Genomic DNA, 57,671 nt, shown 5'->3' on the forward strand with positions numbered 1-57,671 from the left:
GAAGTTGCTGAAGTTGCTGAAGTTGCTGAAGTTGCTGAAGTTGCTGAAGTTGCTGAAGTTGCTGAAACAGTAGAAAGTACTCAAGCAGATGAAGCAAGCAATAATAGCACTGCTGAAACTACTACTAACGAAATCTCCTCTACTGTCGCCGATAGCTCTGAAGCCACCGCAACAGTGAAAGAAGCGGTAACAGCAGAAGAAGTTACAGTCGAAGAAGCTCCTGTAGCAACGACTGAAGCAACTCAAGAGAAACCGACTGAGCGAGCTCCTCGCAGAGCTCGACGCACAACTCGCGCACCTAACGACCCTAGGGAAATCCGTCGCCGCCAAGCGGAAGAGGCTGCCAAGCTAAACGCGGAAGCACCTAGCGAGTAAACCTAAAGAGCGTCACGCTTTAGCTGGCGCTCTTTAACAGATACAAAAAACCGGCATTAGCCGGTTTTTTTACATCTATACAAGCACTAGACTTCTGCGAGTGCTTCAATCACATACTGCGGCAACGCAAAAGCAGCCACGTGCATCTGAGGGTTATAGTAGCGAGTCTTGATTCCTGCTTGCGCAAAACGCTGCCCCAACACTTCAACCGAGACATTACGCAAGGCCGCATCATCAGCCCCCCAAGCCAGCGTCATATTACCACCAATGTAAGTAGGCACTGCTGTGCAATAAAACGTTTGATCAGCGAAATACGGGCTTAAACGGCGACGCGTTGTTTGCACTTCATCTACTTGCATGAAAACAACGCCATTTTGCGCAACAAAGACGCCCCCATCGTTCAAGCAACGTTTACAACCTTCATAAAAACGGCTACTAAAAAGAACTTCGCCCGGCCCAACTGGATCCGTACAGTCAGAAATAATGACATCAAATTTTTCATCGGTTTCACAAACAAACTCAATACCATCAGCAATAACAATGTTTGCTCTTGGATCGTCATACGCTCCATTAGAATGCTTAGGCAGATAAGTCTTACACATATCGATAACAGATTGGTCGATTTCAACTTGAGTCGCATGCTCAACCTCAGGATGCTTGAGAACCTCACGCAGAATGCCGCCGTCGCCACCGCCAATAATTAGTACACGCTTAGCATTACCGTGTGCAAACAATGGCACATGCGTCAGCATTTCATGATAAATAAATTCATCACGCTCAGTTGTCTGAATAATTCCATCCAGCGCCATAACTGTACCGAACTCTTTATTACGGAAAATAATCAAATGCCAAGAATCAGTTTGTTGCTCAAACAAAATCTCTTCGACAGTGTACGACTGCCCATAGCCATCATAAAGTGTTTCTAGAAAGGTAGTAGTCATCAATTCAGCCCATCTTCGTACTGCATAATTTTTTTCATTAACTTGCACTTATAACCATAAGAACAAGCGACCTTAAATACCACGCTATTTACCCCTTCGAGCAAACCAGCATTTCCTAAGCAACTGCCTAACGCTCTGCCAGAAAATAAAATGCCCAGCCAAAGCCGGGCACCTAACAAACAAAGCCAATCTTTTACCTTGTTTCACACGATTAACGCAAGAAAAACGGCCACCATCATTATAACAACCATGCTTATTCGAGCGTTCTCGCCTCTCCTTAAATTTTAAGTTAGCCAGAAATAACCGGCGTAGCACATTCAACATCAGCGTTTTGTGCACGGTGGCGCAAAAAATGATCCATCAAGACAATGGCCATCATCGCTTCAGCGATAGGTGTCGCTCGAATCCCAACACAAGGGTCATGCCGCCCTTTTGTAACAACTTCAATCGGCTCACCTTTGATATTAATGCTACGCCCCGGCAGCCTCAAGCTAGATGTAGGCTTAAGCGCTATATGTGCAACAATATCTTGCCCCGTAGAAATACCACCCAAAATGCCACCAGCATGATTTGAAAGAAACCCTTCAGGCGTCATTTCATCACGGTGCTCAGTGCCTTTTTGCTCAACAGCAGCAAAACCATCACCAATCTCGATTCCTTTCACTGCGTTAATACTCATTAACGCATGCGCAAGCTCTGCATCTAAGCGATCAAAAATCGGCTCTCCTAGCCCTACCGGAACACCAGAAGCCACAACAGAAATTTTAGCGCCTACAGAGTTTCCTTCTTTACGAAGCTCATCCATATACACTTCCATTTTTTCTGCTGCTACAGTATCAGGAGAGAAGAATGGGTTTTGTTCAATTTGATCCCAGTTAAAATTATTCTCATCAATCGAAATAGGGCCCAACTGAGATAAGTAGCCACGAATATCTACACCTTTACTGGCGAGATACTTCTTGGCAATACCGCCTGCTGCAACACGCATTGCCGTTTCACGTGCAGATGAGCGGCCACCGCCTCTGTAATCACGAAAACCATATTTATGCGTATAAACATAATCAGCGTGCGCTGGACGGAAGGTTTCTTCAATGTTTGAGTAATCCTTAGAGCGCTGATCGGTGTTTTGAATTAACAAACCAATAGACGTACCCGTTGTTTTCCCTTCAAAAACACCAGAAAGAATTTGCACCTCATCCGCCTCACGACGCTGAGTAGTATGACGGGATGTACCAGGTTTACGTCGATCCAAATCGCGCTGCAAATCAGCTTCTGATATCTCAATTCCAGGAGGGCAACCATCAATGATACACCCCAAAGCTGGACCATGACTCTCACCGAAAGACGTTATTGTAAACAGCTTACCAAAACTATTTCCCGACATTATCTATAATTCTCTCTATTAAATCTGCTGATTCATTATAACGCCCGAATCAAAATTCGTCGCGAAAATGCTTTAACTCTTGCGCAGTAATCACAAATACGCCGTTACCACCCTCAGGTAGATCAACCCAAGTAAATGGCACATGCGCAAACTCTGTCATCAGGTGAACTTCGCTATTACCAACTTCAACAACCAAAAGCCCATCATCTGTAAGATAATCACAAGCCTCTCGTAAAATAGAACGCGTAAGATCTAAGCCGTCGTTTCCAGAGGTTAACGCTAGCTCCGGCTCATGATGATATTCTTGCGGCATACCTTCAAAGTCTTGCTGATCAACATAAGGGGGGTTTGAAACAATCAAATCATACTTCTGACCGCCGACCGCTTCAAACAAATCACCCTGAATAGCAGTAACCTGCTCTTCTAGCTCATGCTGCTCGATATTTTTCTGTGCAACTACTAGTGCCTCAACAGAGATATCAATTAAGTCTACTTGCGCCTCTTCAAAGGCATAAGCACACGCAATACCAATACAGCCGCTGCCGGTACAAAGGTCTAGTACTCTCTCAACCCGACCTTCTCGTAAAAATGGAGAGAACTCTGTTTCTATTAATTGCGCAATGGGTGAACGTGGAATAAGCACTCGCTCATCAACGTAGAAAGGCATACCCATAAACCATGCTTCATTAGTAATGTAAGGCAACGGCTTACGTGCTTCGACACGCTGGCGAACAAAGTCAATAACTCGAGCTTTTTCAGGCGCCATCAAACGCGCATCTAGCACCGTTTTATCACTATTCCAGGAAAGGTAAACGCCGGCCATAACCAACTGCACGGCCTCATCCCACGTATTAGTATTACCATGCCCCAAATAAACCTTATGCTCATTCAGTAAACTACACGTCCAACGTATAAAATCGCGCACTGTTTGTAATTCAGTTGCAACCTGCTCTTGATCAATCATCATAACTATCGGGATAATACCTAGATCTGATTTGGTTTAAACCAGACAGTTTAATGAATTCACGTGTTCGGTGCTATGTCTGACAAAATAAACTCAAGCAAGACTGACCCAGAAATCTCTTTTAGCGAGGTAATGGGAGATGTTTCACCTATAAAGCACGACAAGACTGTCTTGCGAACCAATGGCCCTATACGCAAGGATAAACAGCGGGCTTACCATCGCGCTATGGCTCAAGCAGAAACAGAACAAGTTATTGACGGACTCTCTAGCGAAGTCGTCGAAATAGTAGAATCTGACGAAGAACTAATTTTTGCAGCCCCAGGCATACAAATCAGTGCGATGAAACGCCTTCGCAAAGGGCATACCCCCTGGGAAGCAGGCATTGACTTGCATGGCATGACAGTAGATACCGCTAGAGACGAGCTCAGCGCTTTTATTAGAGACTCTCAACGCCAAAGTATGCGCTCAGTCATGGTTATTCATGGAAAAGCATTTAGCCAATCAGGCCAGCAGCCTGTACTAAAATCCTATGTAAATGACTGGTTAAGACAACTCTCTCAAGTACTCGCATTTTGTTCAGCGCAACCTAAAGATGGTGGCTCTGGCGCACTTTACATACTGTTGAAACAAAACAGGCAATAAATTAATAATGGCTACTTTACGAAACTGTCATGTTCGCGTAACTTAGCATTTTTTTTGACTCATATTACAGAGGGTATTCATCAGTGATGGAAAAAGCATACGCTACCATTATCGAACAAGTAGGCGAAGATCTTAGCCGTGAAGGCTTAGTCGATACTCCTGCTCGCGCGGCAAAAGCAATGGCCTACCTGACACGCGGATATCAGCAAAACCTTGAAGAAGTGGTAAACAATGCCCTTTTCCCATCTGATAATAGCGAAATGGTTCTCGTTAAAGATATTGAGCTTTACTCACTATGCGAGCATCACTTACTGCCTTTCATCGGCAAAGCTCACGTCGCTTATATCCCAGACGGCAAGGTAATTGGACTATCCAAAATTGCACGCATAGTTGACATGTACGCTCGCCGACTACAAATCCAAGAGAACATGACAAAAGAAATCGCCGATGCGATTATGTCAATGACAGGCGCCAAAGGCGTTGGCGTAGTAATCGAAGCAAAACATATGTGCATGATGATGCGCGGTGTTGAAAAGCAGAACGGATCTATGAAAACATCCATGATGCTAGGTACTTTCAGATCGAAACCTGAAACTCGCTCAGAATTTCTCTCTCTACTTTCTTAGTAGTTGAGCAATCCACGTATAGCTACTAACTTCATTAGTAGCTATACGTATCAAACCTTAAAAGCCCGACTATCAAGAACGCCTTTCAATTTTATCCAAGCATTCAATTGCTACGCGACGCCCTTCGTCAATAACTTCACTGGCTCGATGAAAGTCGTGAAAACGACAAATCTCAGTCGGTATGTTTATCAATAAATCTGGACGATAGCCCGCAACCTTATATTGCGTTAACGCTCCTTGCATTACTTCAAGCGAACTCATAATGATATCTAAATTACTATCGAGCTTAACCTTGCTCTCTGCCTCTCCATGCAGCAATTGCACTACGCGCCCATCATCTGACATCTCTTCATCAATAGAGCTATGAGCAAATAAATCCCCCTCAAACGGCTCATCGCCTTTAGGTAACTCTATATCAGGCATTACAGGACTACCGTTTAAATCCACTGCAATAATCAAGTCAGAGCGCGCAGCAACCGTAGGAATAATTGGTAAAGGATTCAATACACCGCCATCAACTAGTACTCGATGGGCGTCAACAACCGGTGTGAACACACCCGGAACAGCAGCAGATGCTCTAATGGCAGCCTGCAATGAGCCGCGCTGAAACCACACCTCTTTCTGGTGCACTATATCGGTTGCGACCGCGGTAAAAGGGATGGGCAAAGACTCGATGTCCGGATCACCCGCCATCTCTCTTATTCTTTGAAATAATTTATCTCCGCGGATAGCACCTATTCCAAATGTTAGGTCCAGCAAACGCAAAATCTGCAGCCGAGACAAGCCCTCTACCCACTCTGTATATTCTTCAAGTGCGCCAGCGGCATATAAACCACCCACCAAGGCTCCCATTGAACTGCCAGCGATGCAATTGATTTGGTAACCCCTTGCCTCAAGGACTTCAATTACACCAATATGTGCATACCCGCGAGCCCCTCCGCTACCCAGCACCAAAGAAACACTTGTCATAACTAAGGCGCGCCGGAGACGAGAACAACCACCATCTGGTTTTGCTTCAATACAGAAGGCGCAAGGGCACCCACTGACTGAACAGATACACCGGCCATCTGACGCCCGGTAAGTGCTTGACGTAACTGTAACGCTTTAGCAGTGCCAAGCTCACCGCCAAGTGCTAGCGTCTCCCCTTTGTGGTGAACAACTAACGTAATGTCTTGTGTATGCGTCTCTAATTGACTCACTAACTTTTCGAGCAAGCCCATATCAGGCAACTGGTTAACTGAAAGACCGACATAGCCCTCTCTTTTGATGGTTGTTGTTATACGCGCAACGGCATCGGTTTCAATCACATCAATATGTGCATACAACTTGCGATTTCCTCGTTCAACCGTATACATCAACACGGTGACACCCGGTAGCCGCGCCGCTAGATAGTACTGTGAACGCTCAACACCATAAAGTTTGGAGAAATCAAAAACATCATTAGCCCAATAGTTACTGCTTCCGCACTCTCGCCCCTGACAGGAAAAAAGAATTTCGGCTTTTTTCATTTCAAGCTGAGTTTTGAAGAAATTAAAAACTTTACGTGTCTTATTACCTTCAGGAATACGGTAACTGATACGTGTCAGGCGGCCAGTAATACGCTCTTCGCGTTCCAGTCGCTCAACACCATTAACCTGTTCAACACCACCTAAAGGCAGCGCATAATCTGTTAGAGGTGCCGTTTTGTAATTTACTATCCAAGATCCTCTGAACCGCTCTAAAACGCCGTCATCCGCAGACCCTGTAAGATCATCTGTTGCATAAGCAATTGACGAACCTAATACCAATATAAGTGAGCAAATCCTTGTTAACCACATCAGCAAACAACCCTTATGACTATTTGAAAGTTAGAACACTATTTATCTAAAACATTCACTCAATACTAGTTTTGATATCTTCTGCAATCAGCTTAGCCGCCAAAGGCTCGAGATGCAGATGATGATTACCTTTTAAATCTATAACATTTACTGCTTTAATTTGTGCGATTCTTGGCACCCATGATTCATCATGGATCCCACTATCGCCTAGGTAAATACGAACAGGGGCCGTCACCGCTTGCAAAAACGCGTTAACCTGATCTTCACTCATACGCAATAACGATGGCAGCATCAAACCAGGATCACTACGCCAAATATAACCTTGCTCAACATGCTTCAACCCCCTTTCTATCAACCACTCTGCCGCCTGACGATTCACCGGCCAACGCCCTTGCATACGAATATTAATAGCAGTTTCTTTATCGGGGTAAGGCCTGAGGCTTTTTGATTTCATCCTGCGCCGCTTAAGAATAGCATCCCCCATCAAAGCAGGGAGCTCAGGTGCCTCATAAACCAGCGGAGCCAGCCCTTCAATTAAATAAAGACGTCCTACACGGTCAGGGAACGCTCCCGCAAATAACGTTGCAATACTGGCCCCCATTGAGTGCCCAAGCAATGTAACTTTATCTAGCCCTAGATGATTGAGTACCAACAGCAGATCGCTTACATTATCCCAAATATAATACGGCATTGACGCAGGACGATGATCTGTCATCCCATGCCCCATTAAATCCAGCGCAATAAAATGGTAATCACTAAAGTGTTTTCGGATTTCATTGAAAGTAGCCGCATTATCTAGCCACCCATGGAGCGCTACAATGACCTTTTTCTGACCTTCACCAGATTCCAATGCATGCAGCGTTAACTCGTCGAGTCGAAATTGTCTTTCATTCATACTAATAAATTAGCAGAGCTTTACACAGAAAGCTTCAGATTTATAAAGATAAACGGATAGCGGAAGCTGAGGCTGGCCACAAAAGATCAAGAGCCACCAATTGCCCAGGAAGCAATGGTTCAGGAGTATGCACTACCCCCTCAGCCAAAAAAGGAACAGCATAGCCAATAAGTGGCTGGTGCGTAACAACAAGTAAGTTATCAACCCAATGCTCTTCTAATGCTGCTATCGCATCACTGAGCGGCGCATCAGGCGACCAACGATCATCAAGCACCCATTGCGCCTCAGGTATAAGGTTATGTACCTGAGAAGCCGTTTGCTTAGCCCTAACGTAAGAACTACTGATAATTTTTTCTACAGTTAAGAGAGATTGCTGATAATGCGCTATTTGCCGATCAACATAAGCAACCCCTGCATCCGTCAAGATGCGCTCTTGATCGCTCGAAGCCTTCCAACTAGCCTCTCCATGGCGCATCAGGATTAACATTAGATAGCCCCCCTAGGGAGTACAAATTCCACATCAGAGCTTTGCTCATTCATCATTAAGGCTTTAACAACCTCTTGAACATGCGCACCATTGAACACTACTTCATACAAGCCAGAAACTAACGGCATATATATTTGTAACTCATCAGCTTTAGCTTTAATGATGCGAATGGTATTCACACCCTCAGCTACTTCACCTAGAGACTCAACCGCTTCTTCTAAGTTTTCTCCGCTGCCGAGCGCATAACCCACGCGATAGTTTCTACTCAAAGGAGACATACAGGTAACTATCAAATCACCCACGCCAGCAAGCCCAAGAAACGTCATAGGGTTTGCTCCCATGCTGACAGCAAAGCGGCTCATCTCAGCGAGACTGCGCGTTAACAACATACTCTTAGTATTTTCACCCATGCCTAACGCAGCACTTAAGCCCGCAGCAATCGCGTAAATATTTTTGAGCGTCCCCCCCAGCTCAACACCATACATATCAGAGCTGGCATAGACTCGAAAGTAAGACTGATGTAGAGCTGCCTGAACATCGGTACGTAGCGCCTCATCATCACTCGAAATCACAGTTGCGGTTAACTGATGCTTAGCGACTTCTTTCGCTAGGTTCGGGCCACTCAAAACACCGACTTTAGCCGTTGGCAACTCATCCTTAAGAATCTCGCTCATTAAGCTGAAAGTTTCGCCTTCAATCCCTTTAGTGGTACTAATCACCATCTGCCCTGTCTTTAAAAAAGGCTTGGCTAACTGCACAACCGAGCGAAAACTTTGACTTGGGATAGAAACAAAAACAAGCGTAGCCTCTGTTAACGCCAGCTCAATATCTGACGTTGCCCATAAATCCTCTGATAAAGGGTAGTCTGGCAAGTAGCGTGTATTCATATGCTGCTGGTTAATCTCTTCAGCCCTAATGGAATCACGCATCCATTGAGAAACTTTAATTCCTTTTTCTGCCATTATATTGGCGATGACAGTCCCAAAACTACCACCCCCTAACACAGCAACTTTCTGCTGCACTGCATTCATGTGTTCGCCCTTATTACAGATTATTCATTGCTACTGATCACCAATACTATCTAACAGCTTATCGATACCTTTAAAGATAAAGATCACCACACCGTAAGCAGCAACCGAGATCACTAAAAACACCAATAACTGCGTGATATCACCCGTATGCTGATAGCCAGCCACTGCAAAAACAGCAAAAAGCGCACTGACTACGATAGCTAATATGCGCGCAATTAAGCGCGTTTTATGTCGATCTTCAGACATCGGAACGATTCTTCTCCCCATCTTCGTTTGATACAACACTAGCCGGCTCTGCAACCTCAGGCGATGCCAAAGACAGCTCTACTTGCTCTGGAGTCGTATCAAGCTTGGCCACTGGCGCTTGTTCAACGACTTCTTGAGAAGTTTCCTGAGTAACATCTTTTTCAGGCAGCTCCTGGGTTGAAGCAACAAAAGTTTCAGCTGGAGGCTTTTCAGCCACCTCTTCCACGCTTTTCTGAGCGCTTTCTTCAACGTTATCAGCCGTTTCCACTACCGGCTCAACTGCAACCGCAGCTACCGGTGCTGCTGCTTTTGCTTTATGAGCATTAGGGTCTGCCAACAACTCTTCGCTAGGGTGAATACATTCTAATTTAACACCGGTTTCTTCTTCTATGTCTGGGATCATAAAAGAATCATTCTCACACGCGAAACAGATCGAAGTCCCTGTTGCTCCCGCTCTACCGGTGCGCCCAATACGATGCACATAATCTTCTGCATCTTCAGGCAACTGGTAGTTAACAACATGAGTAACACCATCAATATGGATGCCACGCCCAGCAACATCCGTTGCTACCAACACTTCAATTTTACCGTTCCTAAAGTCCTCAAGCGTTTTAACCCTTTTGTGCTGAGGAATCTCCCCAGACATCAAGGCAGCTCTAACACCGTCTCTTTTAAGCTTCTCTGCAAGATCACGGGTTTCATGACGACGGTTCCCGAAAACGATAACACGTTCAATATTATTCAAACGGATGTAATTACGTAATAATTTGTATTTCTCGTGACTAGAAACAAGAAAGACTTTTTGACTAATATTTTCTGTTGAACGGCGCTCAGCTTCGATCTCAATCTGAACCGGCTCATCGGTCCACTGACGCGCTAAGCTCATGATATCATCAGTGAAAGTTGCACTATAAAGTAGAGTCTGGCGCTCATCACCTTTACGCGGCGTATTACGGATAATCGTTCTAACATCAGGTATGAAGCCCATGCTCAACATGCGATCTGCTTCATCTAAAACAAGCACTTCAACGTTATGCAGGTCGACTTCTTTAGAGCGTACAAAGTCAATCAAACGACCCGGCGTAGCAACCAAAATACCCACAGGCCCCGCTTTTAGTTCTTTACGCTGCTTCTCATAGTCCATGCCACCCACAATAGAAACTACGTTTATATCCGTGTATTTACACAACAGCACTGCATCAGCAGCAATCTGCAAAGCGAGCTCACGTGTTGGCGCAATAATAAGTGCTCGAGGCTCACCCTGGCGCTGCTTATCTTCAAGCTGAAAATCTAACAAGTCAGTAATAATGCCCACTAAGAAAGCAGCAGTTTTCCCTGTACCTGTTTGCGCCTTACCGATAATATCTTTTCCCGCTAAAGCTGGCTTAATGGTATCCGCCTGTATTGGCGTACAATATTCAAAACCAAGATCATGGATCGCATGCATAAGCTGATCTGGAAGTGAAAAATCATGGAAACGCTTCTTACCTTCAGCAACAGCAACCTTAGAATCGTTTGGTGTCCAAGCGCTGCTTTTTGCAGGCTTACGAGAACGACTAGATGAACGGCGCTTATCTTTACGCTCGCTTTTTACTTTTCCATTATCTTTTTCGGTAGTCGACTCTTTCGTGTTACCCGGGTTTAATTCTTCCAATGTATTACTCACTTTTAACTGATTTCACGACGAAAAGGAGGCAACGCATCCAGCAATTGCCGGCCATAACGGCGCGTCACTACACGTCTATCTAATAAAATAACCCGACCACTGTCCTGCTCGGTACGTAAGAGTCGACCTGTAGCCTGCGTCAAACGCATTGACGCCTCAGGTACAGTCCACTCCATAAATGCATTACCACCTCGTTGCTCTATCCACTCAGCCATCGTGGCATCAACAGGATCGTCTGGCACACCAAACGGCAATTTAGTAATAATAACCTCTGTCAGGTACTTGCCTGGCAGATCCACTCCTTCTGCAAAAGACGCCAGACCAAAAATGATACTAGGCTTATCTGCATCAATGATCTCTTTATGCTTTCTAATAATTTCGTTCTTGGTTAAATCACCTTGAGCCAACACCTTACTACGAATCGTACTCTCAAGCTTTTCTAACACAGTAAACATTTGTCGCCATGAGCTAAATAATACCAGTGTCGCAGCTGCGCTCGCCAAACCCTGATTAAGGATACTGATAACTTCTTTGGTGTGTTCTTCTGGTTTACCAGGGTCTGACTCCATACGCGGAACCGATAATACCGCTGCTTGCGGGTAATTAAATGGGCTTGGCAGACGCTCACACAACACATCAGACGGCAAACCTAACTCATGAATCACACGATTAAAGTGCCCTAGTGCCGTCATCGTTGCTGACGTTAACACAGCACCAAAGCAACTGGACCAAAGGTGCTCTTGTAATGTTTCCGCTGCCGAAACTGGGCTACTTCGACACTCAAAATCAACACCATCACTCGCATCCACTAAATTAATCCAGCGTGCTGTTGGCGCAACGCCTTCAGGATCAGCAACAGCGTAACTTCTGTTTAGCCAATACAAAGACTGAGCGCGCATCCAAAGCAAGCCCATACGAGGATACCAGCGTTCTGCTACGTCCCGATTAATCTCAGGAACGCCTCCATCTAACGCTTCTTTAAGCACATCAACAATTTGCTCAGCTTTTAACATCCAACGCTCTGCTGCTGAAGCAATATCTTTTGTGCTACGCATCATTGTTTCTGGAAGCACACCCTTTGGAAAACGAAAGCGTTCGGATGCAGGGCGCTGGACGCCATCCATTAACATTATCCGCAAGTCACTATGCAATTGATCTAGTGCTATATCAATATCTTGCCGTGCAGGCGTCATACGCTCAACATATTGCGCCAATACAGCATTGTTATCACACTCGTCTAGCATAGCATCTAGCTGCTTAACGGATGACTTCAACCAACGTTGCGTGCCTTTAACACGCATTGTATAAGCAAAGTGCCCCGTTGCCTTAGATGAGAGATGGTGAGCCTCATCAAATATATAAACGGTATTAGCAGGTTCAGGCAAAATCGCACCGCCACCTAATGACAAATCAGCCAAGACTAAATCATGATTAGCCACAACAATGTCGGCCTTATCCATAGAGTCTCTAGACTTATAAAAAGGACATACAGAGAAATTACTACAACGTCTATTAGTACAACGCGTATGATCACTCGTTAGAGGGGCCCAGTTTGTGGCCTCAATTTCTTGAGCCAAACTGTCTCGATCTCCGTCCCACTCACCTGCTGCAAATTTACCCAGCAACTCTTGATAAAATACCAACAATGAAGGGTCTACATTTTGCGTAATCTCATCTTCATATAGCGCAATTTGGCCCGTTTGATTTTGAGAGTCTAAAAGCTTTTCAGCTTGTGAAATACAAAAATAACGCCCTCTACCTTTAGCCAGTACATAATTAACTGACTCCCCTAATAGACGAGCCACTTCAGGTAGGTCTTTATTTAACAGCTGTTCTTGCAATGCAACGGTCGCAGTCGAGATAACTAAAGATTTGGACTGTGACTGAGCAATAGGAATAGCGCTAAGCAGGTAGGCCATGGTCTTACCCGTGCCGGTTCCTGCTTCAATCACACAGAGGTGATTTTCATTAACTCGCTCACCTTTCTCATCTATCTCTATAGCACCGAGTGTTCGCGCTACATGCGCAATCATCATTTTTTGGCCGTAACGCGGCTTCATCTCACGGTCCGCTAAAAAGCGTCGATAAGAAGCCTGTATAGAGTTTTTAAGAGCATCACTAAGCAAGACAAACTACCTGAATAACATTTGGCGTGGATCATACCAAGATACTGGATATATAAACAGAAAATTACTTTACATCACTTACCTGCTGTATATAATCACAGATACTGTATAAATAAACAGGCACCATTATGAAACTGACCAAACGCCAAGAAGAAGTACTGGAATGCATCCGCGGGCATATAGAAGCAACCGGATATCCACCGACACGTGCAGAAATTGCCAAAGCACTTGGTTTCAAATCTGCTAATGCTGCCGAAGAACATCTTAAAGCATTAGCAAGAAAAGGCGCAATTGAGATTATTCCAGGCACCTCTCGCGGTATACGCCTACCTGAACTGGAAACAGTGGAAGACGGTATACCAGTAATAGGACGCGTCGCAGCAGGGTCTCCGATTTTGGCACAAGAGCATATCGAAGAACACTGCACTATCTCAGCCGACTTCTTTCACCCTCCGGCTAACTACTTGCTGAGAGTCCATGGCACCAGCATGAAAGACATTGGCATTATGGACGGTGACTTACTCGCAGTACACCAATGCACAGAAGCACGTAACGGCCAAATTGTTGTCGCTCGTATTGATGACGAAGTTACGGTAAAGCGCTTCAAGAAAGAAGGACACATGGTGTATCTGATTGCAGAAAACACTGAGTTCTCACCAATACAAGTTGACCTAAGACAGCAAGAACTATCTATCGAAGGCTTAGGCGTAGGCGTCATTAGACAAGGAGGTGATTTGTGATTCAATTGCATAACCATCGTAACAGACCCGGCATGGCGTTGTTACGTAAACATGAGCAAAATCAGATTCACCAAAAACCGTTAGCTGCAAAAAAAGAGTTCGGAAAAATCACTGAGATCGTCACACGTAGCGGCGAACTCAATGATATGCCGCTGCTTATGCCTTTACTGGCGCAACTCAGCCATGAAGATCGCTGGTTTGCTTGGATAGCGCCACCAGCCAACTTACCACGCTCGCTATTACAAGATGCTGGCATCGATTTAAACAAGGTTATTTTGCTCTACCCAGATGAGCATAACTCGGTACTTCAACTAGCAAAAAAAGCATTAAGCACTGGCACCTGCCACGCAGTCATTAGCTGGGCTGAAGAGATATCTGAACATGAGATAAAAAATTTAGAGCAGTCAGCTCAACAAGGATGTAGTAACGGCATCCTCATAAGAAGACGCCACCACTGAAACAGCAGACAAAAAGGAAGAACTAGTGGATTACTGGTTTAGGAGTCTTGGATGCTTCCGCAGACTCCATTGATAACTCAGACATCATCTTTGCACCAGCTACAAGAATCATACGCGCCAACTCTTCAGACTGACCATTCAGACCATCTTTAACTTTTTGTGACAAATTCACCGTGATGAGCGGTTCGTCCTCACCCGCCTTGCGCATAGCGTATTCGCCTGACGGGAGCTTGATAATCTCAAGTACTGTTTGTTCCACTGTATTTTTACTCACTACCACTCTTGCATATCTGAACGTAAACGCTCGACTAGCGAACGAAACTCATTGAGCCACTGTTTGTATTCGGCCAGAATATCACTGTCTTCTGCATGATTTGGGTTAATCTGCACAACGTGAATTTCTGAAACGCTTACTTTATCACTTGCAGCTTCACTGTGATTATCTAGAGCTTTCCAGCAAGCACCGTAAGCAGCTAGCATTTTATGCAACCAACTTACTTCACTTTGCTCCAAGCCTACCAGTTCAATCCTTTCTGGCGACTCTTGCCCCGATGCCTCAAACATAACTTCTAAATCAGCCAAGGTGTTTACCTTACTGGTATCAAAGCTATATTTTTCAGCAATTTCTCGTAAAAATGAACCGTATGCCGACGCCAAATGAAACAAAATAGATTCATTATACGATTCAATTTCGTTGTGCTTACTCCACTTCGTAGAGTCTTGCGCTACTGTCAAAGCATCTAAATGAATACGTGCAAAATTAATTTTCTGATTCGTCCTGACCAGATATACATTACTCATACACTACCTCTATAACATGACCATTAAAGGTTACTTCTTCTTCGCTTTAGCCTTCGGCTCTTCTACCACCCAGGCATTGCCCTGATAGAATGCACGCCATCCGGTTGCTTTGCCATTGACCTCAGTCATCACATACTGCTCCTTTGTCTTACGACTGTATCGTACAATAGTCTCATTCCCTTCGTTATCACGCTTTGGCGCGCTAAACAGGAAAGTGTACTTAGGATCTATCTCAGACTCGTGAGGCAGTAACTCAATAATCTTTGGCGCTCTTGTTTCACGGTTACGTGGAAACTGGCTTGCTGCTAAAAACAAACCAGAAGCACCATCACGAAGAATGTAGGTATCTTCAACCTTTTCACAGATCAGCTCAGGCATAGGCACCGGATCCATTTTAGGCGGCGCCGCTTCACCACTTTTCAGCAGCTTACGAGTATTTTTACACTCTTCATTCGTACAACCAAAGAACTTACCAAAACGGCCCGTTTTCAATTGCATCTCAGCACTACATTTATCGCACTCAAGTGAAGGACCTTCATAACCTTTGATGCGATAACTACCCTCTTCAACTTCGTATCCAGGGCAATCCGGGTTATTTCCGCATACGTGCAACTTACGCTGTTTGTCGACTAAGTAACTATCCATCGCACTATCGCAAAGATTACAACGATGCTTGTTACGCAAGATGCGAGATTCTTCTTCTTCGTCACCATCAACACTAACGACTTCATCACCCGGTGTTAGATTGATTGTTGCTTTACAACGCTCTTTCGGCGGCAAGTTGTAGCCCGAACAACCCAAAAAGACACCGGTACTTCCGGTGCGAATCATCATATGACGGTTACATTCAGGACATGGAATATCGGTCTCTGTGGGCGAGTTAGGACGCATACCTGTTTCAGGGTCAAGAGCTTCTTCAAGCTTACGCGTTAAGCCACCATAGAAACGATCTAGCAGTACTTTCCACTCAGCTTCACCTTGGGCAATTTCATCCAACGCATCTTCCATTCGCGCGGTAAAGCTGTAATCCATTAGGTCAGTAAAGTTTTCGGTAAGACGCTCAACAACAATATCGCCCATTTTGCAGGCATAAAAACGCTTATTCTGAATTTCGACATAGCCGCGATCCTGAATAGTCGAGATAATTGATGCATATGTCGATGGACGACCAATACCTTGTTTTTCTAACTCTTTAACCAAGCTGGCTTCAGTAAAACGAGCCGTTGGTTTAGTAAAGTGCTGCTTAGGCTCAATTGCCGTCATCGTCAGCAATTCACCTTTTTTCACATCCGGCAAGATAAGATCTTCATCACCTTTACCTTTTTGCATTACGCGAGTGTAACCATCAAAACGTAAAATACGCCCTTTAGTGGTTAACTCAAACTCACCTGCCTTCACAGTAATACGAGAACTGGTATACAACGCTGGCATCATTTGACAAGCCAAGAACTGACGTCTAATTAGCTCATACAAACGTTCAGCATCACGCTCCATCGCTTTTAAAGCAGTGGCTTCGATATTTACATCACTAGGACGAATCGCCTCATGCGCTTCTTGAGCACCGTCTTTGCTTGAATAGCGAACAGCCTCTTCTGGTAGATACTTACTACCAAAATGATCACCTATATATTCACGGCAACTTTCTACAGCCTCAGAACTCAAGTTGGTTGAGTCAGTACGCATATATGTGATGTAGCCCGCTTCATACAAACGCTGAGCCATCATCATGGTTTTCTTCACACCAAAGCCCAAGCGTGTACTGGCAGCCTGCTGAAGCGTTGATGTTATAAATGGAGCCGATGGCTTACTGCTAGTCGCACGATCTTCACGACTAAGCACTGTGTACTCGGCATCTTTAAGTGCGGCTAAATGCGCATTAGTTTCAGCTTCAGATGAAGGTCGGAATGCACTGCCGCTTACACGAGCAACTTGCAGCCTTAACGCCTCAGCATTAGCTGTCTTAGTATCCGCATGCACTTCCCAGTACTCATCAGGAATAAAAGCACGAATCTCTTTTTCTCGCTCAACAACTAAACGTACAGCAACCGATTGCACTCGTCCTGCAGAAAGCCCGCGAGCAACTTTCTCCCACAATAAAGGAGACAGCATATAACCCACGACACGGTCTAGAAAACGGCGCGCCTGCTGTGCATTTACATGATTCATGTCTAGCTTACCAGGCGACTCGAATGCACTGCTGATAGCTTTTTTCGTTATCTCGTTAAAAACAACGCGACGGTAACGCTCATCTTCTCCGCCAATGGCTTCTCTCAAATGCCAAGCAATCGCTTCCCCCTCGCGATCCAAATCGGTCGCGAGATAGATAGTGTCTGCATCTTTAGCTAAGCGTCGCAATTCTTCGACTACTTTCTCTTTCCCAGGAAGGATTTCATAGTGCGCTTCCCAATCTTTTTCTGGATTGACGCCCATCCTTGCAACTAACTGGTCTTTAGCTTTTTTCGCTTTGTAAATGGCTTTTTCATCAGGCGCCATTTTACGTGTCAGCGCAGCCTGCTTGGCGCGGGCCTTAGGATCTGACTTTGTGGCGCTACCACTCGTAGGCAGATCACGGATATGACCTACGCTCGATTTCACGACATATTCATTACCAAGATATTTATTAATTGTCTTGGCTTTTGCGGGTGACTCAACAATAACGAGCGACTTTCCCATAGGGGTAACTATCCTCGGGCAGATACGACACAATAAAAATAGCGAGCATATATAAGTGCTTATACAACTGGGGTCAAGCAAGTCTCATAAAAAAGTCCATAAGTACTATAATCAGTTAATAGCAAATAACTTCAATACTCCCTTTAACAACGGTACATCCTAACTATATAATTCAGAGACTTAGCGAGGCAGTTTCATACCATGTTGCAAGATAATCTGATTTATATCGTCATAATAGCTGTTATTGGTGCAATTGCGCTGACTATCAACTATTTCATTTCTCAAAGAGAATACAATACGTCTGCTAAACATGAGCGGCTCGACTGGTTGCGCAAACAAACTTTTAATACATTAGACGCCATTGCAACACTCAAAGCAGCAGGCTGTAAACCAGAAATCTTAGAAAAACTTAACAACCATGCCATGGTGCAAATAGAAGAGATCAGCCAATTAGCACCTGATTCCGATCTAATGACGCAAGTAAATAATCAAAAAGAAACAGCAGATAGAACCGCGCCAGGACAAGGCGTGTTTCACAGTGACAAAGATTTAAAACGCTTCCAAATTTACATCAATTTTACCGAAAAGCTACTAAACCAAATGCTAAAAAAAGGTAAGTTATCGCCACTGCTAGCCGAGAACTATGGTCAAGAACTTTACTGGCTAAACATATCAATAGTTGCTGATGCCCACATACACCAAGCACAGCAGTTTATTGGACAAGATGAAAAACCACTTGCCCTATCCCACCTTAAGCACGCCAAAGCAGTGATTGTGCGTGCGATGGTCCCACAACAGAAGAAACAACCAAAGCTAGACTTAATTCAACCTCAGATAATCGCTATACAACCGCGCAAAACGAAGCATAGCGGAGCGCTTGAGGATTCTATTGATAATTTCTTAAAATGATATTTTCATTCGACCTGCACTAGCTATAAGAGCCGTACACTAAGACTCATATCTCTTTATTATATAAGTGCAAAATTTCTACCACACAAGTGTGTCGAACCGGAGTTGCTATAGTTTATGAACTAAATCAACTTACACACTGTGATGCCGTGTAAAGTACATAACAACAAGCCAAAGCCTATAAAAAAGCAAAGAAACTACATATAGTTAGCCCATCATTACACTGAGCATTGACTAACATAAATCAGAATGGGCACTCACATCTTCCCAGAACACGCTCACCGGTTACGGGGTGGTCAAAGTCCAAGGTTAACGCGTGCAACAAAAGCCGACTAGACATAGCCTGAGTTTGCGGTGTTCCATACAAATCGCAACCTAAAATCGGGTACCCCATCTCACGGCTGTGAATACGTAACTGATGAGTGCGACCCGTCTCTGGCGTAAATAACACTCGGCTCGTTGCGGGGTTACTCGATGTAGACAACACCTTGAAACGACTTAGTGCTTGCTTACCTTTTTCATAGCAGATTTTTTGATAAGGAAAGTTAGGAGAGTCTTTCGCTATAGGCGCATCAATACTGCCGTGCTCACAATCTAAATGACCACTCAAAACACTAATATAAGTTTTTTGTACCGTTCTATTTTGAAACTGCTTAGTCAGGCTTGCATTAACCGCTTTACTAAAAGCCAGCACCATAATGCCAGACGTACCAAAATCAAGACGATGCACCATAGTAATACCCGGAAACATCTGTGCTAAACGAAAATGCACTGAATCCTTATTCAAAGGGTTTTTACCTGACAAGCTCAACAAACCACTTGGCTTATTGATCAATAGAATATGTTCATCTTGAAGAAGTATGTCTATCTGCCCTGCGCAAAAAGGCGCAATAAAATCATCTCCAGGAGCACTCATGATGCTTTCTTTCTCCTGCGTTTTTTAGCCGGAGCCTTTCCCTGCCCTCGTAAGCCTTGAAATTGAACCGCACTCACCTCTTCAATCAACTGCTGCAAACTGCAGGTCATCGGCGCCATAAAATGAGCGTACTTCATTTCACGCTGGCTTATCGCTTCTAATTGAGATTCCCAATGCGCAGTCATATCGGGATGTGCCATATTTTCAGGTAAGCTAGTAATCAATTGAATGCCCACTTCTGTTGCGCGAATATCTTTGCCAATTCTTGTTAAGAACTGCCGTGCAAATAACAACTCAATAATCCCTGCCCGCGTTGCCTCTGTTCCTAAACCATCCGTTTCTCTTAGCACCTTTTTAATAGTGGGGTCTTGTACGTAACGCGCGATACCTGTCATCGCAGATAATAACGTTGCATCAGTAAAATGCTTAGGCGGGCTCGTTTGCTTTTCAGATAAATTCGCTTCTGAACACAAGACTGTATCGCCCTGTTTTACGTCAGGAAAGTTTACGCTTGAAAATCCATCTCCAGAATCACTTCCCGCGGTCAGAGCGTTCGCCTGCTTTGCGGCTGGAAACAACTTTTTCCAGCCTTGCACCAATACATCTTTTTGCTTGGCGACAAACAATCCTCCTGCCACTTCAGTATCAATCTGTTTGTCTAAATACTCAAAAGGCGGATAAAACTGTATTAAATATTGCCGAGCAATCAGTTCGTAAACATTGACCTCCCCAGACGACAAACGACTCGTCACCATTGCTTTCGCCGTAGGGATAATCGCATGATGGGCACTAATTTTAGTGTCATTCCATGCCTTACTTTTTAATTTCAGATCAGCGTTAGCAACCGCTTTTTCTAATTCAGGACAAGTTTTTGCAATAGCACTAACAACATATCCAGCACCACTAAAGTGCTCCAATGGTAAATAACGACAATCAGAACGGGGGTAGGTAATGAGCTTATGTTTTTCATACAGCTGCTGACATATATCAAGCACTTGCTTAGCACTTAAACCATATCGTTTGGCGGCATCAATTTGTAAAGAAGATAAATTATAAGGCAGTGGTGCGGCCTGTTTTTTCTTACTCTGTTGTACTCTCACAACAGAGCCACTGTGACCGGAAACACGTGCCACAACATTCTCAGCTAGTTTTTTAGAGAGTACTCGCCCCTCCTCATCCATATAGGGTTCACAAGCTTCGCTGGGCTTCCATTTAGCTTTATAAAATTCACCTTTCGGTGTTTTTAAAGTAACAAACACTTCATAAAAAGGCTTAGATACAAAACTCTTAATCTCTAAGTCTCTATGAACTACCAATCCTAATAGAGGCGTTTGCACCCGCCCTATCGACAACACGCCGTTAAAGCCAGCTTTCTGGCCTTGCAACGTACATAAACGTGTCATATTAATGCCATATAGCCAATCTGCACGCGCTCTTGCCAATGCAGATGTCGCCAAAGGAACGAATTCAGCATTACTGCGTAAGTTGTTCAAAGATTTTTTAACCGAATTTATATTTAAATCACTTATTAGGCAGCGCTTTACCGATTCTCGTTTTGCTTTAGAAACACCACTAAAACTAATAACCTCATCAACCAATATCTGCCCTTCACGATCGGGGTCCCCGGCATTTACTAGCAGGTCTGCTTGTTTGATCAGCCTTTTTAGTACCGTAAACTGTTTACGTGTTTTCGACTTAACTTCGAGCTTCCACTCACTAGGCACAATAGGAAGGTGCTGAATTGTCCATTTTTTAAATGCAGGATCATAAGCTTCTGGCTGGGCTTGCTCTAATAAATGGCCAATGCACCAGCTCACTACATCCCCATTACCTACATGGATGCAACCATCACCTTTTTTATGCGGCTTTGGTAGTGCATCGGCAATAGCACGCCCAAGGCTGGGCTTTTCTGCTATGTATAAAATCATGGAAGGACTTACTCTAGGTTACTTAACCTGTTTGGTAGGAATAATACTATCCGCTGCAGGCTGCTTAACAGCCGATACTTTTGAGCTAGCGACTTTATACGCCATCACACAGTTTCGGCCACGCTTCTTAGCCGCATACAATGCCAAATCTGCCGATTTAATCAATGCTTCTTCACTGTTTTTATCCTGCGGACAGGTCGCTATTCCTGCAGACAAAGTAATTGCACGCTTACAATCCGGACTGATTTCAGAATCGTTAGCCACTGTCGCAATCAGCATTTTAAGCTTTTTATAAGCAATTATTTTACTGGTGTTAGGCAATACAAGAATGAACTCTTCTCCGCCATACCTAGCAACAACATCTCGGGCTCTCATGTTTTTAGCCAGCGTTTCAGCAACAAATTTTAATGCCTTATCACCTTCTTGATGACCGAATGAATCATTATAACTTTTGAAATGATCAATATCGATCATAGCAACAGTGACTTCATAACCCTGCTGGCCAGAAGTAGTTATCTCTCGTTTTAAGGTATTACCCAGACCTCTACGATTTAACAGCCCAGTTAGCTCATCGCGGTTAGAAGCCATACTTAGTTCGGTTCGCAGCTGCGTGTTATTAAAATGCAAACCGATAGTATTACAGACCGCTATAATTCGTTGTTCATCTTCTTTGGATAATAACGACTCCGTCAACCGCTCTGAGCGAATATGCAAAACACCAAACTGCATCTCGTGACAACTAATAGGGTAACAAGCCACGCTCTTTATTGTGGTTAAATTAGCATTATCACACAGCATTTTTTGCGTATTTGAAGAGTCAATATAAGGCTTCCCCTGCTGCAAAACCTGACACTCTTCTAACTTAACATTGGGGTATATTTTATCTTTATGCTCACCCCAAGCGCCTGCTAAAGCCCAATTCTCAAAGGCCTTATTTGCAAACAGCACAGCAACTGTATGATCGGGTATTAGGTTTTTTAAATACTTTACTGATATTTCCTGCAGCTCATCTAATGAACTGGCAGCAGCCAATGCATCACTCATCATACGAACCTGCTGCAGCTTCTTACTACGCAGATACTCGTATTCCAGCATCTCATTTTTAGTCTCAGAGAGTACTTGTGCCTGCTCCACTGCGAGCTTTCTTTCTTCAACTTGCTTGCTCAGTTGCTCTACTGTTTTGGATAACTGCTGGTGACTAGCATTAGCATCTTGTAGGCGTCGCCATGCATACCAAGCCAAAGCAAAAGACAAAAACGCTAACGCTACTGGTAGCTCATTAAGCCCAACCGAAGAGTAATCCGAAGTCCATGAAACCCAATGTTCATTGAACCCTGATAAAACAGCAACGAAATAAGCGACAAGAAAAACACCAATAGCGATCAAAAAGTCAAAAACACTTTTCTTCATGCATTCATCCTGAAGAGACGGGCAATCATCCGATAGACACCCAGAGGCCATAAACAATGCTTTTAGCATAGATCATTACGAGGAATTTTCATTTTATTTGAGCAATTTATAAATAAAAAAGACAAGATAACTTGCCTTTTACTTTTCTAAATAGACAACACAGATAACCGCTAATTCCGCGATGTTTGCTTTAACTTTTTGAAGATCACTTTCAGGCTTTTCTGCATACGACCAATAGCATCGGCAAGCTCACCTATTTCATCTTTTGAATTGACCGTAATGACAGTATCCATTTTGCCCAAACTCATTTGGCGAGCACTTTCTGCCAGCTCACGAATAGGCTTGACCAGCGCGCGGTTTGAAAGCCACAAGTTAATAATAATAATCAAGATCAAAATTGCCAGGCCCACTGAAAGCGACAAGATCATCATGGTTTGAATTTTCTCATCTACCTCTTGCTGCTTTAACAAAACAGCATCATCTATATCATCGATATAAAAGCCTGTTCCAAGCATCCAGCCAAACTCTTTAAGCGCAATAGCATAACTCAACTTAGGGACCTCACGCCCTTTCGAAGGCTTATCCCATAAATAGCTTACATAACCACCACCATTTCGAGCAGCATTTACAAGGTCTTCGATTAATCGCACACCATTCACGTCAACTAAATTAATCAAGTTTTTGCCTTCCAGCTCAGGCTTTGCAGGATGAACCTTAGTGACACCCTCATAATCAAAAGCAAAAATGTAGCCATCATCATCACCATAGGAGATTGATCGCAATGCAGTTTTTACTTTTTCACGTGCCGTATAAATATCACTTTCTGTTTCAAGAATAGGTCGAATCGAGGTGGCGGTGATTTCCATATAGTTTCGTAACGACTCTTGCTTGGACGCCATCATTGTATAGCGAATTTGTTCAACCTCCTGCATGCCTAAAGTGCGCATTTGATAGATCGATACCGACATAATAGCGGCAACGGTTAAGATCAACGGAATGGCCGTCAGAATTAAAATCTTTTGCATTATTTTAAGGTTTTTCACTTTGGCGCTCCAAGGCTGGCGGCTGCACAAACCACCTATTTTTATTCTTTTTAGACATACCACTTTTTATAACGGCCTTGGGACTATAGTAGACAAATTGATTAATTAACAAATTATACGAAGGGAAAAAGCTGAGGTTCCACTTCCAATTCTACACAGAAAGAGGCTAGTACAGATGCCTGAATATCAGACGCTAATGCGAGTAATTCGGCTCGATCACCGCCACCAAAATGTACTAACACCAACGCTTGCTTTTCATACACGCCAACATGCCCTACACGCTTACCTTTCCAATCACACTGATCAATCAACCAGCCCGCAGCAAGCTTCATAAAGCCCTTGTTTTCTGGGTAAGCAACTATGCTAGGCCATTGTAGCTTTAGCTGTTCAAACTGAGCCTGAGTAATCACAGGGTTTTTAAAAAAGCTTCCCGCATTGCCCAGTAAATCAGGATCAGGCAGCTTACTACGGCGTACAGCGCAAACCGCATCAAAAATTTGCTTAATATCAGGCAGGTTAATGCCCTGATCTATAAAATAGCTCTGCAGTGCTGCATACCGAATGCTCTCGTCCTGACGGCAAGAAAGCCTAAGCACCACCTCGGTAATAATGAATTGTCCTGGAGACTGCTTAAATACACTATCGCGATATGCAAAACCGCAATCATCATTGAATAACTCAACAAAACGCCCCGTTTCTAACTGATATGCGCGTACCTTAAAGACAATATCTTTCATTTCTTGTCCGTAAGCGCCAATATTCTGCACAGGTGCAGCTCCAACACGGCCAGGGATAAGAGCCATCGACTCCATACCAGACAAACTTTGAGCAACACTCCACGCAACCGTTTCGTGCCAATTTTCCCCCCCCCCTACAACAATATCGACAGTCTCTTTTGAAAGAACGCTATTCGCAACACCTTCTTGAAGAACCTTTTTACCCATAATATCAATACGGATAACAAGACCATCAACCTGAGGAGCCATTAATACATTGCTCCCGCCGCCAAGCACTCGTACGGCAAGGTCATTTTGCTGGGCATAATCTATAGCAGCTACCAACTCGGCCTCACTCGTTACTGCTAAAAAGTATTCAGCAAAAGCAGAAAAACCTAATGTATTACTAGCTTGAAGCGAGTGATTTTTTTGTAGTTTTTGTTCGATACTCATCAACGCGGCACTTGCTGAAGTTTTAGCAACAACCCCATTGAGGCATTTTCAACCAGATCCAAAACATGGCTAAAACCTGCGTCACCGCCGTAATAAGGATCAGGAACTTCATGTTCAACGCACTGAGCAAAATCTAAAAATAAGCCTAAATGCCCTGCATAATCAGAAGGAGCTATCGCCTTAAGGTTACTTAAGTTCTCCTCATCCATCGCAAGGATATGCGTAAACTCAGAAAAATCGTGAGAGATAGCCTGACGCGCACGAAGGTGATCTAGCTGATAACCACGCTCTGCAGCAGCTGAGGTAGCCCGTGAATCAGGCGGGTTGCCTACGTGATACGCAGCCGTTCCAGCAGAATCAACATCAATCGCACCCGCTAAGCCATGCTGGGCAACCAGTGTTTCAAATACACCATGCGCTGTTGGTGAACGGCAAATATTACCCAAACAGACAAAAAGAACGCGAGCTTTTTTCATTCAAAACAACCAATTAAATAAATATTCTAAAACAGAAAATAACTATCGAAACTATCAACGGCAGATATTATAAATCAATTAGTTATCAAATGGTTTTACAAATACAGTTAGCGAGTAAATGCAACTGGCTTTTCAATTTCATAGATGGCATCTGTTATGCTTTCAAGTTGTTTTTCAATCATAGCTTGTGCGTCGTGTAGCCCTTGGTTGTAGTAATAAGCACCTACCTCTTTTGAAAAAAAATCTAGCAAAAACTCTGCATCAAACTGTCCCATATCCTGATCCAACTCGTCTTGAAAGTAGCCTTGTATCTTTTGAATAATCACACGCTTGTGTTCAGGGGTGAACTCTATTTTTGACATGAGCCATAATTCCTTTAGCAATTTTTGGGCACGAAATAGCGCATGTTAATTATCGCCATAGTATGCGCCGTCTGGTACAAAGCTCGTTGTATGTTTTTCTACTCGTAATGATTATCGGAGACGTATCGAGCACTTCTGAAGCATTACTGGGCTTGCCTGTAATCTTAGCCTAGCTTGCCCATTCACATAACTATGAAACACAAGCCGACACTTACGCATTAGAGTTTTTACGTACACGTAACATCCCCCCCACCGATTTTCCGACCTCATGCTAAGATTGGAAGGTACTCATCATAAAAGCGCTGGGCTCGATAATGGCAACGTTTACATATAGTTTATGTGTTCAATCAGTTTGTATTTCATGTTGCTCCAGCAAAAAGCCCTTTAACTGGTACAGATCCTGAAGTCCATTAAGCGCTTCGGTCGTTTTACCCTTTTGCTTCAATTCCATCAGTTTTTTTGCAAGCACATGAACTTCTTCATGAAGCGCCTCTACCTCAAGAAAAACCGCCGGATCTTTGTAGTATTTCTTACCTTCGCCATTGAGCCAGAAACCAAATCGACAGGCGTTACACTCCATCATCGGTACTTCGCCGCTGTCCTTCAAATATGCTTCGACTGACGCTATCCAAGATCGGTGCTCAACGGTGGCAACACAGGCCAGTAACGCATCACCACTTTTTTCTTGTCGATTCAGCCATATTTTTGGTGGCTCCCAGTCAGCAACCCAGGAGGGAATATCTTGCGATGGCATCGGATAGGCAATGGCGTACCCCTGTGCCAATTGGCATCCAAAATCAAGCAACATGCAACCATGTGCAATGGTCTCAACCCCTTCAGCAAGAGCTTCACGGCGAAACGCTCTCGCTAAGCTTAAAACCCCCTCTAGAATAGCAAGATCATCAGGGTCGTTGAGCATGTCGCGTACAAAACTCTGGTCTATTTTCAGGGTATGGACTGGCAACCGTTTCAAGTAAGTAAGTGAAGAGTAACCTGTACCAAAGTCATCTAAGGCAACTTTAATGCCTAGTATCAAACATTCTTGAATCACTTCGGATGTTTGAACAACATCTTCCAAAGCGCTAGTTTCTAGTATCTCAAGTTCAAGGTCGCTCGCGGGTACATCAGGGTATTCATCTAATAAAACAGAGAGCTCTCGGACGAAGTTCGCTTGTTGAATTTGCAGAGCACTGATATTGACACTAACAGACATGACAAGTCCTTCTGATCGCCAGGCACGCATCTGAGCCAATACTGTTCTGAGTACCCAGTCACCCATCTCGATCATAAGAAAATGATCTTCGATGATAGGTAGAAAAGCACCAGGAAATAGTAGCCCCTGCTTAGGGTGTTGCCATCTGATAAGGGCTTCCACTCCTGTCACTGCGCCGCTGAACATATTCACTTTAGGCTGGAAGTGAAGTACAAATTCCTGATTTCCTAACCCTTCGCGGATACGCTCAATACTGGCGTGATGAACGCGAACAACACGGTCTTGTTCCATATCAAAAGTATTGAAGCGATTTTTCCCCGACAGTTTAGCCTGATACATAGCCTGATCTGCCTGACGCAGCAATTGATCTGCATCGATGTCATCACCCTGAGGATAAAATGTTACACCCACACTGGCCGAAACCCGCAAAACAACACCTTTATCTACTACATCCTCAGACACGGCTTTTAAAAGTCTTTCCAACATGAGCTCACAATATTCGGGGCTTGGCAGGTCATGAAGTACAGTGACAAATTCATCTCCCCCCAGACGAGCCAGCGTATCGCTATTGCGTAATGCCTCCTTCATGCGGCCTGCCACTACCGTTAGTAACCGGTCCCCTACATCATGGCCATGATTGTCATTGATCGCTTTGAAACCATCTAGATCGATATAAGCGACTGCTAGCTTTAGTCCGCGACGGGTCGTTTGAGCCATAGACTGCTGTAGACGATCAGAAAACAGAATACGATTCGGTAAGCCAGTTAGTGCGTCGTAATGAGCAATATGCTCTAAGCGCCGCTGATGCTCTTTCAATTGAGTGACATCACGTGCAACGGCCAGTACCGTACTCACATTTCCACTTTCATCGAGGTCTGGTGTCATGGAACAGGTGAATATCTTTTGCCCTAAATTGCTTTTCAGGGTGAATTCAATGTTACACGCAACGCCACTCTCAAAAGTCTGGTTAATGCCAAACTCCCAAGCCACACAGAGATCTTCTTGAAATTCCAATTCTCGGTGTGTTTTGCCAATAAAATCTTCAGCCGACAGCGGGACGATGTAACTTATGTTGTCCGATATATATAGATGACGCCCTTGCTCATCGAAACGGCTGATAATATCCGGTAACGCAACAATCAAGGTACGCAGCGCTTCTTCGCTATGTCTTAGTTCTTCTTCAGCGTGCTTACGTTCAGTAATATCTAAATGCGTACCGACTAGTCGGCGAGGAGAGGATACAGTCCCATTAGCATCATGAGCAAGTTGCGCGCGGGCTAAGATATCGACCCAACCTCCATCCTTGTGGCGCATACGAAACTCAATAGAGTAAACAGGAGTGCGACCTTCTAGGTAATCAGCTACATGTTCGTACACCTTATCCTTCTGATCAGGTGCAACCAATGAAGCCCAGGTATCCAAGGTTGAACCGAGTTCGTCATCAGCATACCCCAACATGGATTTCCAACGTGGCGAGTAATAAACATCATCAGTTTCCAGATTCCAATCCCACAGGCCATCGTTGGCACCCAGTATGGCCATTTCAAGCCGCTCTTGACTTGCTAACAATTCAGCTTGTGAGTGATGAAGTTCCTCGGTCATTTCTGACAAGGATGACTGTATTACTCCCCACTCATCATGACGAGTTACCAATACCGTAGTGGCCTCCCCCCTCTTTATTGAGTGGATTAGCCTCAAAGTATCTCTTAGTGGTTCCCGAATATTTCGCCTATTAAACCAGCTAATCAGTAGTAAAAAGAGTAGCGCGATAAGCAGTGAAAATCCCAAAACTTGAAAGCTTGAACTTCTGACAATCTCACTGATCTCTTTCTGAACAGTAGCCGAACGGCTAAACGTTTCCTTGTCCATTCTTTGTATGATACTGAGCACATCGATCTTGGCATCAAGCATCTGTGTAATAATGTTCTGAAGTTCACTATTTAAAGTAATATAATCCTCTAACGAGATGCGGTATCTTACCAAATCGCGACTCAGCTCTTCACTAGCCTTGGCAATATTTTGTGTCGACGATGTCAGCGTTAATAAACGCAAAGACATATCTTTAACAAGCCAAATGACGTCACGCTGACTCGTACGGTCGTCAATAATATATCCGCCGAGCTTTTCAGCTGTACGCTTGCCCACTAGAAATAGTGTTTCTCTGAGACCTGCAGCCAATGTCATGAGTTGATCAAGATGTGCCGTTGTTTTATTGGCCAACACTTCCTGTATAAGAGCTTCTCCGATTGCCTGCTCTAGCTGCGCCAGATCGGACGCGGTCTGCATATCAATTTCGTGGTGATTAGACAAATGCTGGTTAAGCAGATCACATTGAATAATGAGCGCATCTGCCGATGTACGGAAGGTTTCGAAAGCAGCAGCAAGCTTTTGGTCTTGCAGCTTGCCCGCAAGACCTGCCAAATGCTCAGATAGTCGTTTACTTAATTCTGGAGAACGTGGTTTCTGACTACATTCATGGCTTAGCCTATCCAGATCAGAAAAAGCAGAAGAGATCTCTCGTCCCAAGAAAGCATTTTCAATGACACCCGCGACCTCACTACCAGCAACTTTAGTTGCGAGCAGTTTAACACGATCAAAACCGGCGCCTGAGATGAGTGCAATTGCACCAAACGCCAATGCATTAAGTACAGCCAGTAATATAAGTTTACTGGAGGTTTCTGAAATAAAACGTGGAATGATCATCAAATTTTACGGTTGCTGGCTCACCAAAGCAGCCCCTCTCAGTAAAAGAGGTTTTAATGGCACTTTATTTTTTTCTAATGCGCTAACATTGATCACCCTCTGCCCTTTAGTATTTGTGACCACGGGAATTTGCTCAACGAGCGTGCCTTGCATTGCTTGCAACAGCATCTCAGCAGCGGTTTCCCCTTGCTCTTGACCCGTTTTAACGACTGCTGCCCAAGCACCTTGTTCTACCTGATAACGATTACCACCGAGGATGGGGCCTCCATAGTTTTGATTGAGGTATTTAAGCACCTCTTTGCTGTTCAACGCTTCTTGCTCATACCCAAGGACACCTTCCACACTGTCAACAAAAAGTGTATCGCAATGCTCACGTAAACTATCATCAAGTTCGTCTAGCTCATCTAGCGACTTAACGAGATGAAAGTCATGGACCTTAACTGGATAACTTTCTTGCTGTGATATCACCTGATCACGCAGGGCCTCGCCAGATGGCACATTATTGGTGACAAAACAGGCGGACTCTATCGAAGGTATAAGCTGCTTAGCGAAAGCTAATGACTCACGCACATGCGCACGTTCTAACACGCCCGAAATATGAGAGTTTGGGTACCCGTATTTCTCATTGTGTGCATTAACGCCGTTAAACATTATTGGCGTATTGACTTGACCTTTTAATGACGGCACCACCAACATAGATTGAGCATTATCATCAACTGCGATCACCCCATGAGGCGCTAAAGTCTTATATAAATTCAATGCTTGCTGAGCCATTTTAGGGCCGCCTGCACGGTCTACTTTAGTGTTCATATAGAAATAGGTAATATCGGAAGAGCCACCCAACACTGAATCTATTCCTTCGCGTATTTCCATACACCAAGGGTTTTGTTCCTCATAGCTCATGACCACGAGTACTTTATAATCAGCGGCAAGTGATACCTGCCCAAAGCATACTAGAGCACTACCAAATAACAGTTTGGAAAAATAACGTTTCATACACCCACCCCCTCAAACAACAATGCATTCATTGAGCTTAGTTCAACCCTAAGCAATTGCATTATGAGAAACACTAAAATTACGCATGAAAATCAAGAAATTACCTGCTTGCACCTACCTATTTGCTTCACATGAATATGGCAATTAATCCTACTGCGAATAAAAGTGGCAGTGTACGTCCTCATAATAAAACATACCTACTCTGGGTCTATATAACCGATCATTTTACTTAGTTTGACACATCCAAATTCGCTATTCCAAAAGGAATGTGAACCATTGGAATATCCCCTGCGCCTGATTCAAGATGAGAGCGCTGGTCATCAAAAAACATGTGAGGCGTAAAACGTGACAAGATTCTGTTTTTATCCATCCCGCCGAGAAAAAAAGTCTCATTCGCACTCACACCCCACGATTCAAGTGTTGTGATAACACGTTCATGCGATGGTGCATTACGCGCGGTCACGATAGCGGTTCTTATTAATCGTTTATAATGACGATTCTTTTCAATCTCTTCATCTTCTAATTGCTGTAAAAAAGAGAGCTTTTTAAACAGGTCAGCCAGCGGCCCTGGTTTATGCGGTATATGAGCATTTTGAACTTCGTGGGCTTGGAACACAGGAAGATCAGAATTTTTAAATACACTTTCTGCTTCGTCATCTGCGATCACTCCGTCAAAGTCAAAAGCAATTCTTAACTCATCACTGCCTTCATCATTAACAGACTTACCCGGCAATACAACACCTGCTGGAAAGCCTGCATCAATTGCTTTTTGTACGTCTTTCTCATTGGCTGATAAAAACAAAGAAGCATTAAAAGCGGGCACATACTCAAAAGGAGACTTCCCTTCAACAAATGCGGCACGCGTAATATCCAACCCATAGGCCTGTATCGAGCGAAAAACACGCTTACCCGTTGCCGCTGAGTTGCGCGAAAGCAATACAACATCTACCGGCTCTTGTTCGGGAAAGTGGCTATTGATGTTTAAAAATCGTTTGATAAAAGGAAAGGCAACACCTTTGTCCAAGAGCTTATCAAGATTATCTTCCTGAAACTGCTTATAAGCTTTAGGGCCATGCTCTTCAAAAATTGAATTAGATTCACGAAGATCAAATAAAGCGCTAGATGATACGGCAATCACTAACTTGTTATCGATTGGGTAAGACATGAAATCCCTTTAATTACTCAACGAGTAGTTCATAGTAATAGCTAAGAAGGGAAAGATGGAATACTTGAAGAAGATAAAAATGCAGTTAATGCTCTAAACAAATTCTCTACGTATATAGCGCGTCGACTTTAAAAAGCTGACGCGCTTTGTGTGCTGTGACATTACAGCCTAGACTAACTGCTGCATAAAACTCTACTAAACAGTAAGAGGAGCTTCCTTAGCTGCATTTTTCTGTTCCAGAGCAGCGGAAGCCATATTACGTGCAAATAGCTCCATTACATCTATGCCCGCATCTGGGTTTTCACTGGCTTCATCCATTGCATCGACCATGGCCTTTACCGTAGGCAAAGTTTTCTCAACGAGCTCAGTGATATAAAACTCAGGCGATGTGCCAGTATATTTGTGATAACGATCAAACAGATCAAGTGTTTCTGGTTGTAGTTCAATCTGTACCTGGGTTTTAGTCGCCATTCTCTATCTCCTGCTCGATTTTTATCATTATGCTTTAACTATAAGTCCCTGTAACGCGCTTAATTAGTGCCAGAATTTTTTGTTTTTTAGGACCAGAGCATTTATATCGTACTTAGATGAGCATATCTGGACATATCAGACCTCTCAAATTGGCCCTACTGCTTCCTTGCATGATCTTTATGCTTGAGGATAGCCTACTGGCGCTTACGAATTACAAGAACTTATATAAGAATAAACAGGTAAAGCTATGTCTGAATACAGCACGCTTAAAACGATGGGACTTAACGATCCCCACGCTATCAGCCACTACAAACTCAGCCAAAAAGATGATCAGGAAGTTCTGAAAATTTACTTTAAAAACTCTGAGACTTCAGCTCTGCCTGAAAGCAGCTCTTTCTACTTTGAGTGTAATAAGGTGGTTGCTGCCGATGCTCAAGCACAAGAGAAAAGCAAACATAACGGAGGAAGCGATCCTGTTCTGATGGCCGCCATTACAGAACTAAATACGCTCTCAAAAAAGCACAGTAACAGCGACCGCCGCGCAGTTTTGATGGAAGAGCTGAATAAAATGGAACAAGTAATGGCTGCTAAAATCCAAGAGCTACGTAACGATCTAAGTAGAATGGCTTAACCGTTTCACCTCTTTATTGATAAAAAGCTAGCCGCTTTACCTGCATAAAAAAACGGATGAACAAGTCATCCGTTTTTTCACACCTACCTTTCCAAAACAAGCTTATAGCCTAAGCAACCCACAAAGACTTAGCGTTACAAAACTCTCGAATACCGCTAATGCCTAACTCACGACCAATACCTGAAGCCTTTACGCCACCAAACGGCATGCGAACATCGCTGGCAACCTGGGCATTAACAAAACCACAGCCCACATCAATCTGACGCAAAATTGCTTCTCCCTTCTCAAGGTCTTGAGTCCAAATACTTGCACCCAAGCCAAAGCGAGTAGCATTTGCCTGCGCAATTGCATCCGCTTCATCACGAACAGCAACGATGGCAGCAACGGGGCCAAAGATCTCTTCATTAAAAGCAGTCATGCCTAACTTCACATTATCTAGTACAGACGGCTCATAAAAATAACCAGCACCTTCAATGGGCTTACAACCCGTCAATGCCCGCGCACCTTCAGAAATAGACGCCATTACCTGTTGATGAACCTTGTCCCGTATATCTAATCGAGACATGGGGGCCAGTGTCGTACCAGGATTAAGTGGGTCACCGTGTTTCAACTCATTAACCCGCGATACCATAAGCTCGGTAAACTCTTGCATTCTACTAGGCACAACAAGAAAGCGTTTGGATGCAATGCAAATCTGCCCTGCATTACCAAACCTAGCCCGCATTGCCACATCCATCGCTTTATTGAGGTCTGCATCATCCAATACGATAAACGAATCTGATCCGCCTAACTCTAAAACAACTTTCTTAAGGTTTTGGCCAGCTAACGCTGCAATTTGTCGCCCTGCCATTTCGCTACCCGTAAAGGCCACACCATGCACACGATGATCAGCAATGACTAAACCCGCCTGCTCAACAGAAATAGCTAAGTCAGTCACCAATCCTTCAGGCGCACCCGCATCGCGTATCAGCTTTTCAATTGCTTTTGCGCAGCGCGGCACATTAGGTGCGTGCTTTAGCAACAACCCATTACCCGCCATTAACGCAGGTACAAGACAACGAAAGACCTGCCATAAAGGGAAGTTCCACGGCATGATGGCAAAGATAATGCCGAGCGGCTGATAAGTCACTAGACTTCTGCGCGCCGGTGTTTCGATCAGATCATCTTGCAACATCTGCTCAGCATTATCAGCGTAGAAACTACACGCTCCCGCACACTTATCGACTTCTCCTAACGCTTCCGGCAACAGCTTACCCATCTCAAGAGAAATGGTTTCAGCTAACATTTGGCGGTTATCGGTTAGCTGCTGAGCAATAGCATGCAGCAATGCTGAACGCTCTGCATAAACTGAACAGCTCCAAGCATCTGCTGCTTGCTCTGCAATGCTAAGCTTTTGCTCCAATTGCTCATTAGTCAGCATATCAAATGCCTCTAACAACTCACCATTTACCGGATTACGTGTTTCAAAATTCATGACAGCTCTCTCTACTTCGTTATCTCATTACGCATTTATTTAGCGGAATATTTCAGCTTACGTACGCTGATCACCATGAAATAGGCGAACAACATGACGCGCTTCAGCGAAGAACAACCAACGCTCAACCAACAAACCCGCGATGACTAACAAAGCAGCAATAACGGTTAAAGCACTGCTCGCTGCTAGCAGTAATAGAAATGGCATAACAAAAGCGAGTGCTAACATCAACAAACGTAGACGCACTAACTTATTGGCCTCAACGGTATAACCAAACTCATTATTCAAGAAACCATTTGATGTATGACCTTGATCCAGCAAGCGAACGCTTGCTTGTGTAAAACCGGTTGCCGTTTTGATCGTGCTACCAGCAGGCTTACCAATCCAAAACAGATAAACCACTTTCACCACTGCGCCCAATACCAACAAACCCATTGCCATTTGCAATTGAACAGCCGCTAACTCACCAGCCACTAGTGCTTGAACAGCCGCCAGCAGTAAAGAACCTGACATTAAGCCTAGAGCAATATAATTTACAGGTGTTAGTGATGAGTTCCACTGACGAATAGTTTTCAAGCTAGCGTAGATCATGCTCGTACAGAACAATGTCACCATCGCAAGCACTGCTGACACCAATCCACACAGCGCTACAAAAGTGCCTACTTCAACACCCTGAAACCAAACACCCGCAAGGTAAATCAAGGTAAACGGGTAAAACAATACCGCAAACACTGCTTCACGTGACAACCACGATGTTTTAAAACGACTGAACGAGCGCCATGCGTTTTTCGGGTTTGCCAAATGTAATGTAGATGAAAGAAGGCCCACAGTAATCATCACTAGCGCTAACACACCGCCACCGATCAGTACGCTATCTTCTTGAGGTGCAAAACCACTCATGTGACCCAGCACCATTAATGTGATCAGACCATAACCGGCACCTGACATCACGGTAAATACTAGAACTGAAAAAGCCGGATGCATATTACAATCTCCGTTTTTCTCGACCAAAACGCTGGCCGTTTTATTATTATGCGCCTGCTCCTTAAACAAGGAGCAGGCTCTATCTATCTCACTATTGCTCAAGCATCACGACTACAAGAAAAACAGACAGCGTTTTACTGCCGTATTTTCAAATGCAGTCGCTTGAACACTTAGCGTGAAATAACCTTATTAACCCAGCCTTTAACCGTATCTTTCAACGATGCAGGCTGATACTGCTCCACAACCGGTTTATTTCGCGGTGGCAAATAAGTATTTACAGGGTTATAACCTAACTCAGGTAGCAGCTGCTTACCGGCACGTTCGCGCACCAATTTGCTGACTTCTGAATTAGGGTCATCAAAGTCACCAAACACACGCGACTTAGTCGGACAGGTCATTACACACGCAGGTTTACGCTCGTCTTCCGGTAATTTCTCATCGTAAATTCGATCCACACACAAGGTACATTTTTTCATTGTCCCTTCTTGCGGATCCAATTCACGTGCACCATATGGGCAAGCCCATGAGCATAAGTTACAACCCATGCACTTATCTTGATCGACCAGCACAATGCCATCTTCAGAACGCTTATATGAAGCGCCCGTTGGGCACACCGTTACACAAGCCGCATCATCACAATGCATACATGACATCGGCATATGCACAGTTTTACTGTTCGGCGAATCATCCACCTCATAAGTACGAATACGGTTTAACCAAGCACCATTAGGGTTACGACCATAAGGGGCTTTATCCGACAAGGGACCAATGGTGCCCGACGTATTCCATTGCTTACAGGCTGTTGCACAGCCATGACAACCAACACAGGAATCCAGATCAACTACCAGACCTAATCTCATCTTATTATTCTCCGTCTGCAGTTACTTCTCACCCCGTGTCAGAATGTCTGACAGCGAGCGCAATATATTGACATTTTTATGGCTGGTATAGCTCAGCATATCCGGAGATGGCTTCGCATTTGGCTGTGGTTTCAACGGCCCGAACTGCGGCCAGCTGCCAGTCTCGCCTTCCGCTGCGGGTGTGATTTTTACTCGCAAATCATACCAAGCGGCCTGCCCTGTAATAGGATCAGAGTTAGTCACACGATCTGTTTCATCGCCTTTTTGCGGAAGTAGCTCTGAAATCAGATGATTCATCAAGAAACCATCCGTCGATTCGTTTGCATCTTCCGATAAGCCCCAAGCACCACCACGCTTACCGATAGCGTTCCAGGTCCACACCGTTTGCTCGTTAGTACCTTCCATCAGCTTAACTTGCGCACGAATCTTGCCGTTGTGTGACTCAACCCACACCCATGACATATCTTTAATGCCATCACGCTCTGCCGCTATTCGGTTCATGTACAGATAGTTCTGGTTCATGATTTGGCGCAACCAAGCATTCTGACTATCCCAGCTGTGGTACATGAACATAGGACGTTGATTCACCGCGTGGTACGGGTACTCATCACGATCAATACGCTGCTCTTCCAACGGCATGTAATAGATAGGAAGTGGGTCAAAGTACTTCACTAAACGCTCTTTGTGGTGCTCTTCAGTTGGCATTGGTCCGTCATACAAACCTTGCCCTGCCAAACGAAACGTTTGTAGTTTTTCAGAGTAAAGTTCAATAACGATCTGATCCGTATTACCGATCCAGCCCGCTTCTTTTGCTAGCTCAAGATAATCGCGGTTTGCATGGCGCATATAACGCTGATTCATCCCTAGCTCAAACTCAAAGAAACCTTCGTTTTCTTCGTATGCTTCCCACTGACGAGGATTCGGCTCTCCGCGAAGCGACTTGTCACCGTTCTCACCACGGTAACCAGCCAAGAAACCAATACCTGGTTCTTTCTCGAAGTTAACGATGAAGTCTTTATAATCATCGTACTTACGCTCACCTTCTCCTGTTGTAAAAGCAGGGAAACCTAATCGCCCAGCCATTTCAACCATCACTTCCTGCCAAGAAACCACATTACGGTCAGGCTTAATCACAGGAATACGAACAGAATCACATGCAGCATGCGGCTCTGAGATTGGACGGTCGAGCATAGAGATTGTGTCGTAACGCTCTAAATAAGTGGTATCTGGTAATACAAGATCAGAGTACGCCACCATCTCAGAGTTAAATGCATCAGAGCAGACAATAAATGGAATCTTATATTCACCATCATCTTCTTTGGCGCATAGCATTTCCAACGTTTGCTCAGTATTCATGCTGGAGTTCCACGCCATATTGGCCATGAACAGCATCAATGTATCAATCTTGTACGGGTCACCTTTTACCGCGTTGCTAATCACCATATGCATCAAACCATGACACGATATAGGCGCATCCCAGCTATAAGCCTTGTCGATACGTAACGGCTTTCCGTCAGCATCAATTGCCAAGTCTTCTGGACATGTAGGAAAGCCTAGTGGTGGTGATTTCAACGGCGTATTTGGCGCCATTTCTTTTGCTGGCTTAATTCCAGGCGGTATGTGTTTAGGGAATGGCGGTTTAGCCAGATGGCCACCCGGGCAGTCAATAGTTCCCAGTAGTACTTGCAACATATGAATAGCACGGCACGTTTGAAAGCCGTTAGAATGTGCAGATATACCTCGCATCGCATGCATAGATACAGGGCGCCCGATAAACTTATCTTGCTTACGGCCAGCCCAGTCAGTCCACTCTACATCAACAGTAATAGTCTCTTTGAAAGCAACATGCGCCATTTCAAGTGCAATTCGCTCAATATCTTCAGCAGCGACACCACACTCTTTTGCAGCCACTTCAGGAGAGTACTCATCACCCATATACTTTTCTAGCATGATACTCATTGCTGTGCGCAATGGTGTTCCGTCAGGTGCTGTATATTCGCCAAATAAAGCAGGCGATACATCAGGACGGTTCGCATCCGCGTAAGCTTCTGTTAGCTGATCCCACACTTGCGGAGTCTCACCACCCGCACGGTAGAACAAGCCATCGCCTTTCTGTCCAGGCGTATTAACAACTAGCTGAGCAGAGTTGGTATAACGAATCAAAAACTCTTCATCAACCAACTGATTTTTTAGCAGCACGTGAACCATCGACAACGCAAGAATGCCATCAGTCCCTGGACGAATAGCTACCCACTCATCAGCAATGGCTTGGTAACCGGTACGAACAGGGTTTACAGATACAAATTTAGCACCACGCTCTTTAAGTCTTTTTAGACCAAGCTTTATTGGGTTAGAGGCGTGATCTTCTGCCACTCCCCACATAAGGAAGTACTTAGTGTTTTCCCAGTCAGGATCACCAAACTCCCAGAACGCATGCCCCATCGTATAGAGGCCACCGGCCGCCATATTCACGGAACAAAACCCGCCATGAGCAGCCCAGTTGATGGTGCCAAACTGGCTAGCCCACATACCGGTGAGAGCCTGCATTTGATCACGGCCAGTAAAATAAGCCAGCTTTTTAGGGTCAGTAGCACGGATGTGCGATAGACGCTTCTCCAGCATATCTAGCGCTTGTTCCCAAGAAATCTCTTCGAACTCACCCGCACCACGTTCAGTACCCGGTTTACGTAACAAAGGAGAACTTAGTTTGGCAGGTGAGTACTGCTTCATAATGCCGGAGTTACCCTTAGCACACAGCACACCCTTGTTGACGGGGTGGTTCGGATTGCCTTGTATAAAGCGGACTTTATTATCTTCTACCGTTACTTTTATACCGCAACGACAGGCACACATGTAGCAGGTGGTGTATTTGGTTTCCTGCTTATCTCTATTTTCAAATTCTGGAAGACCGGAATTAACCGGTATCAAACTGGCTTGGCTTGTCATATTTATTATCCACCGTAGCGTTTGGCGTGTAACGCGATGCCCACAAATTCGGATCTGTCATAAAGTTACTGAGCCCGCCATCCTCTTCATAGAAAGATAGATAAACGAACCCGACTCTGTCAGTTATGCTATGTACTGGATCCAATTCATACAATGACCAGTCCGCAACGACAGATAGGGCCAGCAATAAAAACAATAAAAACAATAGGTAACAGACATTAACTGGAATACAAAAAGAGCTTGATTTCAAGTATTTTTCGGACTCGATCAAAGAAGCTAACAAAGAGAGCATAAAAGCAGCGACCTGCGCCCCACCCTTATAATTAAGATAATCAAACTTACTAGGAGCGGCTTCAACCGCGAAAAAACCGGCCGCTAATAAACTCTCTTCTACATCATGAGATTAAGAAGGTTCTGCAAAAAAGAAAAGGCCGCAAAATGCGGCCATACTCAAACTCGAAAAGAACATCAAAAAACAACATTCATCATTACGATCAACACCACCAAAAACAACAGCGTCATTATGCCGCCCGCCCTGATAAAATCTGCCACTCGATAGCCCCCAGGCCCCATAATCAAAGCATTTACCTGATGCGTGGGAATCAGGAATGAATTGGATGTCGCCAGCGCAACCGTCAACGCAAAGACCGCAGGGTCTGCCCCTGCCCCAATGGCAATATTCACCGCCAGTGGCACTAGTAGCACCGTGGCCCCAACATTAGACATCACTAAGGTAAAGAACGTCGCCAGCACTGCCACAGCCAACTGCAATCCCCAGATCGGAACACCATCAAGTAGACTTAGAGTTTGGTCGGCAATCCAGGCTGCCGTACCGGTACTCTCCACTGCCATTCCCAACGGAATTAGGCTGGCCAGCAGAAATACAGTTTTCCAGCTAACCGCCTCATAAGCCTCATCAATACTCAAAACACCGGACAACACCATCCCCATGGCTCCGGTCAGCAGAGCGATCGATAATTTAATATCAGAGAACAACACCATCGACAGGGCTATGACAAAGAACCCCAGCGCCCAGCCCACTTTATGCGGACGCAACTCCTCTCTCGGGTAATTACTGGTCATGACCACAAAATCCCGATTTGGCTCCAGCCGCGCTAGCGCCTCCCAAGTCGTGTGGCACACCAATGTATCCCCAGCCTGAAATTCAATATCCCGCACCCCCTGTCCAGCCTGGGATGTATCACCTGCCCGGTGCAGGGCCATCATGGCCAAGCCATAAACGTTACGCAGACGAAGCTCCATCGCCGTATTGCCAATCAGCGCGGAGCCCGGTGGAATTACTACCTCTGCAATACCAGCCTTGGCCGCAGACAGACTTTCCGAGAAGGTATCCAGATCGGGGCGTTTATTCACGCCGTAGTCGGATTCAAACATTTCCAAAGCATCCGACGCTCCCATAACAGCCAGTATAGTGTTGGCCTCGATACCCACATTCCGATCCAGACCTCCAGGGCCCATGCGCTGAATACCGTTAGCAAACTGAGCCGCGGTAATGCGAACCTTGTAGGGACGCTCTACCTGCTCCAGGGTTTTACCGACCAACGGACTGTCGCTAGGAACCAGCACCTCAATCAGCTCATAATCCAGCCCGTAGGTTTCACGGAAGTACGCCATAGTACTGAGGGTCTTACCCTCACCTTCGTTAGCTGGTAACACGAACCGCCCGGCAATAATAAAATACAAGATTCCGGTCAACACCAGGCAAATCCCCACCGGGGTTACGGAAAACAACGACCAGGCAGTCATCTGCTGATCTGCTGATAACGACTGGTTAGAGGTCAACATCAGGTCATTCAACAAAATCAGCGGGCTGGAGCCAATCATCGTCATGGTCCCCCCCAATATGGCGCAAAACCCCATCGGCATCAGCAACCGCGACATCGGCAATCCGGTACGGCTGGAGATACGATTCACTACAGGCAGAAACAGCGCAGCGGCACCAACATTCTGCATGAAGCAGGAAATAAACCCGACGGTACTTGAAACAATTGGAATGATGCGAGTTTCAGTTTTGCCACCCACCTTCAAAATCCAGTTGGCCACTTGCCCCATCAGGCCAGTCTTATCAAGACCCGCACCGATGATCATCACCGCGATAATAGAGATAACCGCGTTACTGGAAAAACCGTTGAACAGATTCGATCCCGACACAAGCCCCTGCTCCAGCCCCATCAACGGCGCCAGCAAGGTAGTAAGCCCCAGCAGCACCATGATGGTCGCCGCGGCGACATCGACATCGACAATTTCAAAGGCAAATAGATAGATAGTCAGCAGTAATACAGCACTCACCCAAGCTATCTCCAAAGTAGGCACTAGCTGGCCGATGAAAACCGCCAAAAACAGGAACAGTCCTGCGGAAACCATCTGCTTTACAGGTAGCCAAAAAGTGGATTTAGCCTCTATCTGCACCTCAGTATTTTTGTTGTTTTGTGAGGTTGGACTGTTAGACATTACTCTCTCCACATTACTGTAGTTCTAGGAGTCTGCCGGACAGACTCCTGAGGAGTTAGCAATACTAGAGGCTTTTTGCTATTCTATAAAACGAAATAAAATAGCCATCACGAACAGAAAAATCGAACTACCCATATGGATACCGTATTACTCAAGACATTTCTCGAGGTTTCCCACACCCGAAATTTCGGCAAAGCCTCAGACAACCTCTGCGTGGCGCCCTCCACTGTCAGTGCCCGCATTCGCCAGCTCGAAGAGCTACTCGGGTTGACCCTGTTTATCCGTAATCACCAGCAGGTCAATGTCACCCCGGCGGGCGAGCGGATGGAGCGCCACGCCCGCTTTATCCTCAGTGCCTGGGAACGCGCCTACGAGGATATAGCCCTTAGCGCCAATCTGAATAAACGCTTGGTGATAGCCGGCGTTTCCAGCCTGTGGGATATCTTTCTGCAGCAGTGGCTGAACAACATCTATAGCCAGATGCCCACTCTTGGATTACGTGCCGAAGAGAGTACGCCGCTGCGTGTGGTAGAGAAACTCGACCAGGGCCTGATCGATGTCGGTTTTATGTATGAGCCGCCCAAGCTGGCGGATATGGCTATAGAAGAGGTAAAAACGATCACCTTACAATTAGTATCAAGCAGACAAAATCAAACACCGGATGATGCAGTCTCCAAGGGTTACATCCGGGTTGAATGGGGCACCACGTTTAATACCTTGCATGAAAGTTACTTCCCACAGCGACCACTGGCACCGGTACGCGTAAACAGCGGTCGAGTCGCACTGGATCTGATGCTTAACTGCGGCGGAGCCGCCTACCTGCCGCAGGCGGTTGTAGCACCGTTGATCTATCAGGGGAAGCTTTATCCGGTAGCCGATGCGCCACAGATTGAAATGAAAGCCTATGCAGCCTACTCCCTGCACGGAGAGCACCGCGACCTGATAAAACAACTACTGGTCCTGATGCAATAAACTGGCGCAACAACCAGCTTCAATTCGATTATTTTGTTCTTATTGTCCATTTTATTTCGTTTTATCGAATATCAAAAAACCACTAGTATTGCTGTTCTTGAGTATTTCCAAATTGGTCACAACAGGCACACCAACTGGCTCTATATTATAATATGCCCAATCAATACACTACATTGTTGAAATAAAAGCAAAATTATCGGTACGTAGGACTTCAATCTATGCAAAATAAGACAGGCAACTCTCAATTTAACTGGACCCGCCTGCTGCCGTTCCTCGTCTGGTTTAAGCTCATCACTCCAGCCAAGGCGCGTGATGACCTTTTTGCTGGTATCACCAATGCCGTCATCGTATTACCTCAAGGTGTAGCTTACGCTCTGATTGCCGGTATGCCTCCTGAATACGGCTTATACGCGGCAATTATCCCCGCAATCATTGCCGCCCTGTTTGGCTCTTCATGGCACCTCATTTCTGGTCCAACCGCTGCTTTATCAATTGTTGTTTTCACCACAGTAAGCCCACTGGCGTCTCCTGGCTCCCCAGAATTCATCAACCTTGTACTCGCATTAACACTCATGGCGGGATTATTTCAGTTGCTTTTGGCATTCTTCCGCTTTGGCACCTTAGTTAATTTTGTTTCCCACTCCGTTGTTGTCGGCTTCACAACAGGGGCTGCTATTGTTATTGCATCCAGCCAGGTTAAGAATATTTTAGGTATTTCTATTGAAAGCAATGGATCCTTCCTATCTACATGGTCTGGCGTATTTTCAGCAGCAAACAACACCAATTTTTATGCACTTTCTGTTGCTGCTGTCACCGTTGTCACATGCCTATTCTTTAAGCGCGTACTGCCCCGCTGGCCAAACATGCTTATTGCCATGATCATCAGCAGTGTCTTTGCATGGTGGCTCGGCGCAGACGAGAACAGCATCGCATTAGTCGGTGAGATTCCAGGAAGTTTACCGCCCTTTATGTTCCCCAGCGTTGATTCCAACGTGTTTTACGACTTAGCGCCTGGTGCTATTGCTATCGGTTTATTAGGCTTAGTCGAAGCGGTTTCCATAGCTCGCTCTGTAGCAACACGCTCACACCAATCCATTAACGGCAATCAAGAGTTTTATGGACAGGCACTGTCAAACATTGTTGGTTCTGTATTCTCTTCTTACGCCTCTTCTGGCTCCTTTACTCGCACGGGTGTCAACTTCACATCCGGTGCTAAAACGCCATTAGCAGCTGTTATCGCAGCCATTTCACTGGCGATCATTGTGTTGCTATTTTCTGAAATGACACGCTTTATTCCCATTCCAAGCATGGCAGGCTTACTGCTGGTTGTTGCTTATAACCTTATTGATTTTCATCACATCAAATTGATCTTTCGCGCAGGAAAATCTGAATTTGCTGTATTAATTGTCACCTTCGCTGCAACCCTTGTCATGGCGCTTGAGTTTGCTATCTACTTGGGTGTTATTTTGTCACTGGTATTTTATCTAAAGCGTACGTCCCAGCCAAATATTGTAGAAGTGCTGCCCGACCAACACAGCACCACTCCATTTTTCATCAGCGCCCTTGGCTCTAGCGAACCTCGCTGCCCGCAGCTAAAAATTATTCGTATTGAAGGCTCTTTATTTTTCGGCTCAGTTAACTACGTAAAAGACTATCTAGAAAACATAAGCTCACCAAACGTACTCATTATTGGTCACGGTATGAACCATATCGATATCGCTGGGGCCGAAATGTTGATGCAAGAAGCCAAACGCAGACGCAGCATCGGACAAGCACTATTTCTGAGCAACCTTAAAACACAAGTTGATGAGTACCTACGACGAGATGAGTACTTTGAAAGCTTAGGTGAGCAGTCATTTTTTCCGTCAAAAGGGGAAGCCATTCAAAAAATATACGAGCATCTCGATCGTGACATCTGTCATAATTGCACCAGCCGTATTTTTCAAGAATGCAAAACCATCATCCCTAAAGAGTAAAATTTACACATCATGGGCTTAGAAACACTTATTCCCTTTATCGCTATCATTGCCTTTGCAACCTATGTACAAACCATCACAGGGTTTGCTCTAGGCATGATAGTGATGGGCGCCGTTACTGCATTTAACCTAGTACCCATTGCATTCACTTCTGTTGTCATTAGCGCGGTCACCTTGATCAACGGCCTTATTGCCATCAAAGGTAATTTCCATGCGCTTGATATTAAGCGGGTCATGATTACTTGTGCAGGTATTTTCCCTGCATTGCTCGCCGGCCTACTCCTACTAGATTACCTTAGCGAGTCATTTAATAGCCTATTACAGCTATTATTGGGCATCACTATTTTTACGGGCGGCATGTTAATTATGCTTCGTCCAGACCCCTTAAAAGAACCTTCACCCAATGCTGTGTTTGCAGCATCAGGTGCAACCGCAGGCTTTTTAGCGGGAATGTTTAGCATGGCCGGGCCGCCTCTTGTTTATCTGTTTTACCGTCAACCCTTTGAGCTAAAAACGATAAGGTTATGTTTAGTTTCTATATTCCTTGTTTGCTCAACAGCCCGCATTATTATGGTTGGCTTCCAAGGCGGCTTAACACTGGATATGCTGACATTTTCACTTTTGTGTATTCCTATGGTGATGTTCTTTACGTGGGTCGGCAAACGCTATCCACCACCACTGAGCACCACTAATATGCGCCGTTTTGCATTTTCATTGTTGATCATCATTGGCATTAGCCTAATGGTAGGCGCACTATAACTGGCCATACTGAAAGATAGTAACTGGCCCACTCCCTATCACCCCCACTCACCTAGACTGGGGCAAACACTTATGCAGCACACTTCTTAATAAAATCTATAGATTACAGGTATAACTATGTCTGATATTAAAATTGACCAGCCGGATACGACGGTCTCTGTTCGCGAGGTTTTTGGCATAGATACAGACCTTAGAGTCCCTGCGTTTAGTGAGCGGGATGATCATGTACCAGAAATAGATACCGCGTATCAGTTTAACCCTGAAGTTACCTTAGCCATCTTGGCAGGATTTAGTCGTGATCGCCGGGTGATGGTTCAAGGCTTACACGGCACAGGCAAATCAACTCATATAGAGCAAGTCGCTGCCCGACTAAACTGGCCATGTGTACGTATCAACCTTGATGGCCATATCAGCCGTCTTGATTTAGTGGGTAAAGACACCATCATTTTACGCGATGGCAAGCAAGTAACCGAGTTTCAGGAAGGTATCGTACCTTGGGCATTACGTCGTCCAACGGCATTGATTTTTGATGAGTTCGACGCAGGCCGCCCTGACGTTATGTTTGTTATCCAACGCATATTAGAGCGTGACGGTAAGTTCACACTACTTGATCAGAACGAAGTGATTCATCCGCATAAGCAGTTCCGTCTATTTGCTACATCCAACACGATTGGCTTAGGTAATAGTACTGGCTTGTATCATGGTACACAGATGATTAACCAAGCTCAGATGGATCGCTGGAATATCGTCACTACACTTAACTACTTACCGACCGACGACGAAGTTAAAATTATACAAGCCCGTGTACCTAACTTTGATAATGACGCCGGCCTAACGTTAGTAAAGTCGATGATTGCTGTTGCAGACATGACACGTAACAGTTTTGCTGCCGGTGATATTTCTACGCTAATGTCTCCACGTACGGTTATTTCGTGGGCAGAAAATATAGAGATCTTCCGTGATCCTGCCATTGCCTTTCGTCTGTCATTCTTAAACAAGTGTGATGAAGCTGAACGGCCAATGATCGCTGAATTTTTCCAACGCTGTTTCGACCAAGAGTTAACTGAATCTTGGGCTCATAAGGCGTCTGGAGTAATGACCAGTGAGCAACACTAATAGCGGTTACGAAGCAAAACAAACTGCGCAGCAACCACGCCATGAAAAACTTCAGCAGATGGTTGAAGAGTTATGCGGTGTTAGTGTGCGTGGGTACTCTGGCGTCAGTGGTTTTAAATTTAGAGGCCACCGCCCAGAGCTAAATGGCCGCCCCTCAGGCATTCGCGCGTCACATCTACGTACTAGTTTAGAAAAAGACGACTTTCGATCTTTTCGCGGTGCCGCCGATGGTATCGCTCTGCGCTTAAAGCATTGTGATATTGATCTTCATCGCAGCCTTATGCCCGAAAGTGATGTGGGACAAATGATCTTTGAGCTACTGGAGCAGTTACGTGTAGAAACACTAGTTGACTCAGCTCACCCCGGTGCTAAGCGTAATATCGAACATCGTTTCGAGTCATGGTGCCTGCAGTTACACGCAGCCAATATGACTGAAAACAATGTGGGCCTAATGATCTACACGGTTGCCCAGATGGTCTGGACGCGCCTCTCAGGCAATCCCGTTATAGAAGTAACAGAGGATCTTATCGAACCGCACCGCATGATGCTTGCTCCTCATGTCGGTACTTATCTAGTTGGTATGCGCCGCAATGTTCACGATCAAAAAGTATTCGCTGAAAATGCCTTAGGCGTAGCTCAGGTGGTAGATGAGCTAGTTGGTTTTTTGGATGAGAATGAAAAAGACAGCGAAGAGGAAGACGAAGCCGTTAATAACAGCTTTGGCCTACTGCTAGAAACAGAAAGTGAATCAGAAGGCGAAATGCCCACCAGCAATGGACGCACAACACATTCACAATACCGCGAACTATTGGCTCAACTAAACAGCTATAAAGTATGGTCTCGCGATAATGACCGGATTATACATGCTGAAAAACTTGTCGCATCCTTTATCAGAACAAAAATGCGCACCCAACTTGATGAACGTATTCGCGGCCAAGGGGTTAACGTCCCACGCCTGGCGCGACAGTTACAGATGATCTTATCGGCACCCGAATTAGATGGTTGGAACTTTGGTGAAGAAGAGGGTTATTTAGATGCTCGGCGCTTAACACGTTTGGTGACTTCTCCTGAGTACCGCCAGCTATTTCGTAAAGAGCGTTACCAACCGCATAGCAATTGTTTGGTGACCTTCTTACTGGATAACTCAGGCTCCATGAAACAGCATATCGGCTCTATCGCAATGCTGATAGAGATCATGGCTAAAGCGCTTGAACTTGCCGGTGCCAGCACTGAAATTCTAGGCTTTACCACACGCAGTATTCAAGGCGGAAAAACCTTTAAGCGCTGGCGCTCATCAGCCAACAAAGAAGCAAGTCCAGGCCGCTTGGCGGAGACAGAGCACATTATCTATAAAGACGCCGATACACCATTTAAACGTGCGCGACAGAATATAGCCGCCATGATGAAGCCAGATATCTTTAAAGAAGGTGTTGATGGTGAAGCTCTGCTTTGGGCCGCCGAACGGATGACTGCACGCCCAGAAGAACGCCGCATTCTCATTGTACTATCAGATGGCTCTCCAATGGAGTCAGCTACCGCGCAAAATAACGTGCCAGACTTTATGGATAACCACTTACGCCAAGTAGCTACTATGCTAGAAGCGCGTGGTGATATGGAACTATATGCACTTGGTTTTGGACTAGACCTAAGCACCTACTATCGCAACAGTCTGGAGCTAGATCTGCCAGAAGTTTTAGAGAACTCGGTGTTTAAAGACATTATCAAGATGCTGGAACGTCGCCACCGTTAAACAGCAGTGGCGAACTAGTTCAAGCGCCATACATAGCAAAGACTTCTGCTTCCGTCATATCCGCCGTTTTATTAGAAAAACTATAATAAGACGGCTTTTTATCAATAAAGATTTGATGGTCAAATAGCAACTCATCAGTATTCTCTAACAGCCCAACAGGCATAATATATTGGTTATTCTCATTGAAGCGATAAAACAAATGAGTACCACACTGCTTACAAAAGCCTCTTGTAGCCCACTCGGAAGAGGAAAAGGTAGAAATATTCTCTTCCCCTGTAAAGCTCACCTCAGAGCCACACTCCACCGCGAGTAAAGGCCCACCACCCCACTTTCGGCACATACCACAGTGGCAAGCACCAATCTTTCCCGCTGCGTTAGCTACCTGCACATGCACACCACCACACAAGCAACTACCCTTGACTCTATTAAATTCTGACATAGTAACCTCCTGTTTTTCACGCTAATTAAGCGAATCAAGTATTCGACTTACCGTACCTGACTTACTTTGTATAATTGATACGGTATGACTTTTTAGCGACTTTCTTTTATGAGTCAGCTAAATCTAGCAACGCCTGACCGGTTAGCCGGTAGCCAACCCACTCGTTTTGCGGCTGGGCACCTAATGACTCGTAAAACTTAATTGCAGGCTCATTCCAATCGAGAACACTCCACTCAAACCGACCACAATTCTTTTGTACCGCTATTTGTGCAAGATGCTTCAGTAATGCCTTACCAGCGCCGGTACCACGAGCAGTAGGTGTAACGTACAGGTCTTCCAAATACAAACCGTGTTTAGCCAGCCATGTAGAGTAATTCAAAAAATAAACTGCCAGCCCAACCGGTTGATCATTGCTTTCACAAATAAGCGCTTTAGTAGCGGAATCTTCTGAGAAAATAGACTCTCTGATAGACGCCTCAGTAGCCAGTACTTCATGTTCTGCTTTTTCATAAGCAGCTAACTCTTTAACAAACTGAAGAATAACTCCAGCATCATCAATGGTGGCCTTTCTAATCGATAAAACTGACATATCGTTCCTTTTATATTAAAAACCTTTTAATACTGTTTAAAGAGTTAGCTATCTATTTAGTCCTTCTTTTCGATAGTTATTTCAAGTAACTTGGTGTTACCTGCAAACCATTTCTGCACATACAAAGACCCCATAATAGGCGCTTTACCCTCTTCTGGTACTTCTTGATAACGTACACTGTTTTTAGTTTCTTTCTCATACTCAAAAGTAACGGTAACTTTAGACATAATGGCTCTCTACACAAAATACTGAAGTGAAAATATACAAAGAAGAAAAGCACGAAACAAGGGTTCTTTATACAAGCCCTTTTATATGACTGCTATCACGTTTTTGTAATGCACAGGTTATACTTAGCGCACTCCACATCAAGGTAATAAGAATGAGCCGGCAAGCCAAGAACACAGCCTCAGATGAAACAAAAACAGAGGCATTGAAGATCACCCGCGCTACCCAAAAACCTGGGCAAACCAAAGAACAGAGCAAACTGATTGCCTAAGGTATTCAAAAAGGTATAGATCAGTACAAGAAACAGCAAAAATCTAAGGCACGAGAGCTAGACCGTCAAAAGAAAAAGATAAAGTCGATTAGCTCATCTTCTAGTATTGAAATTTCATCAGAGAATGACATCTCACAACAAGAACAGCCAATATCACACGCAAGCAAACTACCCTGGGTACTATTGCTAGTATCTTGGACAGTATTTGCTGCTTATTTTTGGTACTAGAATACCATCAAGAACTCGCTAAACATCATGTATATAAGGTGAGTTCTTCTTAACTTTTCCCAATGCGCGATACTCTATAATCAAGCCAATAACATCATGATCACTGGCAACATCGAGTAATGACTCGTCTATTGAGCGGCGTTGCGGCAATGAAAGACTAAACTTGTCACGTAAAACTTCTACGACCTGCTCATCTGAATCAGGATCAAACTCTTTTCCAGAAAATATACAAATCCGCTGTAAAATAAATTCTTTATTAGCCACTTTCTGTATTTCCATTAAGGTTATTTATATGCGTGTTTACAGGCAATATTTTCAGCAGCGATGTAAAATATCGAGTATCACTTGCCAGATTAAATGAATCAGGGATAATTTGCGTTCTTTGTTAGGAAAATGGAACACTACATTGCAATTATTACGAATAGACTGTCTGGGACGAGAGTTAAGGTTAGAAGGTTCAATGGCTGGCTGGCAAGCACTCTATTGGGATAACCAGCTAGTCTCTCAGCACAATGCCAGTGCAGACCCTACATCCACCCCTACTCATCTTTTTTCCTTACAAGCAGATCAAACAGAGATCCATTGCAAACTCAGTGTCGATCTCAACTGGCAACCCTTTGCACTGCAATACCAATTACATGTTAATGATGACCTAATTAGCCAGTCAGCACTCAACGAAAAAGATATTGAACGCCAAGAAGTACTACAACGCCCTAAAGCCCCTAATAAAATTAGCTTAATTGGCTTAGGTTCGCTAGCGCTTAAACTATTCAAAAGCGCGAAAGTAATAAAGGTACTCTTTGCAGCCGGTAGTTTAGCAGCCTATGCATGGCTCTTTTCGATTCAGTTTGCTATCGCATTGATTCTTTGCTTAGTCTTTCATGAGTATGGCCATATTCGGGCTATGAAGCATTTTGGACTAAAAACCAAAGGAATTTATCTGATTCCATTCGTGGGAGGTTTGGCACTCTCCGATGATAAAATTAATACGCGTTGGCAAGATGTTTACATCTCAATTATGGGGCCATTCTTTGGTTTCATCTTATCGTGTGTGTGTCTACTCGCCTACTGGATTACCGGTATAGAGTTATTAGCAGGGCTTGCGGTATTCAATGCATTACTCAACTTATTTAACCTCTTACCGGTATTACCATTAGACGGAGGACATATTTTAAAAAGTATTGCCTTCTCTATGAACTCGGCTGTCGGTTTAGTCGCTTGTGTATTAGGTGCAATAGGTGGCATTTTAGCCAGCTACTATTTTGGAATGGCTCTGCTAGGCTTCTTGCTTGCGATCGGAAGTGTAGAAATTATGTTCGAGTGGAAACGGCGCCATTACAGTGAGCTCCTGCCACTGGACCGATACGGACAGCTTGTCTCTGCTGTCTGGTACTTTTTAACCTTAGGAGGTTTAAGTGCCATTATCTGGATCGTTGGACAAGGAGAAAACCAAGCACTGGCAATACCACTCAAGATCTTAGGCAGCTAATGCGTCTGACGCAGTTTTTAGTGCACGCTGGTATCTGCTCACGGCGTGCCGCTATCAAAATGATTGCTGATGGCCTCGTAAGCATTAACGGCCAAGTAGCAGTACATCCCGCTACACTAAACGGTAATGAGGAGATCATTGCGGATGGGAAAAAGGCGATGTTACCTGCGCAGTGCTGTTATGTGATTTACAATAAACCCGTGGGTATCGACTGCAACTGTGTCGCTGACAACCCTCATAGTATTGTTAACCATGTAACGTTACCCACACGCTTATTCCCTGTAGGGCGAATCGACAAAGACTCTCACGGTTTAATGCTGCTCACTAATGACGGCGTTTTATGCCAACGTTTGTTGTCACCTAATTACTCGCACCCTAAAACCTACCTAGTGACCGTTAAGCCACACTATCAACAACCCGATATTGGAGATGACTTTCAACAAAAAATGAGCCAAGGTGTTCAACTTGATAACGTTTTAACACTGCCTTGCACACTAACACTGCTCGGTAAAAATCGATTTAAAATCACGTTAACACAAGGGCTAAATCGCCAAATCCGACGCATGTCTCGCTCACTCGGATACAAGGTTATTGATTTGCAACGCATCTCGATTATGAATTTATCATTGGAAGGCCTAGCGCTTAATCAACTTCGCGAGCTCACTAATGAAGAAGCTCATGAACTTAAAATAAGTCTAGCCAGACCTCAATAATCAATTCTCGACACTAAGCCATGCATCAGCCATTTAACGCCATTGGGCTTAAGGAAGATTCCTGCTAGTATGAGCCGCATTACTCAACCTCCTTATTTTAACTATTAATTAAGACACGGCCTTCCAATGAAAGTATTAATACGTAACCTTGCACGCACTACCACTGAAGCAGAAGTTCTCGCTCTGTTTGAGGCTCACGGCGCTGTACAGTCCTGCACACTAGTTATGGATGAGCATAACGGAAAGTCAAAAGGTTTTGGGTTTGTTGAAATGCCAAACCCTGGAGATGCCAAAGCTGCCATTAAAACGCTTAACGGCACAAAAGTAGATAACAACGTTATTCGTGTAAAAAAAGCTGAAGCTAAATAACTACCCAAAAATCGAACGGTCTTCAGAACAAATCTGCTTGAGCATAGTAATGTAGCGCTTTAATCGCTCAAGCAGCCTCGCTTTCAATAACACCCGCACACAATACTATGCTTTTGGCGACTCAGCAGCGTCAGTCTTATTATCGCGATACTTAAGCTGTATACCTGATAAAAAGTTTCGTAGAACCTGATCTTGGCACTCTCTAAAGTTCTGGTGATCGGGCTTTCTAAAAAAAGCACTTAACTCATGCTTACTCAATCTAAACTCTGCTATTTCCATCACATCCATAACATCTTCTGACGTCATGTTAAGCGCAATCTTTAGCTTTCTAAAAATAATATTATTGTTTAATACACGCTCAGGAGCAGGTGCAGCCCCCTCTTTTTTACCGCGCATCTCATTGATTAGACCATTCAAGAAAATAGCAAACTCACGATCGCTACAGCGTAAATATTGAGGGTCTTCTTCTTTTTTTAACCAATCAGTAACTTGAGAGCGGGTCACCTCATGATCCGCCAAACGAAAAATGGCGACCATTTTGGAATCATTGAAATCGAAGGTATAGCGAAGTCGACGTAAAACATCATTATTGGTCACAGGCAGACTCTTACTTATTATAAAGTGGCATCATTATGACCCACTTAAAAAACAGCCTACTTTAACAGACATCAGCTTTTCTTAATTCAATGATTGTGACTTTTTCTACAATCAGCACCAAAATGGTGCACTAAAATTTGAGAATAGCAACTTGGCACCAAAATAGTTCATAATGTGGCCCTAACTGGTCCTAAGGTATAAGCCCTATTATTCTTTTGAAAGCTGCCATAGATGCTTATTGACTAATATAAGCAACCTTACTAAAGCCGTTTTCAGGGCCTTGTCAATTTCTGAAGCAGCACATACTGCTCCAGCTCAAAATAAAAATAATTTGAAGTCGTATAATAGGTTATACCTGTTTAACACTTCCCAAGATCGTTCCAAGAGCCACGATCTAATACGCGATTTTGCTTTAACGATTTTTTAAACTTTTCGTTAAAGTGGTAAAGCAAAAACAACCTATTTTTTGAGCCCAGCATTTGAAAACACAAGTGCTATTGAATGAGAACCTGAACACCATGTCTGACTACCCTACATTAGAAAAAATGGGCATCAAATCTGTCGATAATGTAGACAAATACACCTTGCGTCATCAAGGCGACACTGATGTACTAAAAATCTATTACAAACGCCCTAAAGGCTCTTTCTTATCACGTAGTAAGAAATTTACCTTTGTGCGTGGCCGTCGTGGAATACCTCTTGAAGCACGCAACTCTCATGCGTTTGATGATATGGCCAAAATTAGCCCTCAATTACTTCAAGCTTTAGAAGAGTTGAAAAAGTTAGATGCTAGCCGTAAAGAGCTTGATCCAATCGACCCTAAGCAGAAGTTCCTCTCTGACTTAGATCATATGGAAAAAGTGATGACTACCAAGATGGATGAAATCCGTCGCCAGATTAATGAGCTAGACTAAGCAACATTAGCTCGGCTGTCTTAGCCATCTGTAAAAATACCGGCTCTGCTTGAGCCGGTATTAAAGCTTTAGTTATCTACTCCTAACGCTTACACCCCTGAGAACTTCCCTGCCTTACTATCAAATAATACTACGTACTTTTAACTGTTCTACTAACTTCAGACGTTGAACTTTACCTGATGGCCCTTTGGGTAAGTCTTCAAAGAAATAAATGTTTCGCGGTGTTTTTATTTTCCCTAATTTTTCAAAACAAAAGTTTAGAAGCTCTTTTTCTGATACATCCGAATCATTTTTAATTACCACACACGCAATAACTTCTTGTCCATAGTGCTCATCATCGATTCCCACTGCTCCAGCTTCAACAACACTTGGGTGAGAATATAAAGCATCATCAATTTCACGTGGTGCGATGTTCTCTCCCCCTTTAATAATGAGTTCTTTCAATCGTCCCGTTACAAAGACAAACCCATCTTCATCCTGTTTTGCTAAATCTCCTGTATGTAACCAGCCATCTGCTTCCAGTGCTTCGTTGGTTGCTTCAATATTCTTATAATAGCCGCGCATGACACAGTCACCACGTACCATTAACTCTCCTTCTGTATTTGCCGGTTGAGTATTCCCCTGCTCATCAATCACTTTGATTTGAGTACCAAAAGCGATACCTGGTGAACCATATTTGTTCTTCTTAGGTGGCATAGGGTTAGATAGAATTTGCGCCGATGTTTCCGTCAAGCCCATCGTTTCCACAATAGGGACACCAAACTTCTGTTCAAACCCTGCGTGCAATGAAGGCGGTAACGCCGCAGACGCTGATCGCCCAAAGCGGACTTTATTGAGCGTTGTTTTCAATGCCGTACCGCTGAGCTTCCCTTCGTGATGCATCAAGTATGAGATGATCGTTGGCACAACACTGAACCAGGTTACATCATAGTCAATTACCCAACTCCAAAACGATGACACACTAAAACTATGAGGCAAAACTAGGCTACCACCACTAGCAAGCGGAGCCATTATCGTTACACACTGAGCATTGATATGGCATAAAGGCAACACACACAAAGTTCGGTCCTGCGCAGTCAACTCATGTGCTTGAGCCGTATTCATCCCCCCTGCCAACAGGTTAGTATTCGTCAGAATCACTCCTTTAGGGCGTCCTGTTGTGCCTGAGGTATACATCAGCAAACCATCATCACATCCGGCAACCTCGGCCTGAACACCTTCATCTGCCGGTACCACCGGCCATTTTGGCCCCTGATCAATATCCGATTCGATAATAGTAATGACACGACCTAAGGTCGAAGCGGCTTTTTCTACTTGCTCGCGATACTGCTGCGAGACAAATACCACTGTCGTATCGGAATGCTCCAATACATAACCTATCTGATCTTGCCCTGCTGCCGGATTCAAAGGTGATGAGATACAACCGCTATATAACGTAGCTAAAAACAACTCCAGACTTGTCTGGCCGTTTTCCATCATGAATGAAATGGTATCACCCTTGCCTAGCCCCAGAGATCTGAAATAACGGCTGTGCTGTTGGGCAGCGTCCTGTAGTTGACCGTAGTTTAATTGCTTACCTGTTTCGGGAAAGACAACAAACGGTTGCTCGGCCTGCTCCAGAGCAAAGCGGTCAATAACAGCACGAATCGAATCTGCTGGAGGTATGTAAGAGATAGGTTTCATAATTGATACTTCCTCTTATAATCAGAAAAGATGTCCTCTGCAGTCACTTCACAAGGTGGAATAGTGTTTACCACTCGCGTGATATTCATATACTGCTTATAGTGCACATTCTCATCAGTGATATTACCGCCCCACGTACCACACCCCATGGAAAGAGAGAACGGCAAACCATTTTCAAAACTACCTCCGGTTGCAAAACAATGAGGCTGGTTAACAATAACTCGGCATACTGACATCTCTAGCCCGAGCTCTTGTGGGCGGCTACTGTCCTGCGTGTGAATACCCAGCGAGTGCCCTTTACCTTGGTGCTCCAGTACTCGGCTAGCCAGCTGCTTGGCTTCATTAAAATCTCGAGCACGATAGACAGTGAGTACTAGTGACATTTTTTCACCACAAAACGGCGCGTCAGCTCCAATTTCCGTTTCTGTCACCATCAGAAAGTCGCTTTCAGCAAGCCCAGCCCGTGTCAGTCCAGCGACACCACAGACACTCTTTACAGGCTTTGCAAGCACCTCACGGTTCAAGTGCCCCTCATGCCACATGGCATCTTGCAGCTGTTGTTTCTCATCTGCATTTAATAGTGCAGCATTAACATTGCCCAGCTGCGCCATCATGGCATCGTACACTTCATCTACAATAATCAGACTATTTTCAGAGGAACAACTCGTAGAGTTATCAAAGGTTTTAGAGGCTTTAATTTTATTGGCGGCGTCTGCAAGATCAGCCGTTTCATCAATAATAACAGTGACATTACCCGCACCCACTCCATAAGCGGGTGTACCGCTGGTATAGGCCGCTCGTACATTATTTTGTGAACCCGTACATACCACCAGATCCACCTGTTTAAGCATTTCAGCACTGAGCGCTTTACTCACGGGCGAAGGGAGTTGCTGGACTAAATCACGAGGCGCCCCTACGCGATCAAGCTCTGCGTGTATTAACGTGAGCAACCGCGTACAAGATGGCTGCCCTTTTGGCGATGGCGCTAAGATAATTGCATTACCACACTTGAGCGCATTTAACGTGTTATTCATCGGCGTAGCTATCGGGTTAGTCGAAGGCACAATCACTCCAACAACGCCTGCGGGGCGGCCAATTTCTACTAAGCCTTTCTCTGGAATTTTGCGAATAACACCCACGGTTTTAGCTTCTTGTAAATCTCTCAAAAGGCCGAGTGTTTTACGGTGATTCTTAATCACCTTATCTTTAACATTTCCAAGACCGGTCTCTTCTACCGCAAGAACTGAGAGTCTCTCGTTATTATCTGGATTAATAATTGCCCACGCCGCTGCAATAACGACCTCATCCACCTGAGATTGCGAATAGCCTGCCAATATGAGCTGAGCCTTACGCGCGCGATCAACTAACTCCGCTACCTGAGCCTTTTCATTTGTTGCTGTCATAACTGGTCTCCAAAGATATATATAATTCACACATAAATGATATAGATCTTATAACTCATACATATGATTAGAATAGATATACGAACGGCGTCTCTTGATAGATAAATCTTCATTTATATCAGGGAACCGTCCGTAGCTTACGGACAGAAAATAGCGGCTAGCCTACTTCTTAAGATCA

Annotated in this window: 54 protein-coding genes and 3 pseudogenes (1 of these 57 only partly in view); 18 read left to right on the forward strand and 39 right to left on the reverse strand. The window is 44.5% G+C overall.

Features of this window, described 5'->3' with window-relative positions; genetic code table 11:
* Positions 1-375 (forward strand): annotated as a pseudogene (locus G511_RS24960) (hypothetical protein); the annotation flags it as partial.
* Between the two features lie 86 nt (positions 376-461).
* Here the strand turns inward: G511_RS24960 and speE are convergent.
* The 3 genes from speE to prmB all read right to left on the reverse strand — a co-directional run bounded on the left by speE (position 462) and on the right by prmB (position 3,667).
* Positions 462-1,316, reverse strand: coding sequence for a polyamine aminopropyltransferase (speE, locus tag G511_RS0118320; RefSeq protein ID WP_028470930.1), 855 nt, complete (start codon positions 1,314-1,316; stop codon positions 462-464).
* Positions 1,317-1,605: 289 nt separating this feature from the next.
* Positions 1,606-2,700: a chorismate synthase gene (aroC, locus tag G511_RS0118330; RefSeq protein WP_028470932.1), complete on the reverse strand. Its 1,095-nt coding sequence runs from the start codon at positions 2,698-2,700 to the stop codon at positions 1,606-1,608.
* A 49-nt stretch (positions 2,701-2,749) separates the two neighbouring features.
* Positions 2,750-3,667 (reverse strand): 50S ribosomal protein L3 N(5)-glutamine methyltransferase, encoded by a 918-nt coding sequence (gene prmB / locus G511_RS0118335; protein WP_028470933.1) that lies wholly within the window; start codon positions 3,665-3,667, stop codon positions 2,750-2,752.
* A gap of 72 nt (positions 3,668-3,739) precedes the next feature.
* On the opposite strand from prmB, the gene G511_RS0118340 reads away from it, so the two are divergent.
* Both G511_RS0118340 and folE read left to right on the forward strand, forming a co-directional pair.
* Positions 3,740-4,306, forward strand: coding sequence for a Smr/MutS family protein (locus G511_RS0118340; protein WP_028470934.1), 567 nt, complete (start codon positions 3,740-3,742; stop codon positions 4,304-4,306).
* Between the two features lie 86 nt (positions 4,307-4,392).
* Entirely contained in the window at positions 4,393-4,932 is a 540-nt protein-coding gene (gene folE, locus G511_RS0118345) for a GTP cyclohydrolase I FolE (protein WP_028470935.1), read from the forward strand.
* 72 nt (positions 4,933-5,004) lie between these two features.
* Here the strand turns inward: folE and G511_RS0118350 are convergent, their stop codons facing one another.
* The 8 genes and pseudogenes from G511_RS0118350 to dinG all read right to left on the reverse strand — a co-directional run bounded on the left by G511_RS0118350 (position 5,005) and on the right by dinG (position 13,200).
* Positions 5,005-5,901 carry a patatin-like phospholipase family protein gene (locus G511_RS0118350; RefSeq protein WP_028470936.1) on the reverse strand — a complete coding sequence of 299 codons (897 nt, stop codon included), beginning with the start codon at positions 5,899-5,901 and terminating at the stop codon, positions 5,005-5,007.
* A gap of 2 nt (positions 5,902-5,903) precedes the next feature.
* Positions 5,904-6,749 (reverse strand): DUF4892 domain-containing protein, encoded by an 846-nt coding sequence (locus G511_RS0118355; protein WP_028470937.1) that lies wholly within the window; start codon positions 6,747-6,749, stop codon positions 5,904-5,906.
* A gap of 55 nt (positions 6,750-6,804) precedes the next feature.
* A complete protein-coding gene (locus G511_RS0118360; protein ID WP_028470938.1) occupies positions 6,805-7,644 on the reverse strand; it encodes an alpha/beta hydrolase in 840 nt (279 codons plus the stop codon).
* Between the two features lie 40 nt (positions 7,645-7,684).
* Positions 7,685-8,131: a SixA phosphatase family protein gene (locus G511_RS23380; protein WP_051222223.1), complete on the reverse strand. Its 447-nt coding sequence runs from the start codon at positions 8,129-8,131 to the stop codon at positions 7,685-7,687.
* Positions 8,131-9,162 carry an NAD(P)H-dependent glycerol-3-phosphate dehydrogenase gene (locus G511_RS0118370; protein ID WP_028470939.1) on the reverse strand — a complete coding sequence of 344 codons (1,032 nt, stop codon included), beginning with the start codon at positions 9,160-9,162 and terminating at the stop codon, positions 8,131-8,133. The genes G511_RS23380 and G511_RS0118370 overlap by 1 nt, the downstream gene beginning before the upstream one ends.
* A 30-nt stretch (positions 9,163-9,192) precedes the next feature.
* A complete protein-coding gene (locus tag G511_RS0118375; protein WP_028470940.1) occupies positions 9,193-9,408 on the reverse strand; it encodes a hypothetical protein in 216 nt (71 codons plus the stop codon).
* A gap of 334 nt (positions 9,409-9,742) precedes the next feature.
* Positions 9,743-11,074: pseudogene (rhlB, locus tag G511_RS23385) on the reverse strand (ATP-dependent RNA helicase RhlB); the annotation flags it as partial.
* A 2-nt stretch (positions 11,075-11,076) separates the two neighbouring features.
* A complete protein-coding gene (gene dinG / locus G511_RS0118385) occupies positions 11,077-13,200 on the reverse strand; it encodes an ATP-dependent DNA helicase DinG (RefSeq protein ID WP_028470941.1) in 2,124 nt (707 codons plus the stop codon).
* A gap of 128 nt (positions 13,201-13,328) precedes the next feature.
* Here dinG and lexA point away from each other — a divergent pair, with 128 nt between their 5' ends.
* Together lexA and G511_RS0118395 are read left to right on the forward strand one after the other, a co-directional pair.
* On the forward strand, positions 13,329-13,940 hold the full coding sequence (lexA, locus tag G511_RS0118390; RefSeq protein ID WP_036552430.1) for a transcriptional repressor LexA: 612 nt from the start codon (positions 13,329-13,331) through the stop codon (positions 13,938-13,940).
* Positions 13,937-14,398, forward strand: coding sequence for a cell division inhibitor SulA (locus G511_RS0118395; protein ID WP_245574156.1), 462 nt, complete (start codon positions 13,937-13,939; stop codon positions 14,396-14,398). Before lexA ends, G511_RS0118395 begins: the two co-directional genes overlap by 4 nt.
* Before the next feature lie 22 nt (positions 14,399-14,420).
* On the opposite strand, the gene G511_RS23390 is transcribed toward G511_RS0118395, so the two are convergent.
* The 3 genes from G511_RS23390 to topA are packed head-to-tail and all read right to left on the reverse strand — an operon-like array spanning position 14,421 to position 17,872.
* On the reverse strand, positions 14,421-14,672 hold the full coding sequence (locus tag G511_RS23390; RefSeq protein ID WP_051222225.1) for a hypothetical protein: 252 nt from the start codon (positions 14,670-14,672) through the stop codon (positions 14,421-14,423).
* Positions 14,672-15,199, reverse strand: a complete 528-nt coding sequence (locus G511_RS0118405) for a DUF6586 family protein (RefSeq protein WP_028470944.1) — start codon at positions 15,197-15,199, stop codon at positions 14,672-14,674. The genes G511_RS23390 and G511_RS0118405 overlap by 1 nt, the downstream gene beginning before the upstream one ends.
* Before the next feature lie 30 nt (positions 15,200-15,229).
* Positions 15,230-17,872 (reverse strand): type I DNA topoisomerase, encoded by a 2,643-nt coding sequence (gene topA, locus G511_RS0118410; RefSeq protein WP_028470945.1) that lies wholly within the window; start codon positions 17,870-17,872, stop codon positions 15,230-15,232.
* Between the two features lie 201 nt (positions 17,873-18,073).
* Between topA and G511_RS0118415 the strand changes: the two genes are divergently transcribed.
* Positions 18,074-18,781 (forward strand): hypothetical protein, encoded by a 708-nt coding sequence (locus G511_RS0118415; protein WP_028470946.1) that lies wholly within the window; start codon positions 18,074-18,076, stop codon positions 18,779-18,781.
* A gap of 244 nt (positions 18,782-19,025) precedes the next feature.
* Here the strand turns inward: G511_RS0118415 and G511_RS0118420 are convergent, their stop codons facing one another.
* From G511_RS0118420 to G511_RS0118450, 7 genes are all read right to left on the reverse strand, one after another.
* Positions 19,026-19,697 (reverse strand): pseudouridine synthase, encoded by a 672-nt coding sequence (locus tag G511_RS0118420; RefSeq protein ID WP_028470947.1) that lies wholly within the window; start codon positions 19,695-19,697, stop codon positions 19,026-19,028.
* Positions 19,694-21,625, reverse strand: a complete 1,932-nt coding sequence (locus tag G511_RS0118425; RefSeq protein WP_028470948.1) for a DNA topoisomerase III — start codon at positions 21,623-21,625, stop codon at positions 19,694-19,696. Before G511_RS0118425 ends, G511_RS0118420 begins: the two co-directional genes overlap by 4 nt.
* Positions 21,626-21,643: 18 nt before the next feature.
* Complete coding sequence (locus G511_RS0118430; RefSeq protein WP_028470949.1) at positions 21,644-23,035, reverse strand: sensor domain-containing diguanylate cyclase; 1,392 nt, start codon at positions 23,033-23,035, stop codon at positions 21,644-21,646.
* Between the two features lie 170 nt (positions 23,036-23,205).
* Positions 23,206-24,078, reverse strand: coding sequence for a cache domain-containing protein (locus G511_RS0118435; protein WP_028470950.1), 873 nt, complete (start codon positions 24,076-24,078; stop codon positions 23,206-23,208).
* A 113-nt stretch (positions 24,079-24,191) separates the two neighbouring features.
* Positions 24,192-25,247 (reverse strand): UDP-N-acetylmuramate dehydrogenase, encoded by a 1,056-nt coding sequence (gene murB / locus G511_RS0118440; protein ID WP_028470951.1) that lies wholly within the window; start codon positions 25,245-25,247, stop codon positions 24,192-24,194.
* Positions 25,247-25,723: a low molecular weight protein-tyrosine-phosphatase gene (locus G511_RS0118445; RefSeq protein ID WP_028470952.1), complete on the reverse strand. Its 477-nt coding sequence runs from the start codon at positions 25,721-25,723 to the stop codon at positions 25,247-25,249. Before G511_RS0118445 ends, murB begins: the two co-directional genes overlap by 1 nt.
* A gap of 107 nt (positions 25,724-25,830) precedes the next feature.
* Entirely contained in the window at positions 25,831-26,085 is a 255-nt protein-coding gene (locus G511_RS0118450) for a DUF2164 domain-containing protein (RefSeq protein ID WP_028470953.1), read from the reverse strand.
* A gap of 20 nt (positions 26,086-26,105) precedes the next feature.
* Between G511_RS0118450 and G511_RS24965 the strand changes: the two genes are divergently transcribed.
* Positions 26,106-26,258, forward strand: coding sequence for a M48 family metalloprotease (locus G511_RS24965; protein ID WP_425411414.1), 153 nt, complete (start codon positions 26,106-26,108; stop codon positions 26,256-26,258).
* A 170-nt stretch (positions 26,259-26,428) separates the two neighbouring features.
* Here G511_RS24965 and G511_RS23395 read toward each other — a convergent pair whose 3' ends face one another.
* The 4 genes from G511_RS23395 to G511_RS0118470 all read right to left on the reverse strand — a co-directional run bounded on the left by G511_RS23395 (position 26,429) and on the right by G511_RS0118470 (position 32,633).
* Positions 26,429-30,001 (reverse strand): EAL domain-containing protein, encoded by a 3,573-nt coding sequence (locus G511_RS23395; protein WP_051222227.1) that lies wholly within the window; start codon positions 29,999-30,001, stop codon positions 26,429-26,431.
* Positions 30,002-30,007: 6 nt separating this feature from the next.
* On the reverse strand, positions 30,008-30,997 hold the full coding sequence (locus G511_RS0118460; RefSeq protein WP_028470954.1) for an ABC transporter substrate-binding protein: 990 nt from the start codon (positions 30,995-30,997) through the stop codon (positions 30,008-30,010).
* Positions 30,998-31,226: 229 nt separating this feature from the next.
* Positions 31,227-32,162: a 5'-nucleotidase gene (locus G511_RS0118465; RefSeq protein WP_028470955.1), complete on the reverse strand. Its 936-nt coding sequence runs from the start codon at positions 32,160-32,162 to the stop codon at positions 31,227-31,229.
* Positions 32,163-32,357: 195 nt separating this feature from the next.
* Positions 32,358-32,633 (reverse strand): hypothetical protein, encoded by a 276-nt coding sequence (locus G511_RS0118470; protein WP_028470956.1) that lies wholly within the window; start codon positions 32,631-32,633, stop codon positions 32,358-32,360.
* 247 nt (positions 32,634-32,880) lie between these two features.
* On the opposite strand from G511_RS0118470, the gene G511_RS0118475 reads away from it, so the two are divergent.
* The gene (locus G511_RS0118475; protein WP_028470957.1) at positions 32,881-33,264 is read left to right on the forward strand and encodes a DUF3461 family protein; all 384 of its coding nucleotides are present in this window, start codon (positions 32,881-32,883) and stop codon (positions 33,262-33,264) included.
* Between the two features lie 109 nt (positions 33,265-33,373).
* Here the strand turns inward: G511_RS0118475 and G511_RS0118480 are convergent, their stop codons facing one another.
* The 6 genes from G511_RS0118480 to G511_RS0118510 form a co-directional block, all read right to left on the reverse strand.
* Positions 33,374-34,738, reverse strand: coding sequence for an NAD-dependent succinate-semialdehyde dehydrogenase (locus G511_RS0118480; RefSeq protein ID WP_028470958.1), 1,365 nt, complete (start codon positions 34,736-34,738; stop codon positions 33,374-33,376).
* A 57-nt stretch (positions 34,739-34,795) separates the two neighbouring features.
* Positions 34,796-35,722, reverse strand: a complete 927-nt coding sequence (locus G511_RS0118485; RefSeq protein WP_028470959.1) for a dimethyl sulfoxide reductase anchor subunit family protein — start codon at positions 35,720-35,722, stop codon at positions 34,796-34,798.
* A gap of 170 nt (positions 35,723-35,892) precedes the next feature.
* Entirely contained in the window at positions 35,893-36,582 is a 690-nt protein-coding gene (locus tag G511_RS0118495) for a 4Fe-4S dicluster domain-containing protein (RefSeq protein ID WP_028470961.1), read from the reverse strand.
* Between the two features lie 21 nt (positions 36,583-36,603).
* Positions 36,604-39,528 carry a molybdopterin oxidoreductase family protein gene (locus tag G511_RS0118500; RefSeq protein WP_036552432.1) on the reverse strand — a complete coding sequence of 975 codons (2,925 nt, stop codon included), beginning with the start codon at positions 39,526-39,528 and terminating at the stop codon, positions 36,604-36,606.
* Positions 39,497-39,820, reverse strand: coding sequence for a hypothetical protein (locus G511_RS0118505; RefSeq protein ID WP_028470963.1), 324 nt, complete (start codon positions 39,818-39,820; stop codon positions 39,497-39,499). Before G511_RS0118505 ends, G511_RS0118500 begins: the two co-directional genes overlap by 32 nt.
* A gap of 176 nt (positions 39,821-39,996) precedes the next feature.
* Positions 39,997-42,000, reverse strand: coding sequence for an SLC13 family permease (locus G511_RS0118510; protein WP_051222229.1), 2,004 nt, complete (start codon positions 41,998-42,000; stop codon positions 39,997-39,999).
* Positions 42,001-42,135: 135 nt separating this feature from the next.
* On the opposite strand from G511_RS0118510, the gene G511_RS0118515 reads away from it, so the two are divergent.
* The 5 genes from G511_RS0118515 to G511_RS0118535 all read left to right on the forward strand — a co-directional run bounded on the left by G511_RS0118515 (position 42,136) and on the right by G511_RS0118535 (position 48,573).
* On the forward strand, positions 42,136-42,972 hold the full coding sequence (locus tag G511_RS0118515; protein ID WP_028470965.1) for a LysR family transcriptional regulator: 837 nt from the start codon (positions 42,136-42,138) through the stop codon (positions 42,970-42,972).
* A gap of 218 nt (positions 42,973-43,190) precedes the next feature.
* Positions 43,191-44,948, forward strand: a complete 1,758-nt coding sequence (locus G511_RS0118520) for a SulP family inorganic anion transporter (RefSeq protein WP_028470966.1) — start codon at positions 43,191-43,193, stop codon at positions 44,946-44,948.
* Positions 44,949-44,960: 12 nt separating this feature from the next.
* Entirely contained in the window at positions 44,961-45,707 is a 747-nt protein-coding gene (locus G511_RS0118525) for a sulfite exporter TauE/SafE family protein (protein WP_028470967.1), read from the forward strand.
* 117 nt (positions 45,708-45,824) lie between these two features.
* Positions 45,825-46,823, forward strand: a complete 999-nt coding sequence (locus G511_RS0118530; RefSeq protein WP_028470968.1) for an AAA family ATPase — start codon at positions 45,825-45,827, stop codon at positions 46,821-46,823.
* Positions 46,810-48,573 carry a cobaltochelatase CobT-related protein gene (locus tag G511_RS0118535; protein ID WP_028470969.1) on the forward strand — a complete coding sequence of 588 codons (1,764 nt, stop codon included), beginning with the start codon at positions 46,810-46,812 and terminating at the stop codon, positions 48,571-48,573. Before G511_RS0118530 ends, G511_RS0118535 begins: the two co-directional genes overlap by 14 nt.
* A gap of 19 nt (positions 48,574-48,592) precedes the next feature.
* Here G511_RS0118535 and G511_RS0118540 read toward each other — a convergent pair whose 3' ends face one another.
* The 3 genes from G511_RS0118540 to G511_RS24580 form a co-directional block, all read right to left on the reverse strand.
* A complete protein-coding gene (locus G511_RS0118540; RefSeq protein ID WP_028470970.1) occupies positions 48,593-49,012 on the reverse strand; it encodes a GFA family protein in 420 nt (139 codons plus the stop codon).
* 106 nt (positions 49,013-49,118) lie between these two features.
* Positions 49,119-49,601, reverse strand: coding sequence for a GNAT family N-acetyltransferase (locus G511_RS0118545; RefSeq protein ID WP_028470971.1), 483 nt, complete (start codon positions 49,599-49,601; stop codon positions 49,119-49,121).
* A 56-nt stretch (positions 49,602-49,657) separates the two neighbouring features.
* Complete coding sequence (locus G511_RS24580; protein WP_169565807.1) at positions 49,658-49,828, reverse strand: hypothetical protein; 171 nt, start codon at positions 49,826-49,828, stop codon at positions 49,658-49,660.
* A gap of 152 nt (positions 49,829-49,980) precedes the next feature.
* On the opposite strand from G511_RS24580, the pseudogene G511_RS23400 reads away from it, so the two are divergent.
* Positions 49,981-50,325: pseudogene (locus tag G511_RS23400) on the forward strand (DUF2956 domain-containing protein).
* A gap of 18 nt (positions 50,326-50,343) precedes the next feature.
* Here G511_RS23400 and G511_RS23405 read toward each other — a convergent pair.
* Entirely contained in the window at positions 50,344-50,589 is a 246-nt protein-coding gene (locus tag G511_RS23405; protein ID WP_051222231.1) for a hypothetical protein, read from the reverse strand.
* A gap of 142 nt (positions 50,590-50,731) precedes the next feature.
* On the opposite strand from G511_RS23405, the gene G511_RS0118565 reads away from it, so the two are divergent.
* The 3 genes from G511_RS0118565 (at position 50,732) to G511_RS0118580 (ending at position 52,896) form a co-directional block, all read left to right on the forward strand.
* On the forward strand, positions 50,732-51,814 hold the full coding sequence (locus G511_RS0118565; protein WP_028470972.1) for a site-2 protease family protein: 1,083 nt from the start codon (positions 50,732-50,734) through the stop codon (positions 51,812-51,814).
* A complete protein-coding gene (locus G511_RS23410; protein ID WP_036552433.1) occupies positions 51,814-52,527 on the forward strand; it encodes a pseudouridine synthase in 714 nt (237 codons plus the stop codon). Before G511_RS0118565 ends, G511_RS23410 begins: the two co-directional genes overlap by 1 nt.
* Before the next feature lie 126 nt (positions 52,528-52,653).
* Positions 52,654-52,896, forward strand: coding sequence for an RNA recognition motif domain-containing protein (locus tag G511_RS0118580; protein WP_028470973.1), 243 nt, complete (start codon positions 52,654-52,656; stop codon positions 52,894-52,896).
* Positions 52,897-53,001: 105 nt separating this feature from the next.
* Here G511_RS0118580 and G511_RS0118585 read toward each other — a convergent pair whose 3' ends face one another.
* Positions 53,002-53,493 (reverse strand): YehS family protein, encoded by a 492-nt coding sequence (locus G511_RS0118585; RefSeq protein WP_028470974.1) that lies wholly within the window; start codon positions 53,491-53,493, stop codon positions 53,002-53,004.
* A 479-nt stretch (positions 53,494-53,972) separates the two neighbouring features.
* On the opposite strand from G511_RS0118585, the gene G511_RS0118590 reads away from it, so the two are divergent.
* A complete protein-coding gene (locus G511_RS0118590; RefSeq protein ID WP_211224935.1) occupies positions 53,973-54,407 on the forward strand; it encodes a DUF3461 family protein in 435 nt (144 codons plus the stop codon).
* Positions 54,408-54,527: 120 nt separating this feature from the next.
* On the opposite strand, the gene G511_RS0118595 is transcribed toward G511_RS0118590, so the two are convergent.
* From G511_RS0118595 to G511_RS0118605, 3 genes are all read right to left on the reverse strand, one after another.
* A complete protein-coding gene (locus G511_RS0118595) occupies positions 54,528-56,090 on the reverse strand; it encodes an AMP-binding protein (RefSeq protein WP_028470976.1) in 1,563 nt (520 codons plus the stop codon).
* On the reverse strand, positions 56,087-57,493 hold the full coding sequence (sauS, locus tag G511_RS0118600) for an acylating sulfoacetaldehyde dehydrogenase (RefSeq protein ID WP_028470977.1): 1,407 nt from the start codon (positions 57,491-57,493) through the stop codon (positions 56,087-56,089). Before sauS ends, G511_RS0118595 begins: the two co-directional genes overlap by 4 nt.
* Before the next feature lie 162 nt (positions 57,494-57,655).
* Positions 57,656-57,671, reverse strand: the end of a protein-coding gene (locus tag G511_RS0118605; protein WP_211224936.1) for a tripartite tricarboxylate transporter substrate binding protein. Its footprint extends 977 nt past the window's final position; 16 of the gene's 993 nt are visible here — the last part of the coding sequence; the start codon falls outside the window, past its right edge; the stop codon is at positions 57,656-57,658.

The sequence above is a fragment of the Neptunomonas japonica DSM 18939 genome, from assembly GCF_000422765.1.
Classification (GTDB): domain Bacteria; phylum Pseudomonadota; class Gammaproteobacteria; order Pseudomonadales; family Balneatricaceae; genus Neptunomonas; species Neptunomonas japonica.

Bases quoted from the DNA above. Each gene is read 5' to 3' on its own strand.
- speE (WP_028470930.1), bottom strand. From the start codon at position 1,316: ATGACTACTACCTTTCTAGAAACACTTTATGATGGCTATGGGCAGTCG.
- aroC (WP_028470932.1), bottom strand. From the start codon at position 2,700: ATGTCGGGAAATAGTTTTGGTAAGCTGTTTACAATAACGTCTTTCGGT.
- prmB (WP_028470933.1), bottom strand. From the start codon at position 3,667: ATGATGATTGATCAAGAGCAGGTTGCAACTGAATTACAAACAGTGCGC.
- G511_RS0118340 (WP_028470934.1), top strand. From the start codon at position 3,740: ATGTCTGACAAAATAAACTCAAGCAAGACTGACCCAGAAATCTCTTTT.
- folE (WP_028470935.1), top strand. From the start codon at position 4,393: ATGGAAAAAGCATACGCTACCATTATCGAACAAGTAGGCGAAGATCTT.
- G511_RS0118350 (WP_028470936.1), bottom strand. From the start codon at position 5,901: ATGACAAGTGTTTCTTTGGTGCTGGGTAGCGGAGGGGCTCGCGGGTAT.
- G511_RS0118355 (WP_028470937.1), bottom strand. From the start codon at position 6,749: ATGTGGTTAACAAGGATTTGCTCACTTATATTGGTATTAGGTTCGTCA.
- G511_RS0118360 (WP_028470938.1), bottom strand. From the start codon at position 7,644: ATGAATGAAAGACAATTTCGACTCGACGAGTTAACGCTGCATGCATTG.
- G511_RS23380 (WP_051222223.1), bottom strand. From the start codon at position 8,131: ATGTTAATCCTGATGCGCCATGGAGAGGCTAGTTGGAAGGCTTCGAGC.
- G511_RS0118370 (WP_028470939.1), bottom strand. From the start codon at position 9,162: ATGAATGCAGTGCAGCAGAAAGTTGCTGTGTTAGGGGGTGGTAGTTTT.
- G511_RS0118375 (WP_028470940.1), bottom strand. From the start codon at position 9,408: ATGTCTGAAGATCGACATAAAACGCGCTTAATTGCGCGCATATTAGCT.
- lexA (WP_036552430.1), top strand. From the start codon at position 13,329: ATGAAACTGACCAAACGCCAAGAAGAAGTACTGGAATGCATCCGCGGG.
- G511_RS0118405 (WP_028470944.1), bottom strand. From the start codon at position 15,199: ATGAGTAATGTATATCTGGTCAGGACGAATCAGAAAATTAATTTTGCA.
- topA (WP_028470945.1), bottom strand. From the start codon at position 17,872: ATGGGAAAGTCGCTCGTTATTGTTGAGTCACCCGCAAAAGCCAAGACA.
- G511_RS0118415 (WP_028470946.1), top strand. From the start codon at position 18,074: ATGTTGCAAGATAATCTGATTTATATCGTCATAATAGCTGTTATTGGT.
- G511_RS0118420 (WP_028470947.1), bottom strand. From the start codon at position 19,697: ATGAGTGCTCCTGGAGATGATTTTATTGCGCCTTTTTGCGCAGGGCAG.
- G511_RS0118425 (WP_028470948.1), bottom strand. From the start codon at position 21,625: ATGATTTTATACATAGCAGAAAAGCCCAGCCTTGGGCGTGCTATTGCC.
- G511_RS0118430 (WP_028470949.1), bottom strand. From the start codon at position 23,035: ATGAAGAAAAGTGTTTTTGACTTTTTGATCGCTATTGGTGTTTTTCTT.
- murB (WP_028470951.1), bottom strand. From the start codon at position 25,247: ATGAGTATCGAACAAAAACTACAAAAAAATCACTCGCTTCAAGCTAGT.
- G511_RS0118445 (WP_028470952.1), bottom strand. From the start codon at position 25,723: ATGAAAAAAGCTCGCGTTCTTTTTGTCTGTTTGGGTAATATTTGCCGT.
- G511_RS0118450 (WP_028470953.1), bottom strand. From the start codon at position 26,085: ATGTCAAAAATAGAGTTCACCCCTGAACACAAGCGTGTGATTATTCAA.
- G511_RS23395 (WP_051222227.1), bottom strand. From the start codon at position 30,001: ATGATCATTCCACGTTTTATTTCAGAAACCTCCAGTAAACTTATATTA.
- G511_RS0118460 (WP_028470954.1), bottom strand. From the start codon at position 30,997: ATGAAACGTTATTTTTCCAAACTGTTATTTGGTAGTGCTCTAGTATGC.
- G511_RS0118465 (WP_028470955.1), bottom strand. From the start codon at position 32,162: ATGTCTTACCCAATCGATAACAAGTTAGTGATTGCCGTATCATCTAGC.
- G511_RS0118470 (WP_028470956.1), bottom strand. From the start codon at position 32,633: ATGGCGACTAAAACCCAGGTACAGATTGAACTACAACCAGAAACACTT.
- G511_RS0118475 (WP_028470957.1), top strand. From the start codon at position 32,881: ATGTCTGAATACAGCACGCTTAAAACGATGGGACTTAACGATCCCCAC.
- G511_RS0118480 (WP_028470958.1), bottom strand. From the start codon at position 34,738: ATGAATTTTGAAACACGTAATCCGGTAAATGGTGAGTTGTTAGAGGCA.
- G511_RS0118485 (WP_028470959.1), bottom strand. From the start codon at position 35,722: ATGCATCCGGCTTTTTCAGTTCTAGTATTTACCGTGATGTCAGGTGCC.
- G511_RS0118495 (WP_028470961.1), bottom strand. From the start codon at position 36,582: ATGAGATTAGGTCTGGTAGTTGATCTGGATTCCTGTGTTGGTTGTCAT.
- G511_RS0118500 (WP_036552432.1), bottom strand. From the start codon at position 39,528: ATGACAAGCCAAGCCAGTTTGATACCGGTTAATTCCGGTCTTCCAGAA.
- G511_RS0118505 (WP_028470963.1), bottom strand. From the start codon at position 39,820: ATGCTCTCTTTGTTAGCTTCTTTGATCGAGTCCGAAAAATACTTGAAA.
- G511_RS0118510 (WP_051222229.1), bottom strand. From the start codon at position 42,000: ATGTCTAACAGTCCAACCTCACAAAACAACAAAAATACTGAGGTGCAG.
- G511_RS0118515 (WP_028470965.1), top strand. From the start codon at position 42,136: ATGGATACCGTATTACTCAAGACATTTCTCGAGGTTTCCCACACCCGA.
- G511_RS0118520 (WP_028470966.1), top strand. From the start codon at position 43,191: ATGCAAAATAAGACAGGCAACTCTCAATTTAACTGGACCCGCCTGCTG.
- G511_RS0118525 (WP_028470967.1), top strand. From the start codon at position 44,961: ATGGGCTTAGAAACACTTATTCCCTTTATCGCTATCATTGCCTTTGCA.
- G511_RS0118530 (WP_028470968.1), top strand. From the start codon at position 45,825: ATGTCTGATATTAAAATTGACCAGCCGGATACGACGGTCTCTGTTCGC.
- G511_RS0118540 (WP_028470970.1), bottom strand. From the start codon at position 49,012: ATGTCAGAATTTAATAGAGTCAAGGGTAGTTGCTTGTGTGGTGGTGTG.
- G511_RS0118545 (WP_028470971.1), bottom strand. From the start codon at position 49,601: ATGTCAGTTTTATCGATTAGAAAGGCCACCATTGATGATGCTGGAGTT.
- G511_RS24580 (WP_169565807.1), bottom strand. From the start codon at position 49,828: ATGTCTAAAGTTACCGTTACTTTTGAGTATGAGAAAGAAACTAAAAAC.
- G511_RS23410 (WP_036552433.1), top strand. From the start codon at position 51,814: ATGCGTCTGACGCAGTTTTTAGTGCACGCTGGTATCTGCTCACGGCGT.
- G511_RS0118580 (WP_028470973.1), top strand. From the start codon at position 52,654: ATGAAAGTATTAATACGTAACCTTGCACGCACTACCACTGAAGCAGAA.
- G511_RS0118595 (WP_028470976.1), bottom strand. From the start codon at position 56,090: ATGAAACCTATCTCTTACATACCTCCAGCAGATTCGATTCGTGCTGTT.
- sauS (WP_028470977.1), bottom strand. From the start codon at position 57,493: ATGACAGCAACAAATGAAAAGGCTCAGGTAGCGGAGTTAGTTGATCGC.